The organism is Streptomyces roseoviridis (assembly GCF_039535235.1).
Lineage (GTDB): Bacteria > Actinomycetota > Actinomycetes > Streptomycetales > Streptomycetaceae > Streptomyces > Streptomyces roseoviridis.
This window is the reverse complement of the sequence record NZ_BAAAWU010000001.1, coordinates 5,008,921-5,066,437: the sequence shown is the minus strand read 5'-3', so window position 1 is coordinate 5,066,437 and position 57,517 is coordinate 5,008,921. Positions and strand designations below refer to the sequence as shown.

Sequence of the window (57,517 nt, the reverse complement as noted above, 5' to 3'; positions counted from 1 at the left end):
GATCTCGACGGACATCCGCTCGTGGACGGTCTCGGCGAGCGGGACGAGCGGCTGCTTGGGGTAGGGCCACTCGTCGAGGTCCATGACGGTGTGCTTGGAGACGCGCCACGGCACACCGGACCGGTTGGGGACGACGCGGCCGATGCGGCCGTCCGGCAGGTACTCGACGTCGTAGAACGCCGGGATGTAGACCGAGCCGGTCTTCGCGAGGCGCAGGAGGACCTCCTCGCGGCCGCCGGGCCGGCCCTCGGCCTTCCACTGGCGGATGATCTCGGTCATGTCGAGCACGGCCTGCTCGCCGTCGCCGATGATCGCCGCGTCGATGAAGTCCGCGATGGGCTCGGGGTTGAAGGCGGCGTGGCCGCCGGCGAGCACGATCGGGTGGTCGACGGTCCGGTCCTTCGACTCCAGCGGGATGCCCGCCAGGTCCAGCGCCGTGAGCATGTTCGTGTAGCCGAGCTCGGTGGAGAAGGAGAGCCCGAACACGTCGAAGGCGCCGACGGGGCGGTGGGAGTCCACGGTGAACTGCGGCACGTTGTGCTCGCGCATCAGCTCCTCGAGGTCCGGCCACACGCTGTAGGTGCGCTCGGCGAGGACGCCCTCGCGCTCGTTCAGTACCTCGTAGAGGATCATGACGCCCTGGTTGGGCAGGCCGACCTCGTACGCGTCGGGGTACATGAGCGCCCAGCGGACGTCGCAGCTGTCCCACGGCTTGACCGTGGAGTTCAGCTCTCCACCGACGTACTGAATCGGCTTCTGCACGTGCGGGAGCAGAGCTTCGAGCTGCGGGAAGACAGACTCGGCAGCAGACATCTCGAACCTTCGTGAGCTGGCAGGGGGCGACTCTCAAGCGTACCCCGGTGCTCAGTGGCTCAGCGCCGCCCGGATGTCCGGGGCCGAGGCCCGCTCCCACAGCTCCGGCAGCTCGCGCTGCCTGGCCTCGCCCGCCGCCGCCTCGCGGCCGTAGAGAACGCCCCAGGTGAAGGCGGACTCGCCGGCCGCGTGGGCCCGGACGGCGAGCTCGCGCAGGGCCTCGCGGGTGACCACGCTGTCCTGGTGGTCGCCGAGGCAGGACTGGACGGCCTTGACCCTCCGGGTGAACCGCTTGGCGGGTTTGCCGAGGGTGGGGCGGGCGGCCTCGCCGGCGTAGCGGGCGCGTTTGGCGGCCTTGCGGGCCTCGTGCAGGGCGAGGTCGCGGTCGGGTCCCGGGTCGAGGGCGAGGGCGCGGTCGATCCTGTGGGAGAGGCGGTCGAAGTCCTTGCGGACGGCGCGGGCGAGGACCTCGGCCGCGTCGTGGCCGGCCGCCTTGCGCAGCGGCGGGTCCGCGAGGAGTGCGGCGAGGCGGTCGAGGAGGGCCAGGTGGCGTTCGGAGTCCAGCGCGGCGAGCGCCGTGCGCCGGGCCGCCTCGGCGCGGCTGGTGCCGCGGATGCGCAGCCGGGCGTGGACGGGGCCGAGGCGGAGGGTGTCGGGGAGGGCGTCGAGCCGGGCGGCGAGCCGCTCCTGGAGGACCTCCTCGTCGCGGGCCACGCCGAGCTCGCCGGCCAGCCACTTCAGCTCCTCGCCGATCGGGTCGGTGACGGCCCGGTCGAGCACCTTGCGGAAGGTCTTGAGGGCGCTGCGGAGCCGTCGGGTGGCGACCCGCATCTTGTGGACGGCGTCGGGGAGGTCGCGGCGGACGGCGGGGTCGTAGGCGACGATGGCGTCGGTCTGTTCCCGTACGTACGCGAGGACGGCGGCGCCCGCGGTGCCGGCGGCGGGGCCCGGGGCGGGCGAGGGGCCGCCGCCGGTCTCCGCGAGGGCGCGGGCCAGCTTGGAGGGCGAGTCGGCGGGGCGGACGCCCGCCTTCTTCAGGTGTTTCTCGACGGCGTCGAGGACCGCCGGGTCGGCGTCGTCGGCGAGTTCGACCTCGATCTCGGTCCAGGCCGCCTTCCCGCCGCCCGCGAGCCGTTCGGCGCGGACGGTGTCCAGGGAGAACTCGGCGAGCAGGGTGCCGTCCTCGTCGAGGAGGTGGCGGACGTCGCGGCTGCTGTGGAGGCGGACGACGGGGGCGACGTCGTCGTGCCGGACGCGGGAGCGCAGGAGGCCCGCCAGGGAGTCCGGCAGCGTCCGGGAGAGCGGGGCTCTGATCTCGTCGCGGACGCCGGGGGCCACCGGGAGCTTCAGGTGCCAGCCGGCGTCCGAGCCGCCGGTGCGCCGGCGCAGGGTGAGGGAGTCGGCGGCGAGCCGCAGGTCGGGCGTGTCGTAGTAGACGGCGTCGAGTTCCATGACGCCTTCGTCGCGGACGGCGGCCACGCCCCGGATCCCGGTGAGGTCCGGGACGGTGGACGGGTCGGCGGCCTCGTACTTCCGCTCGATCTCGCGCTTGGTGTCCTCCATGCATCGAATCTAGACGTGATGCGGGCCGGGTGGGAGGGGATCAGGCCGTCATCGGCCGTTGCACCCGGATGGACTGCAGGAGTCCGATCGCCACCCACACGGCGAACATCGACGAACCGCCGTAGGACACGAACGGCAGTGGCAGGCCGGCGACCGGCATGATGCCGAGGGTCATGCCGATGTTCTCGAAGGACTGGAAGGCGAACCAGGCGATGATGCCGCCGGCCACGATCGTGCCGTACAGCTCGGTCGTCTCGCGGGCGATGCGGCAGGCACGCCACAGGATGACGCCGAGGAGGACGAGGATGAGCGTGCCGCCGACGAAGCCGAGTTCCTCGCCGGCGACGGTGAAGATGAAGTCGGTCTGCTGTTCGGGCACGAACTGGCCGCTGGTCTGGTGGCCGTTGAAGAGGCCGGCGCCGTAGAGGCCGCCGGAGCCGATGGCGATGCGGGCCTGGTTGGTGTTGTAGCCGACGCCGGCCGGGTCGAGCTCGGGGTTGGCGAAGGCGGCGAAGCGGTTGATCTGGTACTCGTCGAGCATGCCGAGGGCGGTGACCAGGACGGCTCCGAGGACGCCGGCGCCGATCAGGCCGATGACCCAGCGGTTGGAGGCGCCGGAGGTGAGCAGGACGCCGAGCACGATGACGGCCATGACCATGACGGAGCCGAGGTCCGGCATCAGCATGACGATGCCCATGGGGAGGGCGGCGAGGAGGAGCGCCTTGGCGACGGTGCGGTGGTCGGGGTGGATCTGGTCGCCCGCGTCGACCTTCGCCGCGAGCAGCATCGCCATGATCAGGATGATGGTGATCTTGACGAACTCGCTGGGCTGGAGCGAGAAGCCGCCGCCGATGACGATCCACGCGTGGGCGCCGTTGATGGTGGCGCCGAGCGGGGTGAGGACGGCGAGGATCAGCAGCAGCGAGATGCCGTAGAGGACCGGCACGGCGCCGCGCAGGGTGCGGTGGCCGAGCCAGATGGTGCCGATCATCAGGGCGAGCCCGATGCCGGTGTTCAGGACGTGCCGGAACAGGAAGTAGTACGGGTCGCCCTGGTTGAGCTCGGTGCGGCCCCGCGTGGCGGACCACACGAGCAGCGCGCCGAGCAGCGACAGGGCGAGCGAGGACAGCAGGATCGGCCAGTCGAGCCGGCGCAGCACGGAGTCGCGGGCGGTGAGCCGGGCGAGCGGCCCGCGCTCGGGTGCGTAGCGGGAGACGGAGAAGCCGTGGGGGGCGGTCATCGGGTCAGTCCCTCAGGTACGGGGGCGGGCCCGCGAGCGGCGGCACGACGCCGCCCTCGGCGGGGTCGACGAGCTGCGACTTCGGGTCGTACGGCTTGACCTCGGGCGCGTCGATGGTGCCGTCGGGGTTGACCTTCGGCAGGGTCTGCTGCGGCTGGGGCAGCAGGGCCCGCTTGAGGTCCTGCTTGCCGGCGTCGTCGAGTCCGTACAGGGCGTCGTAGATGTTGCGCACGGCGGGTCCGGAGGCGCCGGAGCCGGTGCCGCCCTGGGAGATGGTCATGACGATGGTGAAGTCCCTGGTGTAGGTCGCCAGCCAGGACGTCGTCTGCTTGCCGTAGACCTGGGCGGTGCCGGTCTTGGCGTGCATCGGGATCTTGTCCTGGGGCCAGCCGCCGAACCGCCAGGCGGCGGTGCCGCCGGGTTCGACGACGGACCGCAGGCCCTTGTCGAGGTCCTTGATGGTCTGGGCGTCGACCGGCAGCCGGCCGTGTGCCGTGGGCTTGATCTCGCGGATCCGCTTGCCGTCGGGGCTGATCACGGCCTTGCCGACGGTGGGGTTGTAGAGGGTGCCGCCGTTGCTGATGGCCGCGTAGGCGGTGGCCAGCTGGACGGGGGTGATGAGGACGTCGCCCTGGCCGATCGCGAAGTTGATGCTGTCGAAGGCCTTGAGCTGGTTGCCTTCGAGGCAGCTCTCGTAGGCGATCTGCTCGACGTAGCTGCCGCCCTTCTTGCCCTGCTTGCACCAGGAGTCCTTGTTGGCCTCCCAGAAGCTCTGCTTCCACTGGCGGTCCGGGATGCGGCCGGTGACCTCGTTGGGCAGGTCGATGCCGGTCTCGCTGCCGAAGCCGAAGTCGCGGGCGGTCCGGTAGAACCAGTCCTTGGCGTCCTTCTTCGGCTTGAGGCCGCCGTCGCGCTGCCATTCCTGGTGGCCGAGGCGGTAGAAGACGGTGTTGCAGGAGTACTTGAGGGCGTCGCCGAGGGTGATGGGGCCGTGGCCCTTGGACTCGAAGTTGGCGAAGCTGCGGTTGCCCATGCTGTACGAGGCGCTGCAGAGGTACTTGTCGTTGAAGTCGTTGCCGGCGCGCACGGCGGCGCTGGCGGACACGACCTTGAAGACGGAGCCGGCGGGCGCCTGGCCCTGGATGGCCCGGTTGAGCAGCGGGTAGTTGGAGTCCTTGCTGGTGAGGGCGGCGTAGTCCTTGGCGGCGATGCCGCCGACCCAGGCGTTGGGGTCGTAGTCGGGCTGGGAGGCCATGGCGACGACCCGGCCGGTCCTGGACTCCATGACGACGACGGCGCCGGCGTCGGCCTCGTACGGGCGGCCGGTGATCTTGTCGGTCTCGCCGCGGACGGTCTTCATGGCCTGGTGGAGCTCGTACTCGGCGACGGCCTGGACGCGGGCGTCGATGCTGGTGACGAGGGTGGAGCCGGGCACGCCGGGGTCGGACTTGGTCTGGCCCATGACGCGGCCGAGGTTGTCGACCTCGTAGCGGGTGACGCCGGCCTTGCCGCGCAGCTCCTTGTCGTAGGTGCGTTCGATGCCGGAGCGGCCGACCTGGTCGGAGCGGAGGAACGGCGAGTCGGTGTCCTTGGCCTTCTCGATCTCCTCGTCGGTGACGGGCGAGAGGTAGCCGAGGACCTGTGCGGTGCGGGCCTTGCCGGGGGCCGGGTAGCGGCGTACGGCGGCGAGTTCGGCGGTGATGCCGGGGAAGTCCTCGGACGCCTCACGGATCGTCAGGGCCTGCTGGGTGGTGGCCTTGTCGGTGACCGGGATCGGCTGGAAGGGGGAGCCGTTCCAGCAGGGCTTGGGGGTCTGGGAGTCGCAGAGCCGGATCTTGTTCATGACGTCCTGGGGCTTCATGCCCAGGACGCCGGCGAGGCGGGTGAGGACGGCCTTGCCGTCGTCCTTCATCTTCATCAGCTCGGTGCGCGAGGCGGAGACCACGAGGCGGGTCTCGTTGTCGGCGAGCGGGACGCCGCGGGCGTCGAGGATGGAGCCGCGCACGGCGGGCTGGACGACCTGCTGGACGTGGTTGTTCTTGGCCTCGTCGGTGTACTCCTTGCCCTGGCGGATCTGGAGGTACCAGAGGCGCCCGCCGAGGGTGAAGAGCAGGGAGAAGACCAGGATCTGGATGACGACGAGCCGGATCTGGACCCTGGGGGTCCGTCCGGTCTCCGGGATGTTGCTCATGCTGCCGCTGCCCCCTCGGTCACAGTCGCTTGACTCCCTTGATGCGTCCGGCGCGTGAGGCGCGGCTTCGGGCGGCCTTGATGCGCAGGCCGCTGCGCTGGGTGCCGATCCTCAGGCCGGTGCCGGAGGAGAGCCAGCCGGACGCGACGTCGGCTCCGTTCGCGCCGGCCTCGGCGAGCGGGTCGTTCTCGGCGCGCCGGGCGATGGCCATGATCAGCGGCACGGTGAACGGCGCGAGGAGCAGGTCGTACAGGACGGCGGTGAAGAGCAGGAAGCCGAGGCCGACGTGGCGGGCGGCGGTGTCGCCGACGAGGGCGCCGACCCCGGCGTACAGCAGGGTGGAGCCGACGGCGGCGACGGCGACCACGGCCATGGGGCCGGCGGCGGACTTGAGCCGGCCGTTCTCGGGGCGGGCGAGGCCGACGAGGTAGCCGACGACGCAGAGCACGAGGGCGTAGCGGCCGGCGGCGTGGTCGGCGGGCGGGGCGAGGTCGGCGAGCAGGCCGGCGCTGAAGCCGACGAGGGCGCCGGTGACGTGCCCGTGGACGAGCGCGAGGGCGACCACGGTGAGCAGGACGAGGTCGGGGACGGCGCCGGGGAGCTGGAGGCGGGCGAGGACGGAGACCTGGACGACGAGGGCGACGAGGATCAGCGCGGCCGACAGCAGGATGCGGTTGAACTTCACGGTGTCTGCTCCCCCTGGTCCTGCTGCGGGTCCTGCGGGTTCTGCGGGTTCGCCTGCGGGTCCTGCGGGTCGGTCTGCTGGTCCGGCTGGGCCTGCTGGGTCTGCTCGCCGGGCTTCAGGGCGGGCTGGTCGCCCTGCTGCTGTGCCTGGCCCTGCTGCTGGTTCTGCGGCTGGTTCTGGTTCTGCGGGTTCTGGCCGGGCTGCTGCCCGTCCGGGGGCGGCGGGGTGACCGTGACGGTGACGGTCGGGGCCGGCTTGGGCTTCGGCGGCAGGACGGTGTCGCGCGGGTCGGTGCGCGGGGCCTGGACGACGACGCCGACGATGTCGAGCTTGCTGAAGCCGACGTACGGGCGGACGTAGACGTTGCGGGTCAGGCCGCCGCCCAGGGGGTCGACGCGGACGACCTCGCCGACCGGGACGCCGGGGACGAAGGGCTTGGCGCCGTGCGAGCCGAAGGTGACGAGCCGGTCGCCGGGCTTGACCTTGGCCTTGCCGTTGAGGAGCTGGACGAGCAGCGGGCCGTTGCCCTGGCCGGTGGCGAAGCCGAGCTCGGCGGTCTTCTCCAGGCGGGTGCCGACGGTGAAGTCGGGGTCGTTGGCGAGCAGCACGGTCGACGTGGAGGGGCCGACGGTGGTGACCCGGCCGACGAGCCCGGCGCCGTTGAGGACGGTCATGTCGCGCCGGATGCCGTCGCGGGCCCCGGCGTCGATGGTGACGGTCCAGGAGAAGCCCTGGGCGGCTCCTATGGCGATGACCTGGGCGCCCTTGATGCCGTACTGCCCGGCGCCGGCGGTCTTCAGCAGCGTGTCGAGCTCGCGCAGCCGGCTGCGGTTGCGGTCGTCGCTGCCCAGCTTGGCCTTGAGGGCGGCGTTCTCCTGCTCCAGGGCGGCGATCCGGTTGTGCCGCTCACCGGAGTCGCGGACCGCTCCTATCGCGTTGCCGATCGGGTCGACCGCCGAGGCGACTCCGTTCTCGACGGGGCCGAAGACGGCGGCCGCGGCCTGCCGGGCACCGTCGACCGGTGACTCCTGGCCTCCTCGGATGTCCACCGTGATCAGTGCGAACGCGATGGCGACCAGCAGTACCAGGAGCAGCCGGCTCTCTCGTGTGTCCCTCACGTGCGGCGGCCGTGCCTTTCCTCGTTCGATACGGGCCCCCGGGCCGGGGCCCGGGGGTGATGGAGTTGTGGGGTGACGCGGTCGTACGCGCCCGCCGGACGGGTCAGCGTCGCGGCTGGGCGTCGAGCACCTGCTGGAGCGCCTCGAACTCCTCGACGCACTTGCCGGATCCGAGCGCCACCGAGTCCAGCGGGTCCTCGGCGATGTGGATCGGCATGCCGGTCTCGCGGCGGAGTCGTTCGTCGAGGCCGCGGAGCAGGGCGCCGCCACCCGTGAGAACGATGCCGCGGTCCATGACGTCACCGGAGAGCTCCGGCGGGCACTTGTCGAGGGTGGTCTTCACGGCGTCGACGATGGCGTTGACCGGCTCCTCGATGGCCTTGCGGACCTCGGCGGCGGAGATGACCACGGTCTTGGGCAGGCCCGAGACGAGGTCGCGGCCGCGGATCTCGGTGTGCTCGTCCTGGTCGAGGTCGTAGGCGGAGCCGATGGTGATCTTGATCTGTTCGGCGGTGCGCTCGCCGAGGAGGAGCGAGTACTCCTTCTTGACGTGCTGGATGATCGCGTTGTCGAGCTCGTCGCCGGCCACCCGGATGGACTGTGCCGTGACGATTCCGCCGAGGGAGATGACGGCCACCTCGGTGGTGCCGCCGCCGATGTCGACGACCATGTTGCCGGTGGCCTCGTGGACCGGGAGGCCCGAGCCGATGGCGGCGGCCATGGGCTCCTCGATGATGTGCACCTGGCGGGCGCCGGCCTGGGTCGACGCCTCGATGACGGCGCGGCGCTCGACTCCGGTGATGCCGGAGGGGACGCAGACGACGACCCGGGGGCGGGCCAGGTAGCGACGCTTGTGGATCTTGAGGATGAAGTAGCGGAGCATCCGCTCGGTGATCTCGAAGTCGGCGATCACGCCGTCCTTGAGCGGGCGGACGGCGACGATGTTGCCGGGGGTCCGGCCGATCATCTTCTTCGCCTCCGAACCGACCGCGAGGATGCCGCCGGTGTTGGTGTTGATCGCGACGACGGACGGCTCGTTCAGAACGATGCCTCGACCCCTGACGTACACCAGCGTGTTGGCGGTCCCGAGGTCGACAGCCATGTCACGGCCGATGAACGACATTGAGTTCCCCTTGTTTCCCATGAGGATGCGTCGGGCCTTCCCTAGCGGAGCGTTGACGGCTTCTCAGGTCGGCGAGGTGGTGTCCGAGAGTGGTGCGGCGTGGAGTTTCCCCATCGTAGTGCCGCCCGCACGGATACCGCGCGGCGGACCACCCCGGTCCACCTCTGTATAGGTGACGGAATGATGCGGCGATCCGTTCCCGGGTTCCGCGTTCATATGCCTGGGGGCGACCGAAATTCCTTCGGTCGCCCCAGGGGGTGGCGCTGATCGGCTGACGTGGGGTCAGACCAGGCCGGGGAAGAAAATCTTCAGCTCCCGAATGGCCGACTCCTCGGAGTCCGAGGCGTGGATCAGGTTCTCGCGGACGATGGTGCCGTAGTCGCCGCGGATGGAGCCGGGGGCGGCGGCGATCGGGTCGGTCGGGCCGGCGAGCGTGCGCAGGCCCTCGATGACCCGCTCGCCCTCGACGACGAGCGCGACGACCGGGCCGGAGGCCATGAAGCCCATCAGCGGCTCGTAGAACGGCTTGCCCTTGTGCTCGCCGTAGTGCTGCTCCAGCGTCTCCTGGTCCAGCTCGCGCATCTCCAGGGCCGCGATGGTCCAGCCGGCCTTGCGCTCGATACGGCCGATGATCTCGCCGATCAGGCCACGGCGGACGGCATCGGGCTTGAGCAGGACGAGCGTGCGCTGGCTCACGGGGGAACTCCTTCAGACAACGGTGTGCGGGCCTTTGAGGCTACAGGGCCCGCACCGGGCATTATCACGCAGCGTCAGGCCCTGCGGAGCCCTCCGAGGCGGCCCAGCCGGCCTTGATCTCGTCGATCTTCCGGCCGTAGTGCACCGAGGCCCACCAGAGCACCGCGAACAGCGCGCCCAGGAAGAACATCACCGGCACCACGAAGCCGCTGGCGACCAGACCGAGCTGCAGCGCCCAGCCGAGCTGCACACCCCCCGGACGGGTGATCATCCCGCACAGCAGCACCGACAGGACCATGGCGATCCCACAGACCGTCCACACCGTCGACATCGCCAGGGAGTCGTCCTTCATGGCGACGAGCCCGGCGAAGCCGATCACGAAGAACTCGCCGATCAGCGTCGAGGAACACAGCACCCGCATGGCTCAGCCCCGCTTCAGCAGCAGTCGGGCGTCGCCGACCGTGAAGATCGAACCGGTGACGAGGACGCCCGCGCCCGCGTACTCGTCCTCTTCCTCGGCGAGCGTGATCGCCGCCTCGATGGCGTCGTCGAGCCGCGGCTCGACGACCACCCGGTCCTCGCCGAAGACCTCGACCGCGATGGCGGCGAGCGCGTCGACGTCGGTGGCCCGGGGGTTGGAGTTCGCCGTGATCACGACCTCGGCGAAGATCGGCTCGAAAGCCTCCAGGAGACCCTTGGCGTCCTTGTCGGCGCTGGTGGAGACCACGCCGATCAGCCGCGAGAAGCCGAAGGACTCGGTGATGCCCTCGGCCGTCGCTCGCGCGCCGTGGGGATTGTGCGCCGCGTCCAGGATCACCGTCGGCGAGGAGCGCACGACCTCCAGGCGGCCCGGCGAGGCCACCTGGGCGAACGCGCGGCGGACCGTGTCCACGTCCAGGGTGCGGGCGTGCTGCGCGCCGATGCCGAAGAACGCCTCGACGGCGGCGAGCGCCACGGCCGCGTTGTGCGCCTGGTGCGCCCCGTAGAGAGGAAGGAACACGTTGTCGTACTCGCCGCCGAGGCCGCGCAGGGTCAGCAGCTGTCCGCCGACCGCGACCTCGCGCGAGACGACCCCGAACTCCATGCCCTCGCGGGCCACCGTCGCGTCCACGTCGACGGCCTTCTTCAGGAGCACCTGCGCCGCGTCCACCGGCTGCTGGGCCAGGATGACGGTCGCGCCCTCCTTGATGATCCCGGACTTCTCCCCGGCGATCGCGGCGGTCGTCTCGCCGAGCCGGTCGGTGTGGTCCAGGTCGATCGGGGTGACGACGGCGACGGAGGCGTCGATGACGTTGGTGGCGTCCCAGGTGCCGCCCATGCCGACCTCGACGACGGCCGCGTCGACCGGGGCGTCGGCGAAGGCCGCGTACGCCATCCCGGTGAGCACCTCGAAGAAGGAGAGCCGGTACTCCTCGCGGGCGTCGACCAGCTCCACGTACGGCTTCACGTCCTGGTACGTCTCGACGAAACGCTCCGGGTCGATCGGGGCGCCGTCCAGGCTGATCCGCTCGGTGATGGTCTGCACGTGCGGCGAGGTGTACCGCCCGGTGCGCAGGTCGAAGGCGCCGAGCAGGGCCTCGATCATGCGGGCCGTCGACGTCTTGCCGTTGGTGCCGGTGATGTGGATCGAGGGATAGGCGCGCTGCGGCTCGCCCAGCACGTCCATCAGGGCCGCGATCCGCTTGACCGAGGGCTCCAGCTTGGTCTCGCCCCAGCGGGTCGACAGCTCGGTCTCGACCTCGCGCAGCGCCTTGTCGACCTCGGGGTCGGCGGGACGCGAGGGCACCGGATCGCCCTGCGGCGGGCCGGCCATCGCGCGCAGGGTGCGACTGCCGGCCTCGATCACCGCCAGGTCCGGGTCGCGGTTCGTCTCGGCGTCGACGATGTCGTCGAACTGGTCGCTCGGGTCGCTCGGCTCACTCACGCCCCCAGTCTACGGAGGCGCGCCGACAGGACCGCGGACCCACCCCATTCGGGACTTTCCCGGACGGCTCGCGGTGGGCCCGCCGATCATGAACCGGCCGTCCGCCGGTCGACCGGCGGAACTCCCCGGCGGGCGGCCGTGCGGTCCCTCCGGTCGGCTAACCCAGCCCGCTCGGCAGCAGTGCCGTCACCACGTACGCGCCGTGGGCGCGACGGGCGGTCAGCGAGCCGCCCATGCTGGTGACGCGTTCGCGCATGGAGAAGAGGCCGGTGCCGGTCGACACGGGGGCGCGGTCGGGTGGCGTGGGGGCGAGGGGGTTGCGGACCTCGATGCGCAGGGACGGGCCCTCGACGGTGATCGCGACCGTGACCGGCATGCCGGGGGCGTGCTTGGCCGCGTTGGTCAGGCACTCCTGTACGACCCGGTGGACCGCCGCCTGCCGCAGCGGCGACAGCGCCTTCGCCTCCGGGGCGACGGTGACGTCCACGGGGCTGCCCATGCGTCCGCTCTCCTCCGCGAGGGCGGCGAGACCTTCGAGGCCCGGGGTGGCGGCTGCCCTGTCGCCGCGCCGCACGATGGTCTCGTTGAGCATGTGATGGGCGCGCCGGGCGGTGTCGGCGAGCTCCTCGAAGTCCTGCTGGTGCGCCTCTCCCCTGGCCCGTACGGCGAGCACCTCGGCGCGCACCGCGAGGACCGTGAGCTCCCGGCCCACCAGGTCGTGGACGTCGCGGCCGACCGAGATCCGCTCCTCCTGGACGGCCTGCCGGGCGGCGGACGCCCGGCGCTGGGCCTCCAGGGCGCGGACCAGGTCGTGACGGTGGGCGGCGATGCCGACGCTCGTGGCGAGGACGCCGATCGGGACGACGAGGCTCAGGAAGTCGCTGAGGGTCTCGCCGTGCCGGGCGGGCCAGCCGGGCGTGTGGAAGTACGCGTAGGCGGCGCCCACGTACAGCACGGTGGCGAGGACGGCGGTCCGCCGGCCCCGGAAGCGGCCCAGCGAGTACAGCGCGAACTGGATCATCGTCAGCTCGTGCAGCCAGCCCATCAGTCCGAGCGCCACCAGGAAGGGCACCCAGGGCGCCTTGCGCCGCAGCACCAGGGTGGCCGCGCCCCCCGCGAGGACCAGGGTGGCGGTCACGCCGGTGAGCGAGTTGTCGGCACGGGCGAGTCCCGGCACGTCCAGGAGCATGAGGGCGAAGGCACCGAGCGCGGCGACGGCGTCGGTGGCCCGCGGCGACACGGCCCACCGCTCCGCGCGGTGGCGCAGCGCGGGCAGGGCGGGGAAGCGGACCATGCCCTCCATCATCCGAGGTCCTTCGGCCCGAGCTGACGGACTTTGGCCGCCGGCCGCGTGATGTCACCCACTGGAGGACGTACGCGAGGGGCCCGGAACCGTCCCCGGTCCCGGGCCCCTCGATCCGTACGGGCTACGCCTGCGGCAGGCGCTCCAGCTGCGCCTGGATGCGGGCGATGTCCTCGTCCGCCTTGGCGAGGCGGGTGCGGATCTTGTCGACCACGTTGTCCGGCGCCTTGGCCAGGAAGGCCTCGTTGCCGAGCTTGCCCTGGGCCTGCGCCTTCTCCTTCTCGGCGGCGGCCAGGTCCTTCGCGAGGCGCTTGCGCTCCGCGGCCACGTCGATGGTGCCCGACAGGTCGAGCGAGACCGTGGCACCGGCGACCGGCAGGGAGGCGGTGGCGGAGAAGCCCTCGACCTCCGGCTGGAGGCGCAGCAGCTGCCGGATGGCGGGCTCGTGCGCGGCGAGCGCGGTGCCGTCGAGCTCGAGGCGGGCGGGGACCTTCTGGCCGTCCTTCAGGCCCTGGTCCTTGCGGAACCGTCGGACCTCGGTGACGACCCGCTGGACCAGCTCGATCTCCTGCTCGGCGGCCTCGTCGCGGAAGCCGCTGTCCGCGGGCCACTCACCGATGACGAGGGACTCGCCGCCGGTGAGGGTGGTCCACAGGGTGTCGGTGACGAACGGAACGATCGGGTGCAGCAGCCGCAGCATGACGTCCAGGACCTCGCCGAGGACGCGGCCGGAGACCTTGGCCGGCTCGCCACCCGCGAAGAACGTCGTCTTCGACAGCTCGACGTACCAGTCGAAGACCTCGTCCCACGCGAAGTGGTACAGCGCGTCGGCGACCTTCGCGAACTGGAAGTCGTCGTAGTACGCGTCGACGGCCGCGACGGTCTTGTTGAGCCGGGACAGGATCCAGCGGTCGGTCGCCGACATCTCGGAGGCGTCCGGCAGCGGGCCCTCGACCGTCGCGCCGTTCATCAGCGCGAAGCGGGTCGCGTTCCAGATCTTGTTGGTGAAGTTGCGGGACGCCTTGACCCAGTCCTCGCCGATCGGCACGTCGGCGCCGGGGTTGGCGCCGTTGGCCAGGGTGAAGCGGACGGCATCGGAGCCGTAGGCGTCCATCCAGATCAGCGGGTCGACCGCGTTCGGGTTGGACTTCGACATCTTCTTGCCGAACTCGTCCCTGACCAGACCGGTCAGCGCGATGGTCTTGAACGGGACCTCGCCGTCCATCGCGTACAGGCCGAACATCATCATCCGGGCGACCCAGAAGAAGATGATGTCGTGGCCGGTGAGCAGGACGTCGGTCGAATAGAACTTCTCCAGATCCGGCGTCTGCTCCGGCCAGCCGAGGGTGGAGAAGGGCCACAGGCCCGAGGAGAACCAGGTGTCCAGGACGTCCGGGTCCTGCGTCCAGCCATCGCCGGTCGGGACCTCGTCGTCGGGGCCGACGCAGACGACCTCTCCGTTCGGGCCGTACCAGATCGGGATGCGATGGCCCCACCACAGCTGGCGCGAGATGCACCAGTCGTGCATGTTGTCGACCCAGTCGAAGTAGCGCTTCGACATCTCCTCGGGGTGGATCTTCACCCGGCCGTCGCGGACGGCGTCCCCGGCGTCCTTCGCCAGCGGGCCGACCTTGACCCACCACTGCATCGACAGACGCGGCTCGACCGTGGTCTTGCAGCGGGAGCAGTGCCCGACCGAGTGCATGTACGGGCGCTTCTCGGCGACGATCCGTCCCTGCTCCTTGAGCGCGCCGACGATCGCCGAGCGGGCCTCGAAGCGGTCCAGGCCGAGGAAGGGGCCGTGGACGGTGATGACGCCGTGCTCGTCCATGACGCTCAGGGACGGCAGGTCGTGACGGCGGCCGATCTCGAAGTCGTTCGGGTCGTGCGCCGGGGTCACCTTGACGGCGCCGGTGCCGAACTCCGGGTCGACGTGGGTGTCGGCCACGACCGGGATGGTGCGGTCGGTGAGCGGCAGCTTGATCTGCTTGCCGACCAGGTGCTGGTACCGCTCGTCGTCCGGGTGGACGGCGACCGCGGTGTCACCGAGCATCGTCTCGGCGCGGGTCGTGGCGACGACGAGGCTGTCCTCGCCCTCGCCGTAACGGATGGAGACCAGCTCGCCGGCGTCCTCCTGGTACTCGACCTCGATGTCGGAGATCGCCGTGAGACAGCGCGGGCACCAGTTGATGATGCGCTCGGCGCGGTAGATCAGCTCGTCGTCGTAGAGCTTCTTGAAGATGGTCTGGACGGCACGGGACAGGCCCTCGTCCATGGTGAAGCGCTCGCGGCTCCAGTCCACTCCGTCGCCCAGACGGCGCATCTGGCCGAGGATCTTGCCGCCGTACTCCTCCTTCCACTGCCAGACCCGCTGGACGAACTCCTCGCGGCCCAGGTCGTGGCGGGACTTGCCCTCCTCGGCGAGCTGCTGTTCGACCTTGTTCTGGGTGGCGATGCCGGCGTGGTCCATGCCGGGCAGCCAGAGCGACTCGTAGCCCTGCATGCGCTTGCGGCGGGTCAGGGCGTCCATCAGCGTGTGCTGGAAGGCGTGGCCCAGGTGGAGCGAGCCGGTGACGTTCGGCGGCGGAATGACGATGGTGTACGGCGGCTTCTCGCTCTTGGCGTCGGCCGTGAAGTAGCCCCGCTCTACCCAGCGCTCGTACAGCGGCCCCTCTACCTCGGCCGGCGCGTACTGGGTCGGCAGTTCGGGAGTGGCTGCTGTCTGCTGCTGAGTGTTCTCGGTCACGGGCTCAGTTTAGGGGGGACCCGGGGTTGTCCAGAAACTCGATTGTTCCGTAACGGTGTGACCCCCACCGCCCCGGTGCCGCACGGCTTCCGACAGGATGTTCGCTACGCATAAACATCTTGTGAGGGGAACCTGTCCATGAGCTACAACCAGCCGGGCCCGTACGGCGGCCAGCCCCAGCAGCCCGGGCCGTACGGCCAGCCGGGTCCCTACGGCCAGCCGCCCCAGCCCGGGCCGTACGGTCAGCCGCAGGCCCCGCAGCCCGGCTACGGCTACCCGCAGCAGGCCCCGCAGGGCGTCCCGCCGCAGCAGCCTGCCCCGTACGGGCAGCCCGGCCCCTACGGTCAGCAGCCCCAGCAGCCCGGCCCGTACGGCCAGCCTCCGCAGCAGCCGCCGTACGGCGCCCCGCAGGGCCCCGGCGGCTACATGCCGCACCCGCCCGCGCCGAAGAAGAGCAAGGCCGGCTGGATCATCGGCGCGGTGGCCGTGGTGGCGGCGCTGGGCGTGGGCGCGTACTTCGTGTTCGGCGGGGGCGCGGGCGCCGACGTCGCGAACGACGGCCCGCACAAGCTGATCACCCCGGAGATGGTGCTCGGCGAGTACAAAAAGGACGCCAAGGAGGGCGGCGGCTCCGACGGCAAGGACTCCCTCAAGGAGGCCCAGCAGAACGGCGTCAAGAACGCCCAGGAGGTGGAGGCCGCCTACAAGGTCGAGAACAAGGCCAACCCGCTCGGCGGCAAGATGCTCTCCTTCAGCGGCCTCTACGGCGAGATCGACGACCCCGAGAAGGTCGTCGACAACGTCTTCGCCTCGATCAAGACCAACTCCGAGAAGGAGAAGAGCAAGGACGAGCCGGAGCTGGTCGGCAGCCCGCAGGCGTACACGCCGGCCGAGGCCGACGGCGCCGTCCTGAAGTGCCAGGAGGCCAAGACGAAGCCCGACGCCTCCGCGGGCACCCCGGCCTTCAGCATGACCATGTGCGTGTGGGCCGACCACAGCACCGTGGGCTTCGTCGTGCCGGTGAACCTGGCCGACATGCTCGCGGGCAAGGCCGCTTCCGGCGAGGAGGCCGCCGGCATCACCGCCAAGCTGCGCAAGGAAGTCCGCGTCAAGGCCTGACGACTGCAGGCTGCGGCCTGACGGCTGACGGCCCGTCCGGGCCCACAGGAGAAGGGGCGCCCCGCCGGTCCGGCGGGGCGCCCCTTGTGTCACGTCTGGCGGCTACGCGCTCTTCTCGTGCCTGCCGTCGTTCTTCACGATCCGCGGGACCAGCGTCGGGTTGACGTTGTTCCGGACCACGTCCGCCGTGATGACCACGCGGGCCACGTCCTTGCGGGACGGGACCTCGTACATCACCGACTGGAGGACCTCCTCCATGATGGCGCGCAGGCCGCGCGCGCCGGTGCCGCGGAGGATGGCCTGGTCGGCGATGGCCTCCAGGGCGGGGCGGTCGAAGTCCAGCTCCACGCCGTCGAGTTCGAAGAGGCGCTGGTACTGCTTGACCAGGGCGTTGCGCGGCTCGACGAGGATCTTGAGCAGGGCCTCGCGGTCCAGGTTGTGGACCGAGGTGATGACCGGGAGGCGGCCGATGAACTCGGGGATCATCCCGAACTTCACCAGGTCCTCCGGCATGACCTCCTGGAACTGGTCGCTGGCCTCGATCTCCCGCTTGGAGCGGATGGTCGCGCCGAAGCCGATGCCCTTGGCGCCGGCCCGCGACTCGATGATCTTCTCCAGGCCGGCGAAGGCGCCGCCCACGATGAAGAGCACGTTCGTCGTGTCGATCTGGATGAACTCCTGGTGCGGGTGCTTCCGTCCGCCCTGCGGCGGCACGGAGGCGGTGGTGCCCTCCAGGATCTTCAGCAGGGCCTGCTGCACGCCCTCGCCGGAGACATCGCGGGTGATCGACGGGTTTTCGCTCTTACGGGCGACCTTGTCGATCTCGTCGATGTAGATGATGCCGGTCTCGGCCTTCTTGACGTCGTAGTCGGCGGCCTGGATCAGCTTGAGCAGGATGTTCTCGACGTCCTCGCCCACATAGCCCGCCTCCGTCAGCGCGGTGGCGTCGGCGATGGCGAACGGCACGTTGAGCATCCGGGCCAGGGTCTGTGCCAGGAGCGTCTTGCCGGAGCCGGTCGGGCCGAGCAGCAGGATGTTGGACTTCGCCAGCTCGATGGCGTCGTCCCGGCCCTGCGCGCCGCCGTTCTCGCCGGCCTGGACGCGCTTGTAGTGGTTGTACACCGCGACGGAGAGGGCCTTCTTCGCGGGCTCCTGCCCGACGACGTACCCCTCGAGGAACTCGTAGATCTCGCGGGGCTTGGGGAGTTCCTCCCAGCGCACCTCGCTCGTCTCGGCGAGTTCCTCCTCGATGATCTCGTTGCAGAGGTCGATGCACTCGTCGCAGATGTACACACCGGGTCCTGCGATGAGCTTCTTCACCTGCTTCTGGCTCTTTCCGCAGAACGAGCACTTGAGCAGGTCGCCGCCATCACCGATGCGTGCCACGAGGTGCTTCCCCTTCGCCGTGGAGCGCTTGGTTCAGCGACTCCTGGTGCCTCATATTCGACGGTACCTTGCCGGGCCCCCTGTTCGGGCCCCCCTTGGCACGGTTGGCATGGTCGGGATTCGGCCATGCCACCGTGCCGAGGGAAGGTCGGGCGTCAGGCTGCCGCCGCGGCCGTGCTCTTGCGGGTCGAGACGATCTGGTCGATCAGGCCGTACGCGAGGGCGTCCTCGGCCGTCAGGATCTTGTCGCGCTCGATGTCGTCGCGGATCTTCTCGATCGGCGTCGAGGAGTGCTTGGCCAGCATCTCCTCCAGCTGGCTGCGCATGCGCAGGATCTCGTTGGCCGCGATCTCCAGGTCGGAGAGCTGCTCACGGCCGGTGCCGCCGGAGGGCTGGTGGATCAGCACACGGGCGTTCGGCAGGGCCATCCGCTTGCCGGGGGTGCCGGCGGCGAGCAGCACGGCCGCGGCGGAGGCCGCCTGGCCCATGCAGACCGTCTGGATGTCCGGCTTCACGAACTGCATCGTGTCGTAGATGGCCGTCAGCGCGGTGAACGAACCACCGGGGCTGTTGATGTAGATCGAGATGTCGCGGTCCGGGTCCATCGACTCCAGGCACAGCAGCTGCGCCATGACGTCGTTGGCGGAGGCGTCGTCGATCTGCACGCCGAGGAAGATCACGCGCTCCTCGAAGAGCTTGGCGTACGGGTCGTACTCGCGGATGCCCTGCGAGGTGCGCTCCACGAAGCGCGGGACGACGTAGCGGTTGTCCATCGGCGCGCCGGTGTAGAGGCCGCTCGGGGAGAGGTTGTTCTGCATCTGGGTGTTCACCGTCCTGGTGGCGTTCGGCGGGGGCTGGGACTCTTCAGCGGACGGACGGGCTCAGGCGCCCGTACCGCCGCCGCCGGGAACGCCCGCGGCGTGCGTGATGATGGAGTCGATCAGGCCGTAGTCCTTGGCCTCCTCGGCGGTGAACCAGCGGTCGCGGTCACCGTCGCGGATGATCGTCTCGACGGTCTGGCCGGAGTGGCGGGCGGTGATCTCCGCCATGCGCTTCTTCGTCCGGAGGAGGTACTCGGCCTGGATCTTGATGTCCGAGGCGGTGCCGCCGATGCCGGCGGAACCCTGGTGCATCAGGATGTCGGTGTTCGGCAGCGCGAAGCGCTTGCCGGCGGTGCCGCCGGTGAGCAGGAACTGGCCCATCGAGGCCGCCATGCCCATACCGATGGTCACGACGTCGTTGGGGATGTACTGCATGGTGTCGTAGATGGCCATGCCGGCCGTCACCGAGCCACCGGGGCTGTTGATGTAGAGGTAGATGTCCTTGTCCGGGTCGGCGGCCAGGAGGAGCATCTGGGCGGTGATCTTGTTGGCGATGTCGTCGTCGACCTGCTGGCCGAGGAAGATGATGCGCTCGCCGAGCAGCCGGTTGTAGACATGGTCGCCGAGGCCGCCACCGATGGACGGCTCACCCGCGGCGTAAGGCTTCAGATTCGTCACGTATCCACCTGCTCGTCTCCGACGGCCACGGGCCGTCTCAGCGTCTCGTTCAGAGGGCAGTGCCCCCGTATTCATGGACCCTAACGCGCTGGTAGGCGGGCGCCATCCCGGTTCCCGAACTGTTCGCTGGGAGCGCAAGGTAGTTGGAGGCGCATGAACGGGTCGGAGTACGTCCACGGGCCCGGGCGCACAGGTGTGCGTCCGGGCCCGTGGCGCGGGCTTCAGCGCGAGGCGCGGGCCTCTCGGTGAGCCTGGTGAGCCTGGTGGGGCTTACTTGTCCTCGGCGGCCTCGTCGGCGGCGGCCTCGGCCGTCTCGCCGGCCTGCTCCTCGTCCTCGTCGGACAGGTCCACCACGTTGCCGTTGGTGTCGACGACCTTGGCGGCCTCGACGACGACCGCGAGGGCCTTGCCGCGGGCGACCTCGCCGACCAGCATCGGCACCTGGCCGCCCTGGACGACGGCCTGGGCGAACTGGTCGGGGGACATGCCGGAGGAGGCGGCGCGGCGCATGAGGTGCTCGGTGAGCTCCTCCTGCTCCACGTTCAGCTTCTCCTTGGAGACCAGCTCGTCGAGCAGGAACTGGGTCTTGATGCCCTTGACCGCCTGCTCCTTGGTCTCGGCCTCGAACTCCTCGACGGTCTTGCCCTGGAACTCCAGGTACTTCTCGAGGGTCAGACCCATCTGACCGAGCTGGTGGTGCTCCAGGTTGTGCTTGCGGGTGTTGACCTCCTCCTCGAGAAGCTTCTCGGGGACGGGGATCTCCGCCAGCTCCAGGAACTTCTCCAGGACGCGCTCCTGGGCCTGGGTGGCCTGGTCGAACTGCTTCATGTTCTCGAGGCGCTTGCGGCTGTCGGCCTTGAGCTCGTCGAGGGTGTCGAACTCCGACGCCATCTGCGCGAACTCGTCGTCCAGCTCGGGGAGCTCACGGGCGGCGACGGCGGTGACCTTGACGGTGACCTCGGCGTCCTTGCCCTCGGCGGAGCCGCCCTTCAGCTTCGAGGTGAAGGTCGCCTCGCCGCCGGCCTCCAGGCCGGTGACGGCCTCGTCGATGCCGTCGAGGAGCTCGCCGGAGCCGATGGTGTACGAGACACCGCTGGCGACACCGTCGGGCAGGACCTCGCCGTCGACCTTGGCCTCGAGGTCGATGGTGACGACGTCACCCTCGGCCGCGGGGCGCTCGACGGGGTTGGTGGAGGCGAAGCGCTCGCGCAGCTGCTGCACGGACTTCTCGACGTCCTCGTCGGTGACCTCGATGGCGTCCACCTCGACCTCGATGCCGGAGTAGTCCGGGATCTCGATGGCCGGGCGGATGTCGACCTCGGCGGTGAAGGCCAGCAGCTCGCCGTCCTTCAGCTCCGTGATGTCGACCTCGGGCTGACCCAGCGGGTTCACGTCGGCCTCGTTGACCGCCTCGGTGTAGAGCTTCGGAAGGGCGTCGTTGACGGCCTCCTCCAGCACCGCACCACGGCCGAACCGCTGGTCGATGACACGCGCGGGGATCTTGCCCTTGCGGAAGCCCTTGACCGTGACCTGCTGGTTGATCTTCTTGTACGCCGCGTCGAGGCTGTCCTTGAGCTCCTCGAAGGGCACCTCGACAGTGAGCCGAACCCGGGTCGGGTTCAGGGTCTCCACGGCGCTCTTCACGGTTCGGTCTCCTTGGTGACTGATTCCTGGTTTCCGGCGTCGCCGCCAGGGGGCGGTTCCGGCCGATCGGCCCGGTCAGAGAGACACACGGGCACGCAGCTTGCATAGTAACCGCAAGCGGCTGGCGCCCCACAACGTGATCTTGGCTGGTGGTCGGGGTGGCGGGATTTGAACCCACGGCCTTCCGCTCCCAAAGCGGACGCGCTACCAAGCTGCGCCACACCCCGTCGGTGCGACACGTAGGGTACATGGACGGGGACGGTGTGACGCCCCCACTTTCCGAGGAGCGTGCGGGCACCCGCCAGGACCCGCTACGATGGCGTCCGTGCCGCGGCCACACCGCCTGCGGCGCCGCTTCGCGGGCGTAGCTCAATGGTAGAGCCCTAGTCTTCCAAACTAGCTACGCGGGTTCGATTCCCGTCGCCCGCTCCATACGAAGGAGGCCCGCCGGACCTGGTCCGGCGGGCCTCCTTCGTCGTGCCCGGATGCCGTCCCGTCCGGACGCGTCCGGATCAGAACTTGATCGCTCCGATGGTGCGCGTTATCGAGTCGAGGAAGCGCTGGATGTCGTCGGCCATGCCGGTGGAGGCAAGGAAGAAGCCGAAGAGCACCGCGACGACGGCCGGGCCGGCCTTGAGGTTTCCGCCGCGGATCAGCACCACCAGGATGATCGCCAACAGCAGCACCACGGACAGTGAAATGGCCACAACTGATCACACCCTCGGTCGGTCCCGCCTTGCCGCCGGGGAGCGCACGTCACAGAACACCCCCGCCGCATCTATCGTGCCACCAACTTCCTGCCCCGGGCGGTGGGGTGACGAATCGTCGCCGTCGAAATCAAGCCAACGTGACGGATTCCGTCCTGATCTCTGCGGCCCTGATCACTCCTGCGGGGCGAGACCCAACAGCGAGCGCATCCGGGCGTACTTGGCGGTGAGCCGGTCCCTGGTCGGCGGGTCGAGGGCGGCGAGCCGGGCCGGGTCGGCGTTGTGGGCCAGGTCGGCCTCCTTGACCAGGAGGGCGCCGGGGACCGCGAGGACGCGGCGGGCGTAGTCCTCCGGTTCCTCGCCGGGGCGCTTGGTGAGGGCGAGCACCATGGCCTTGACCTGCGGCGGCAGGGCGGCGTCCGCGAGCCACCGCTCGGACAGGGCGTCGTCCTCGACGGCGTCGTGCAGCCAGGCCGCCGCGATCTGGTCCGGGCTGCCGCCCCGCGCGCGTACCCCCTCGGCGACGGCCCGCAGGTGCTCGGCGTAGGGCCGGCCCGCCTTGTCGGTCTGGCCGGCGTGGGCGGCCACGGCGAGGGCCTCGACCTCGGCGGGGGTCAGGTACGGCGTACCGGTCATGGCGTCATCCCTTGCGGCTGATGAGGAGCAGCGCCCGGTCGTCGTTGACGTCCTTGGCGCAGGCTTCGATGAGGTGCCAGGCGGCGCCCTCGAAGCCGGCGGTGACGTAGCGGTCGGCCTCGCCGGTGAGCCGGTCGATGCCCTCGGCGATGTCGCGGTCGGCGCTCTCGACCAGGCCGTCGGTGAAGAGCATGAGGACGTCGCCGGGGCGCAGGGAGCCCTTGACCGGGTGGAACTCGGCGCCGTCGTAGACGCCGAGGAGGGGGCCCTCGGCGGCCTTCTCCTCCCAGCGTCCGCTGCCGGCGTGGAGCTGCAGCGCGGGCAGGTGGCCGGCGGAGAGGAGTTCGTAGTCGCCGGACTCCAGGTCGAGGACGAGGTGGATGGAGGTGGCGAAGCCCTCGTCCCAGTCCTGGCGCAGCAGGTAGGCGTTGGCGGCCGGCAGGAAGCCGTGCGGGGGCAGGGAACCGAGGAGTCCGCCGAAGGCGCCGGAGAGCAGCAGGGCGCGGGAGCCCGCGTCCATGCCCTTGCCGGAGACGTCGGTGAGCAGGACCTCCAGGGTCCGGCCGCCGTTGGTGCGGGCGGCGACGACGAAGTCACCGGAGAAGGACTGGCCGCCGGCCGGGCGCAGCGCCATCTCGCGGTGCCAGCCGGCCGGCAGGCGGGGCAGCGCGCTCTGGACCCGGATGCGTTCGCGCAGATCGAAGAGCATGGTGCCGCCGCGCCGCCAGGGCACGCCGACGCGGGCCCGGAACTGGGCGATGAGGAGTCCGAAGAAGCCGCAGGCGGCGACGACCAGGACCGTGCCGGGGGTGACCCGGGCGGGGCCCTGGGTGTAGGGGCCGAGGACGACGGACTCGACGATGAGGGCGCCGGCGGCCGCCGCGTACAGGCCGAGGAGGCTGGCGGGGCGCAGCAGCAGCCCGCCGGCGACGATCGGCAGGACGAGGGCGGTGGGCGAGCACCACACGGGGTTGACGAGAGTGCCGAAGGCGATGGCGGGAACGGTGAGGAGGAGGCCGGCGAGGGCGATCCAGTCGGAGCCGTCGCCGCGGAAGTAGTCGACCCCGGACCGGCGCAGCGCGACGCGGACCCGGTGGGCGCTCTTGCGCATCCGGGCCGCGTACGAGTCCACTCCACCGCGACGTCCCATTGGCCTGGACCCTATCCACCCGCTCGGAGCTCGTGCAGGGGGGACCCAGGTGACATTGCATTCGAAATCGGGTCGCGTCGGTCCGCGGGGCGCTGATATCGATGGCATATGACGACTGAACTGCGGGTGCTCGACCCCGCCGTGTGGGACGACTGGTACGGCGTTCTGGAGCTCGCGTTCGGGGGTGTCGAGGAGTCGGACGAGGAGCGCGGGCTCTGGCGGGAGCTGACCGAGCCCGCGCGGTCGATCGGCGCCTGGGACGGGGACCTGTGCGTCGGTACGGCGGGGGCGTTCACGTTCCGCCTGACCGTGCCGGGCGGGGCGTCGGTACCGGCGGCGGGGGTGACGATGGTGAGCGTGGCCGGGACGCACCGGCGGCGCGGGATCCTCACCTCGATGATGCGGCGCCAGCTGGACGACGTCCGCGCGTGGGGCGAGCCGCTGGCCGTCCTGACGGCCTCGGAGCCGGCGATCTACGGACGGTTCGGGTACGGCGTCGCCGCGTACTCGGCCTACGGGTCGATCGACACCACCCGGGTGCGGCTGACGGTGCCGGCGGACGCGGACGGGGTGACGCTGCGGCGGGCGACCCTGGCGGAGGCCGCGGACGCCTGTGAGGCGGTGTACGCGCGGCTCGTCCCGCGCCGCCCCGGCATGCTGGCCCGTCGCCCGGGCTGGGAGCGGCTGCCGCTGATCGACCCGCCGGGCGACCGGGACGGCGCCTCGCCTCGGCACTGTGTGCTCGCCGAGCGGGACGGGGAGGTCGTGGGCTTCGCGCACTACGCGATCAAGCCGCAGTGGGACTTCACGGGCGCGAGCGGGGTCGTCGCGGTGCGGGAGCTGGCGGGTCTCGATCCGGCGGCGGAGGCCGCGTTGTGGCGTTTCCTGTGCTCGGTGGACCTGACCTCGCAGGTCCGTTTCCACAGTCGTCCCGTGGACGACGGCTGGCAGCACCTGGTCTCGGATTTCCGGCGGTGCGCGATGACGTTGCGGGACGGGCTGTACGTGCGCCTGGTGGAGGTCGGGGCGGCGCTTGAGGCCCGGACGTACCAGGCCCCGGTGGACGTGGTGTTCGAGGTCGAGGACGCGTTCTGCCCGTGGAACGAGGGGCGTTGGCGGCTGACGGGTGACGCGAAGGGCGCGGTCTGCGTCCGTACCGACGACGCGGCCGATCTCGCGCTGTCCGTACGGGAGTTGGGATCGGCCTATCTGGGCGGGGTGTCGCTGGTGTCGCTCGCGGCGGCGGGCCGGGTGCGGGAGCTGCGCGAGGGTGCGCTGGTGGAGGCGTCCGTGGCGTTCGGCTCGCCGGTCGCGCCGTGGCTGCCGCACGGGTTCTAGGGGTCCCCGAAGGGGCCCGCTAGGCGCCGCTCTGGCAGGTCGGGCACCAGAAGAGGTTGCGGGCGGCGAGGTCGGCGGTGCGGATCTCGCCGCCGCAGACGTGGCAGGGCAGGTGGGCCCGGCGGTAGACGTAGACCTCGCCGCCGTGGTCGTCGACGCGCGGCGGGCGGCCCATCGCCTCGGGGGTGTGCTCGGGGCGGACGGTGTCGATGCGGTTGAGGCGCACGCCCTCGCGCATCAGCGTCACGAGGTCGTCCCAGATCGCGCGCCACTCCCGCGCGGTCAGGTCCCTGCCCGCGCGGTACGGGTCGATGCCGTGGCGGAAGAGGACCTCGGCGCGGTAGACGTTGCCGACGCCCGCGATGACCTTCTGGTCCATGAGGAGGGCGGCGATGGTGGTGCGGGACCGGGAGATCCGCCGCCACGCCTTGTCGGGGCCGTCGCCGTCGCGGAGGGGGTCGGGGCCGAGCCGGTCGTGTATCGCCCGCTTCTCGGCGTCGGTGATGAGCGCGCAGGTGGTGGGTCCGCGCAGGTCGACGTAGGCGTCGGGGTCGGCGATCCGCAGCCGGACCGTGTCGGTGGGCGGCGGGGCGGGCGCGTCGCCGAAGCCGACCTTGCCGAAGAGGCCGAGGTGGATGTGGATCCACTCCTCGTCGGCGAAGCCCAGGAAGAGGTGCTTGCCGTGGGCCTCGGTGCGGGCGAGGACGGTGCCGTCGAGGAGGGCGGCGGAGTCGGAGAACTTGCCCTGCGGGCTGGAGACGCGCACCGGCCGGCCGCCGAACCGTTCCCGGTAGTCGGCCGCCAGCCGGTGGATGGTGTGCCCCTCAGGCATGGCCGCTGATCAGGCCTCGTTCTGCGGGTGGTGCGCCGGGATCGGGGGGAGCTCGCCGGTGGTCTCGTACGCGCTCAGCATGTCGATGCGGCGGGTGTGGCGCTCGTCGCCCGAGTACGGGGTGGTCAGGAAGATCTCGACGAACTTGGTCGCCTCTTCCTGGGAGTGCATGCGGCCGCCGATGGAGATGACGTTGGCGTTGTTGTGCTCGCGGCCGAGGGCGGCGGTCTGCTCGCTCCAGGCGAGGGCGGCACGGACGCCCTTGACCTTGTTGGCGGCGATCTGCTCGCCGTTGCCGGAGCCGCCGATCACGATGCCGAGGCTGTCCGGGTCCGCGGCCGTCTTCTCGGCGGCGCGCAGGCAGAACGGCGGGTAGTCGTCCTGGGCGTCGTAGATGTGGGGTCCGCAGTCGACGGGCTCGTGGCCGTGGGCCTTCAGCCATTCGACGAGGTGGTTCTTGAGTTCGTAGCCGGCATGGTCGGAGCCGAGGTAGACGCGCATGGTCCGAGTGTGGCACGGCCGGGGCGGGGTAACGGTCAGCGGGGTCGGGACCTTCGTCCGGGACTTCGGTCCCGTCGATCGCGGCCCCCTCTCCCGGATATGTCCTGAATCACGATCCGGAATCAGCTCTTCCGTACTCACCGGTCTCCGGGTTACATGTCTCCGGCTCGCGACCCGAGCAGCCCCCATACCGAAGGAAGCGTTCATGAACACGCAGCCGACCCTGGCGAAGGAAGGCGGGAACACCGGAGACCCCGGTCACGCTCCGCACTCCCCCGGCGCCCACGGCTCCGACGGCCTGAAGGCCGGACTCAAGAACCGCCATCTGTCGATGATCGCCATCGGCGGCGTCATCGGCGCCGGCCTCTTCGTCGGCTCCGGCTCCGGCATCGCCGCGGCCGGTCCCGCCATCCTCCTGTCGTACGCGCTGGTCGGCGCCATGGTCGTCTTCGTGATGCGGATGCTCGGCGAGATGGCCGCCGCCCGCCCCTCCTCCGGTTCCTTCTCCGCCTACGCCGACCAGGCGCTCGGCCGCTGGGCGGGCTTCACCATCGGCTGGCTGTACTGGTTCTTCTGGGTGGTCGTGCTCGCGGTCGAGGCGACCGCCGGCGCGGTGATCCTGGAGAGCTGGGTCCCGGCCGTGCCGCAGTGGGCCTGGGCGCTCATCGTGATGGTGGTGCTCACCGCGACCAACCTCGGCTCGGTGGCCTCCTACGGCGAGTTCGAGTTCTGGTTCGCCGGCATCAAGGTGGTCGCCATCGCCGCCTTCGTCGCCATCGGTCTGCTCGCCGTCTTCGGCGTGCTGCCGGGCTCGGACAACCCGGGCGCGGGCTTCGCCCACCTCACCGACACCGGGGGCTTCTTCCCGATGGGCGCGGGCGCGATCCTCACCGGTGTGCTGATGGTCGTCTTCTCCTTCATGGGCAGCGAGATCGTCACCCTGGCGGCCGGCGAGTCGGAGGACCCGCAGCGGGCCGTGACCAAGGCGACCAACAGCGTGATCTGGCGGATCGGCGTCTTCTACCTGGGCTCGATCTTCGTCGTGCTCACCCTGCTGCCGTGGAACGACAAGTCGATCACCGAGAAGGGCTCGTACGTCGCCGCCCTCGACTCGATCGGCATCCCGGCCGCCGGCCAGATCATGAACGTGATCGTCCTGACCGCCGTGCTGTCCTGCCTGAACTCCGGTCTGTACACCGCCTCCCGCATGGCCTTCTCGCTCGGCCAGCGCGGCGACGCGCCGAAGTCCTTCGCCCGCACCAACGCCCGCGGGGTGCCCGTCACGGCGATCCTCGCCTCGGTCGTCTTCGGCTTCGTGGCGGTCTTCTTCAACTACTGGCGGCCGGACGACGTCTTCGCCTTCCTGCTGAACTCCTCCGGCGCCGTCGCCCTCTTCGTCTGGCTGGTCATCTGCCTGACCCAGCTGCGGATGCGCGGGATCATCCAGCGCGAGGCGCCCGAGAAGCTGGTCGTGAAGATGTGGCTCTTCCCGTACCTGACCTGGGCGACCGCCGCCATGATCGTCTTCGTCCTCGGCTACATGGTCTACGCCGGCGGCAGCAACCGCGAGCAGGTCGTGCTCTCGCTGCTCGTGGCCGCGCTCGTGCTCGCGATCGGGCTCGTCAAGGACCGGATCCAGAAGCGCCCGGAGACCGAGCGCGTCTGATCCGCGGAACCGTGATCCATACCTGACGGAGCCTGTCAGGTATCCGCGAAAGGCTCTCCGTACACCGACCACCTCGGGAACGGAGAGCCTTTCCATGTCCGGAGCGCAGACCACCGACGAGCAGACCGCCGACGAGCAGACCGCCGACCGGATCACCGACGAGCAGGCCGTCGACCGGCAGATCACCGGGTTCCAGACCGCCTTCCCGGTGCGGCCCGACCGGGTCGTGCGGCCCACCCGACCCGAGGAGGTCGGGGTCGCCGTCCGGTACGCCGCCGAGCACGGTCTCACGGTCGCCGTGCAGTCCACCGGGCACGGGCGCGGCGGCCCCGTCGAGGGCGGGCTGCTGATCGACACCCGGCGGATGGACGAGGTCGTCGTCGACCCGGTGGCCCGCACCGCGCGGGTGGCGGCCGGAGCCCGCTGGGGGCAGGTGATCGAGGCCGCCGCCCCGCACGGCCTGGCCCCCCTGAACGGCTCCTCGCCCGGCGTCGGCGTGGTCGGCTACCTCCTCGGCGGCGGCCTGGGCATTCTCGGCCGTACGTACGGCTGGGCCGCCGGTCACGTGCGCGCGCTCGACCTGGTGACGGCGGACGGGACCGCGCACGCGCTCGCGCCGGGCGACGAGCTCTTCGGGGCGGTGCTCGGCGGCGGCCACGGTCTGGGCGTGGTCACCTCCGTGGAGATCGGCCTGGTGCCGGTCGCCCGGCTCTACGGCGGCTCGGTCTCCTTCGACGGCGCCGTGGTCGACCCGGCCGAGGTGCTGCGCGGCTACGCGGCCTGGGCGCGGGAGCTGCCGGAGACGCTGACCTCCTCGCTGGCCGCCCTGGTCTACCCGGACGTGCCCGCGCTGCCCCCGCACCTGCGCGGCCGCCACGTGCTGTCGGTGCGGGTCGCGTTCACCGGCGAGGCGGCCGAGGGCGAGCGTCTGGTGGCGCCGCTGCGGGCGATCGGACCGGCGCTCGGCGACTCGCTGCGGGAGCTGCCGTACACCGACAGCCACACCATCCACGCCGACCCCGACTTCCCGCACGCCTACTGGGGGGACGGGATCCTCCTCGACGACCTCGACGAGGACGCGCTCGCCCGGGTGCTGCGGCTGACCGGGCCGGGTGCCGGACGGATGGCGGTGGTGCAGCTCAACCATCTGGGCGGGGCCCTCGGTGCCGAGGCGCCGGTGCCGAACCGCGACGCGTACCGGGAGGCGGGCTGGCTCGTCCGTGCGCTCTACCCGCTCGACGAGGAGGGCGTGGCGCCGGTCGGCGAGCTGCACGCGCGCGTGCGGGAGGCACTGGCCCCGCGGACGCTCGGCCGGGCGGCGGGCTTCGTCTTCGGCGACCGCGGGCGGACGGAGGGCCTGTACGACGCCGGGACGGCGAAGAGGCTCGCCGCGGTCAAGGGGGAACTCGACCCGGCGAACCTCTTCGCGGGGTTCGCGGTGCGGTGAGGGCGCCACGACCGCCGGGCGGCCCGGTCCGCGGTGCGGTGGGCGCCACGACCGCCGGGCGGCCCGGCCGTTGTGGACGGGCCCCGGCGCGGGCGGACGGCTCAGCCCTTGCGGCCGGCCAGCTTCCAGGCGGCCGGCACGGCGCCCATGGCGAGGGCCGCCTTGAGCGCGTCGCCGATCAGGAACGGGGTGAGGCCCGCGGCGACGGCCTGGCCGAGGGTCATGCCGGTGGACAGGGCCAGGTAGGGGACGCCGACCGCGTAGATGACCGCCGAGCCGAGCGCCATGGTGCCGGCCATCCGCAGCACCGAGCGGTCGGCGCCGCGGCGGGCGAGAGCGCCCACGACGGTCGCGGCCAGCAGCATGCCGAGGATGTAGCCGAAGGACGGCATGGACCAGCCGGAGGTGGCCTGCGCGAACCACGGCACGCCGGCCATGCCGGCCACGGCGTACAGGCCGAGCGCGAGGAAGCCTCGGCGGGCGCCGAGGGCGGTGCCGACGAGGAGCGCGGCGAAGGTCTGGCCGGAGACCGGGACCGGGGAGCCCGGGACGGGGACGGAGAGCTGCGCGGCCAGGCCGGTCAGCGCGGCACCACCGGCGACCAGCGCGATGTCACGGACGCGGCCGGCCGGGATCAGGTCGGCGAGGACCGTCCCGGACCGGAGGGAGGAGACGGGGGCGGCGGCGGTGCTCATCGGTACTCCGTAGGGGTGACGGGGACAGGGACGGGACGGTCAGGCTCGACCGTATGCCAGGGGTGAGCGGCCGAACACGGTCAGCCGCCCACAAAGCGCGGGGCGAGCCCTTCGTGGAGATCAAACAAAGCCCACTTCCGCCGCTCCACGCAGCGTGACGCTTGTCACTGGGGACTCCCGTCCGGAGGTCCTTTTTGCGCCATGGGCCCCTCCATGGAGAGACTGTGGGGTCTCCATAAACCGTTCCGAGAGCGATTCCTCCATGCCCGACTCCCTCGCCCCCGAACCCGAGCCGCTCTCGCACGGGCTGAAACAGCGTCACCTGACGATGCTCGGGCTCGGCGGGGTGATCGGCGCCGGCCTCTTCGTCGGCTCCGGCGCGGGCATCGCGGTCGCCGGTCCCGGGATCGTCGTCTCGTACCTGATCGCGGGCGCGCTCGCGATGCTGGTGATGCGGATGCTGGGCGAGATGTCGGCGGCGATGCCGGCGTCCGGCGCGTTCTCGGTGCACGCCGAGCGGGCGCTGGGCCGCTGGGCCGGCTTCTCGGTGGGCTGGCTGTACTGGTTCCTGCTCGTGGTGGTGCTGGCCGTGGAGGCGACCGGTGCGGCGCGGATCGCGCACGGCTGGGTGCCGGGGATCCCGCAGTGGGGCTGGGTCCTGGTGTTCATGCTGGTGTTCACGGCGGCCAACCTGGCGGCCGTGAAGAATTTCGGCGAGTTCGAGTTCTGGTTCGCCGCGCTCAAGGTCGGCGCGATCGTGCTGTTCCTCGTCCTCGGCGCGCTCGCGATCGCCGGGTGGCTGCCGGACACGGATCCGGTGGGCACGGCCAACCTGACCGGACAGGGCGGATTCCTGCCGCACGGCTGGGAGGGCGTGGTCTCCGGGGTCCTCGCCGTCGTCTTCGCCTTCGGCGGTCTGGAGGTCGTGACGATCGCGGCGGCGGAGTCGGCCGACCCGGCCCGCAACGTGGCGCGGGCGGTGCGCAGCGCGGTGTGGCGGATCCTGTTCTTCTACGTGGGCTCGATGCTGGTGATCGTGACCCTGCTGCCGTGGAACGCGATGCGGCCGGGCGAGTCGCCGTACGTGGCGGTGCTCGACACGATCGGCGTACCGGGGGCCGGGCAGATCATGAACGTGGTGGTGTTCGTGGCGCTGCTGTCGGCGCTGAACGCGAACCTGTACGGCTCCTCGCGGATGGTGTTCTCGCTGGCCGAGCGCGGCGAGGCGCCGCGGGGGCTGCTGAGGGTCTCGGGCGGCGGGGTGCCGCGCCGGGCGGTGCTCGCCTCGGTGGCCTTCGGTTTCGTCTCCGTACTGCTCAATCTGAAGTGGCCGGATTCGGTCTTCCTCTACATGCTCAACGCGGTCGGCGCGGTGCTGCTGTTCGTGTGGGCGCTGATCGCGGTCTCGCAGCTGCGGCTGCGGCGCCGGATCGAGCGCGAGGCGCCGCAGACGCTGTCCCTGCGGATGTGGGGCTTCCCGTGGCTGACCTGGACGGCACTGGCGGCGATGGCGGCGGTGCTGGTGCTGATGCTGCTCGACGACGGCGCGCGGCCCCAGGTGCTGTGGTCGGGCGCGGCGACGGCCGCGGTGCTGGCGGTGGCGTGGGTACGGGAGCTGCGCGGCGCCCGGGCGGACCGCGGGGAGTGAGCCGGACGGGCGGCACCGCGCCCGGCGGCGGGCGCGGGGCGTGAGCCGGACGAGCTCCCGACGAAGCGCTACGGGATCTTCACTTTGTGTGAAGGTCGTGCCCGTATAGCGGACATCCGTTCCCCGTGAGCGGTGCGGCCCCACAGACTGTGGGCCACCCTCCCCCGTCTCCGCTAGCGAACAGGGCTCGCCCATGTCTCGGACCACCGCGCCCGCGCCGGCCGACCGCAAGGACGGCGCGGCCGCCGCTCCCGTCGGCGGCCTGGCCCACGGCCTCAAGCAGCGCCATCTGTCGATGATCGCCCTCGGCGGTGTCATCGGCGCCGGGCTCTTCGTCGGCTCCGGCGCCGGCATCGCCGCGGCCGGCCCCTCGATCGTCCTCGCGTACGCGATCTCCGGTGTGCTCGTCATGCTGGTGATGCGGATGCTGGGCGAGATGTCGGCGGCGAACCCGGCCTCGGGTTCCTTCTCCGTCCACGCCGAGCGGGCCCTCGGGCCGTGGGCCGGCTTCACGGCCGGCTGGGCCTTCTGGTTCCTGCTGTGCGTGGCCGTCGGCCTGGAGGGCATCGGCGCGGCCAGGATCATGACGGGCTGGTTCCCGGGCACCCCGGAGTGGGCCTGGGTGGCCCTGTTCATGCTGGTGTTCTGCGGGACGAACCTCGCGGCCGTGAAGAACTTCGGCGAGTTCGAGTTCTGGTTCGCCGCCCTCAAGGTCGGCGCCATCGTCCTCTTCCTCGGCATCGGCGTCCTCGCGATCGTCGGCGTCCTGCCGGGCTCCGACGCCCCGGGCACGGCGAACCTGACGGGCGAGGGCGGATTCTTCCCGAACGGCTCCGAGGGCCTGATCGTCGGTCTGCTCGCCTCCGTCTTCGCGTACGGCGGTCTGGAGACCGTCACGATCGCCGCGGCCGAGTCCGAGCACCCGGTGCAGGGCGTGGCCAAGGCGGTCCGTACGGCGATGTGGCGCATCGCGCTCTTCTACATCGGCTCCATGGCGGTCATCGTCACCCTGGTCCCGTGGGGCGACAAGGCGGTCGTCGACAAGGGCCCGTACGTCGCCACCCTCGACCACCTGGGCATCCCGGCCGCCGGCCAGATCATGAACGTGGTCGTCCTGGTCGCGCTGCTGTCGGCGATGAACGCCAACATCTACGGTGCCTCCCGCATGGCCTGCTCGCTGGTGGCCCGCGGACAGGGCCCGAAGGCGCTCGGCCGCACCTTCGGCGGTGTGCCGCGGCCCGCCGTCCTCGTCTCGTCGGTCTTCGGCTTCGGGTGCGTGCTGCTCAGCTACTGGTCGCCGGACAAGGCCTTCATCTGGCTGCTCAACACCATCGGCGCGATCATCCTGGTCGTCTGGTTCTTCATCGCGGTCTCGCAGCTGGTGCTGCGCCGGCGCACGGAGCGCGAGGCGCCCGAGAAGCTGGTCGTGAAGATGTGGGGCTTCCCGGTGCTCACCTGGGTGGCGCTGGCCGGCATGGCGGGCATCTTCTTCCTGATGGCCCGTGAGGAGGGCACCCGGGTCCAGCTCTACTACACGGGCGGCCTGACGCTGCTGCTCGCGGTGGCCGGCCTGGTGCTGCAGAAGGCGCGGGAACGGGACGCCGAGAAGCTCTGATCCCTCGAACCCCTCGGGCACGAGACGCGAGCGAACCCCCGGACCGGGCCGGTCCGGGGGTTCTTCCGTGTCCGGGCCGGTCCGAGGGTCTTCCGTGTCCGGGCCGGTCCGAGGGTCTTCCGTGTCCGGGCCGGTCCGGGGGCTCTTCCGTGTCCCGGCCGCCCTCGCGCCGCGGTGGCCTAGGACCATCGACCGACCCACCGGCTGATCAACATCGATCGCACCTGCTGCTAGCCTGCACTTGCATACAGCTTGCAATAAGCACAGTCGAAGGGCTCGGCACATGGCGATCTACACACTTCCGGAGCTGCCGTACGACTACGCGGCGCTGGAACCGGTGATCAATCCGCAGATCATCGAGCTGCACCACGACAAGCACCACGCCGCGTACGTCAAGGGCGCGAACGACACGCTGGAGCAGCTGGAGGAGGCCCGCGACAAGGAACAGTGGGGCGCGATCAACGGCCTGGAGAAGAGCCTCGCCTTCCACCTGTCGGGCCACATCCTCCACTCCATCTACTGGAACAACATGAACAGCCCGAAGGACGGGGGCGGCGGCGAGCCGCTGGCCGCCGACGGGGTCGGCGAGCTCGCCGACGCGATCACCGAGTCCTTCGGCTCCTTCGCCAAGTTCAAGGCCCAGCTCACCAAGGCCGCCGCGACCACCCAGGGCTCCGGCTGGGGTGTGCTCGCCTACGAGCCGATCAGCGGCCGGCTGATCGTCGAGCAGGTCTACGACCACCAGGGCAACGTCGGCCAGGGCTCGGTCCCGATCCTGGTGTTCGACGCCTGGGAGCACGCCTTCTACCTCCAGTACAAGAACCAGAAGGTCGACTTCATCGACGCCATGTGGCAGGTCGTCAACTGGCAGGACGTGAACAAGCGCTACGCCGACGCGAAGGGGCGCACCCCGCTCATCGGCATCTGATCACCGGCGACCGGCCCCCGGGATCCGGGATCCGGGATCCGGGATCCGGCGGACTCCTGCTCGTGATCGTCTTCTCAACCTTCACCGGGCAGGCGGATGAAAGAAGAACCCCCGCGATGACGTGAATCGCGGGGGTTCTTCCCTGTGGGGGGGCGACGGCTACTCGAAGCTCGGCGCCGCCGTACGGGTGCGCTTGATCTCGTAGAAGCCCGGCGTCGACGCCACGAGGAGCGTGCCGTCCCACAGCCGGGCCGCCGCCTCGCCGCGCGGGGTCGGGGTGACGACCGGACCGAAGAAGGCGATCTCGGCGCCGTCCGGGCCGGGGACGGAGATCACCGGCGTGCCGACGTCCTGCCCGACCTTGTCGATGCCCTCCTTGTGGGAGGCGCGCAGCTCGGCGTCGTAGGTGTCCTTCTCCGCGTAGTCCACGAGCTCGGCCGGCAGGCCGACGTCGGCGAGCGCGCCGGCGATCGCCTCGCGGGTGGGGCCCTCGCCCTTGTTGTGGAAGCGGGTGCCGAGCGCGGTGTAGAGCTTGCCGACGACCTCGTCGCCGTGCAGCTGCTGGGCGGCGGTCACCACGCGGACCGGGCCCCAGGCCTGGGTCTCCATCATCTCCCGGTACTCCGGCGACATCTCGTCGAGCCGGTCCTCGTTCAGCACGGCGAGGCTCATCACCTTCCACCGCACGTCGACCGGGCGGAGCTTCTCCACCTCCAGCATCCAGCGGGAGGTCATCCAGGCCCAGGGGCACAGCGGGTCGAAGAAGAACTCGGCGGTGGTCCTGCTCTCGGACATGTCACTCCTCAGAAGGCGGATCGGGGCACCTCGCAGGGCAACGCCCGGCCACCGGACCGCATTCCCGTGTTCCTGGCGACAGTGCCACATGGGAGGATCGGTGCTGTTTCGAACGCGCCACGAAGGAGTGACCGTGCCCGGTGAGAATCTGTCCCGCGACGAGGCCCACGAGCGGGCCGCGCTGCTGTCCGTCGACGGGTACGAGGTCGCGCTCGACCTGCGCTCGGCGGTCGGCGAGTCCGCCGAGGACGTGCGCACCTTCCGCTCGGTGACCACGATCCGCTTCCGCCGCACCGGCGAGGGCGACAGCACCTTCGCCGACCTGATCGCCCCCTCGGTGAACGCGGTCACCCTCAACGGCCGCTCGCTCGACCCGGCCGCCGTCTTCGACGGCTCGCGGATCGCGCTCGACGGCCTGGCGGACGAGAACGTGCTGGTCGTGGACGCCCAGTGCGCCTACAGCCGCACCGGCGAGGGCATGCACCGCTTCGTCGACCCGGAGGACGGCGAGGTCTACCTCTACACGCAGTACGAGCCGGCCGACGCCCGCCGGGTCCACGCCAACTTCGAGCAGCCCGACCTGAAGGCCCCGTACCGCTTCGAGGTGACCGCGCCCGAGGGCTGGACGGTCTGGTCGAACGGCGCGGGCGAGCAGGGCGCCGACGGGGTGTGGCGGTTCGCCGAGACGGCGCCGATCTCCACGTACATCACCTGTGTCGTGGCCGGGCCGTACCACTACGTGACGGACACCTACAAGCGCACCCTCCCGGACGGGACCGAGCTGGAGATCCCGCTCGGGGCGATGTGCCGCAAGGGGCTCGCGAAGCACTTCGACGCGGACGACGTCTTCCTGGTCACCAAGCAGGGCTTCGACTTCTTCCACGACAACTTCGACTACCCGTACCCCTTCGGGAAGTACGACCAGGCCTTTGTGCCCGAGTACAACCTCGGCGCGATGGAGAACCCGGGCATGGTCACCTTCCGCGAGGAGTACATCTACCGCGGCAAGGTGACGCAGGCGGCGTACGAGCGCCGGGCCAACGTGATCCTGCACGAGATGGCCCACATGTGGTTCGGCGACCTGGTCACCATGGTGTGGTGGGACGACCTGTGGCTGAAGGAGTCCTTCGCCGACTTCATGGGCTCCTTCTCGCTGGCCGAGGCCACCCGCTTCACCAACAGCTGGGTGACCTTCGCCAACAACCGCAAGGCGTGGGCGTACCGGGCCGACCAGCTGCCGTCCACGCACCCGATCACAGCCGACATCCGTGATCTGGAGGACGCCAAGCTCAACTTCGACGGCATCACCTACGCCAAGGGCGCCTCCGTGCTGAAGCAGCTGGTGGCGTACGCGGGACGGGAGGCGTTCCTGGAGGGCGCGCGGCGCTACTTCAAGCGCCACGCGTACGGCAACACGCGCCTCGCGGACCTGCTGACCGTCCTGGAGGAGACCTCCGGCCGGGACATGAAGAGCTGGGCGAAGTCCTGGCTGCAGACCTCCGGCGTCAACACCCTGACGCCGGTCATCACCTACGACGCCGAGGGCCGGATCACCGAGCTCGCCGTGCTCCAGGAGGGCGACGAGCTGCGTCCGCACCGCGCCGCCGTCGGCCTCTACCGGGCGGACACGGACGGCACCCTGACCCGCTACGCGCGCGCCGAGGCGGACATCACCGGCGTCCGTACGGTGGTCGCGGACCTGGCCGGGGCCGAGCGGCCGGACCTCGTGCTGGTCAACGACGACGACCTCACCTACTGCAAGATCCGTTTCGACGAGACCTCGCTCGCCACGCTGCGGGCGCGGCTCGGCGACATCACCGACCCCCTGGCGCGCGCGCTGTGCTGGTCGGCACTGTGGAACCTGACCCGCGACGGCCTCATGCCGGCCCGCGACTTCGTGAAGGTCGTCCTCGACTTCGCGGGCCGCGAGACCGACATCGGCGTGCTCCAGATGGTGCACGCCTGGGCGCAGTCGGCCGTCACCCACTACGCGGCGCCGGACTGGCGGACCGAGGGCGGGCGGCTGCTCGCCGAGGGCGGTCTGCGCGAGCTGCGGCTCGCCGAGCCGGCCAGCGAGCACCAGCTGACCTGGGCGCGGTTCTTCGCCGCCGTGGCCTCGTCCGAGGCCGACCTCCAGCTCCTGGAGGGCCTGCTCGACGGCACGGCCGCGATCGACGGGCTGGACGTCGACCAGGAGCTGCGCTGGGCGTTCCTGGGGCCGCTGGCCACGCACGGCCGGGCGGACGAGGCCCGCATCGACGAGGAGCTGGCCCGGGACGACACGGCGACCGGCAAGCGCCACCAGGTGCGCTGCCTGGCCGCGCGGCCCTCGGCCGCGGTCAAGGCGCAGGCCTGGGCGCAGGTGGTGGAGTCGGACGCGCTGTCCAACGCCCTGGTGGAGGCGACGATCGCGGGCTTCGTGCAGCCCTCGCAGCGCGAGCTGATCGCGCCGTACGCGGAGAAGTACTTCGCGGTGATCGAGCGGATCTGGGCGGACCGGTCCATCCAGATCGGCATGGACGTGGTGCGGGGTCTGTTCCCCGGCCTCCAGGACCGGGCCGAGACCCTGGCCGCGACCGACGCGTGGCTGGCCGCACACCCCTCGGCCGCTCCGGCGCTTCGCCGTCTCGTCCTGGAGGCGCGTGACGACCTGGCGCGGGCGCTGCGGGCGCAGGAGTGCGACGGGCGCGCGGCCTGACCCGACGGCATGACGACGGCCCCCGGCGGAGGTCTCCGCCGGGGGCCGTCGTACGCGCCGGCGAGGGGGCGGCCGGGGCCCGGCCGGGTCGTCGGAGGCGAAACCGCTGTTCATCGGCATTCGAACGCGCGTACTTTAGTGCGGGCTTGTCCCGGATTGTCGACGGACGTGTAACAGCGGTTAATCGCGGTCCGGACGACGGAAGACCGTCGGCATGAACCACAACTCCCCCGACACCGCTCCCCTCTCCCCCCTCCCCCACACCGGCACCGACCGGTTCCGGGAGGCCCTGCGCCAGGTCCGCGGCGAGGCGATGATCACCGGACTGGCGGCGCTGTCCCTGCACGGCTTCGCCTCCGCGCCCCCGCCCGGCCTGATCGACCGGGTCGACGTCCTCGTGGCCCGTACCCGGCGGCTGCGCTCCACCGGTCGCATCCGCGTGCTGCGCACCGCCGAACTCCCGCAGCCGGCCGAGATCGACGCGCTGGCGGTGGCGCCGGTGCCTCGTGCCCTCGCGGACGCCGTCGCGGCCCTGTCCGACGCGGGCGTGGTGCGCCGGCTGCTCACCGAGGCGGTCAGCGGCGGCCACTGCGAGCCGGGCGCGGTGGTGCGGGAGCTGAGCCGCGCCCGGCTGCTCACCCGGCCCCACGTGGTGGACGCGGTGGACGCGCTGCTCGCCGAGGGGCGGGCGGTCGCCGAGCAGCGGCTCTACGAGATGGTGCGGGAGTTCGGGCTGCCGGACCCGCTGTGGAACGTGGACCTGCGGCTGCCGGGCGGCCCGCACCTGGGCGGCCTGGACGCCTACTGGCCGGACCAGGCGGTGGCCGTGGAGCTGGACACCCGGGCGCCGCGGCAGGACGACGACGCGCTGTGGTCGGAGTACACGCGCAAGCGCGAGCACCTGGAGCGGCTCGGCATCACCGTCGTCCACCTCACCCCGCGCAAGCTGCGCGAGGCGATGGACCAGCAGGCGACCGTGGTCCGTACGGCGCTGATGGCCGCGTCGGACCGGCAGCCGGCCGCCTACGTCGTCGTCCTGCCGCGCTGAACCCGCCGCCTTCGGGCGCCCCTACTTCTTCGGGGCCGTTCCGCAGAACTCGGCCTCGATCACGCTCTGCGTGTCGCCGGTCCAGTCGGCGTTGATGTTGGCGGCGAGGGAGTGCTCGCCGTCGCGGGTGGCGTACGCCTCCGAGAGGGAGCCGTGGATGCCGCCGCCGTGCCCCCAGACCTCCTTGCCGCAGCTGAGCTTCTGCCACGCGATCCCGAGCCCGTAGCGGAACTGCGGGTGCTGGGCGGAGACCGGCAGCGTGGTCGTCAGCTCGCGCATCTCGGCCTTCGGCAGCAGCCGGCCCTTCAGCAGGGCGCGGTAGAAGGTCTGGAGATCGTTGGAGTCCGAGATCATCTCGCCCGCCGCGTGGGCGAGGGACGGGTTGAGCTCGGTGACGTCGTGGACGGTCGTGGCGCCCGGGTCCTCGGAGAGCTTCGAGTACGCGCGGGAGTGCGGCCTCGGCATCGAGGCGTCGGTGCCGGGGACGCTGGTGGCGCGCAGCTTGAGCGGCTTGACGATCCAGTTCTCCACCGCCTTGCCGTAGGGGCGGCCGGTCACCTTCTCGATCACCATGCCGGCCAGCACGAAGTTGGTGTTGGAGTAGTTCCAGGAGGTCCCGGGCGCGAAGTCCGGTTCGTGGGCCATGGCGACCTCGACGAGCTGCTGCGGCGACCAGGTGTCGTAGCGGTGCTGGAGGAAGCCGGGGCCGAAGGTCCGCTGCTGGAAGGCGGGGTCCTCGGTGTAGCTGTAGATGCCGCTGGTGTGGTTGAGCAGCTGGCGCACGGTGATCTTCCGGCCGTCGTGGCCGTGGCCGCGGACCACGCCGGGCAGCCACTTCTCGACCGGGTCGTCGAGGTCGAGCCGCCCCTCGGCCTGGAGCTGGAGCAGTACGGTGGCGACGAAGGTCTTGGTGATGGAGCCGACCCGGTAGCGGTCGTTCCCCCGGCGCTCGCCCGCGGTGCCGGTCCAGCGGTCCTTGCCGTCGCGGGCCTGGGCGACCGCGCCGGGCACGCCCGCCGCCACGGCGGCGTCGAGGGCCTGCTGGGTGGCGGCGTGGCCCGTCTTCGGCGGGGCGGCGGCGACGGCGGGGGCGGCCAGCGCGGTGGCGGCGACACCGGCGACGAGCGCGGCGGCGACGACGGTGCGAGCGGTACGTGCGGTGCGGGTGGTGCGTACGGCTGACATACGGGCTCCCCTGATCGTTTGCTGCGGTCGCAGGAGAGGACCACGGGAGGCGGGCGCCGGGTTGAGGACACTTCGAACGGTTGAGCCGTTTTCAGCCGTTCGTCGGATCGGAGAGCGGGGAGTGGCCCAGGGGCGGCCGGTCACGCCAGAGCTGGAGGCCGATGTCGACGAGCTCGACCCGGGCGAGGGAGGGCACCGAGTCCAGCGGGTGCCAGGCGGCGAGGTCGGTGGATCCGCCCTGCTCGGGGCGGAGTTCGCCGCCGGTGATCCGTGCCTCGTAGAGGATCCGCAGGCCCTGCCAGTCGAGGGGCCGGCCGAGGCGGGTGGTCCGGTCGGGGCGGCGGATGGAGTCGATGCCGAGCAGCGCGACGGGCTCGGCCGTGTGCCCGGTCTCCTCCTCGACCTCCCGCACGACGGCGTCGACGGGCAGCTCCCCGTGGTCCAGCCCGCCGCCGGGCAGCGTCCAGAGCTTGCGCCCGTCGCGCGTCACCCAGCGGGCCAGGAGCATCTCGCCGTCCCGCACGCACACGGCGTAGGCCGCCACCCTCAACTCGGTCTGCATGGAGGCAGATTAGAGCGCGGATCAGATCCAGTACGCCGGATAGCGGCGCCCCGTCGCGCGGGCGCCGGCCAGGCCCGTGACGACGAGCAGGAGGGCGGCGAGGGCGAGCAGGGCGAGGAAGGACCAGAACGGCGGATTCTGGAGGGTGACGATCACGGCCGTCGCCGCGGCCGGGGAGTGCGGGGTGCGGGCGACGGCCATCACGCCGAGGGCGAGGCCACCGGCCAGGGCGGCGCCCCAGGGGCCGGGGCCGGTGAGGGCGAGGACGCCGAAGCCGGTGAGGGCGGACAGGAGCTGGCCGCCGACGACCGAGCGGGGCTGGGCGAGCGGCAGGTCGGGCGCGCCCGCGACGAGGGCCATGCTGGCGGCGAGCGGCGGAATGAGCAACGGCTCGTGGAGGAGGGCGCCGACGGCGACCAGCAGGAGCAGGGCGGTGACGCTGACGGCGGTGGAGGCGAGCAGGACGCGCGGGGCGGGGCGGGCGGGGCGCGCGGTGGCTTTCGGGGGTGCGGTGGCCGGTGGGGCCGTGGTCATGGGCGGTCCTCGGCGTCGGGGAGGCGGGGAGGCGGGGAGGGAAGGCGTCGGCGGGGGTCCCGGTGCCGGGGCCGGGAACGGGACCCGGGAAAGGTGCCGGGGCCGGGAACGGGACCCGGGAAAGGTGCCGGGAACGGGGCCCGGCACCGGGGCCGGGAACGGGGCCCGGGAAGGGTGCCGGGCCGCGACCGGCTCAGGGAAGCGGCGGGTTCGCCGGGGAGTAGTCGGGTTCCGACCAACGCAGGGGGCTCTGCCCCGGGGTCTCGGTCACGTGGTCGAGGCGGAAGCGGACGACCCGGTCGCCGTCGGCGCCGTACTCGGTGCGGGCGCGGCCCGAGAGCCGGAGGGTGGTCCCGTTCGCCCAGTCCAGGAAGAGCAGCCCGGCCCGGCCGTCCGCCTCCAGGTTGCCGAGGGTCAGGAACATGGCGTTGCCCGGATAGTCGGTCCAGCTCAGTTCGGTGGGTGAGGCGAGGGCGACGAAGCCCGGGTTGCCGCCGCGGTGGCTCGCGTCGACGCCGTCGGGCGCGCCGGTCGCCACGAAGAAGGTGTCGGCGGCGCGGACCAGGCGCTGCTGCCCGGGGGTGAGCGCCGTGCCGTGCCGCGCCGTGCCGTCCTGGGGGCCGGGCGCGTCGGCGAAGCCGTACAGCTCCCGCTTCTGGAGGTACTTGGGGCAGTTGGAGAAGACCTGTTCGGCCTCGATGGTGAAGCCGCGGGCGCTGCGGCGGGCGATGCCGTTGAGCCGCATGCGGCGGCGGGTGCGCGGGTCGAGGGCGAGGGTGCCGACGGGTGCGCCGTCGGGGGTGCCCTCGGGAAGGGCGGCGGCCACGGAGACGGTGTGCTCACCGGTCGCCCGGACGAAGCCCGGACGACCGGTGAGCAGGTGCGCCCCCATCCGCCCGCCGGCGTCGGCGGCGCCGAGCACGAGCATCGGCTGCGCCTCCAGGAAGGCGGCCGCGACCGGGCGGATGCCGGGGCCGATGGAGCGGCCCACGTGTGCGGCGAGCTGCCGGACGCCGACGCGGTCCTGTACGGCGAGGGAGCCGGGGTGGTACGCGGTCACGGACACGGGGGCCTCCGGGGTGCGGGTGGGTGGGGTGGGCTCACGGGGGGCGGCTCGCGGCCGGGCTCCTAGAAGAAGCCGCAGGTCGGGGCGGACTCCACGGGTGCCTCGGCGCCCTCCGCCCCGCTGGGGACCGAGATCTCCAGGCGGTTGCCGTCCGGGTCGTGGAAGAAGATGCCGCCGGAGGCCGCGCCCTCCGCGTGGGGGACGACGCCCTCGTACGCGAAGTCGGTGCCGCGGGCCTTCAGGGCGGCCTCGGCGGCGCGCACGTGGTCGATCGACTCGGCCTGGAAGGCGAGGTGGTGCAGGCCCGCCCGGCCGGAGTCGTACCCGCCCTCGGCCTGCTGCCAGAGCGTGAGGACGAGCCGGCCCTCCTGGCCGAGGAGGGCGTGGCGGCGCCCCTCCTCCTTGCCCTCGCGCAGCACCTGGAAGCCGAGGACGTCCGCGTAGAAGCCGAGCGAGCGCTCGAGGTCGGTGACGTTGAGGCCGATGTGGGCGGTGGTGAGCGTTCCGATGGACGGCATGGCGGTTCCCCTCTCGTGGCGGTCGCCCCCGCGACCGGAGGCGGCTAACCCTTCACATCGACTTTAGAGGTTAGATCGCCTCGCGCGCAACCGGTCACGTAACCTTGAGGGGTTAGTCGCGGTTCAGTTCACCGAGGAGGCGCCCGCCATGACCGTCACCGACCCGCGGCCGCTCACCGGCGAACCGGTCTCCCTGGACCTGCTCAACACCCGCTGGAACCACGAGGGCGTCCGCCAGGACCTGCTCGACGGCACCGAGGGGCTGGCCGTCTGGCTGGCCGCCAACGGTCTCGACGACCGCTTCACCGCCGACGCCACCACCCTGCGGCACACCCTCACCGCCCGGGACGCCCTCGCCGCCCTCGTCGACCGGCCCGGCGACCCCGAGGCGACCGCCCGGGTCGACGCGGTCCTCGGCCACGGCCGCATCCGGGCCACCCTCACCACCGAGGGCCCCGGCGAGGAGCCGGAGTTCGCCGACCCCGCCTGGGGCCCCGGCTGGACCGCGGCGCGCGACTACCTCGACCTGCTGCGCACCCGTCCCGACCGGATCCGGGCCTGCGCCCACGAGGCGTGCATCCTGCACTTCTTCGACACGTCACGGAACGGCACCCGCCGCTGGTGCTCGATGGCCGCGTGCGGAAACCGGGCCAAGGCCTCGCGCCACTACGCCCGCGCGAAGGAGAACTAGTACAAAAGAGAACCAGTCCCGACAGGCGGTCCCGGAACACCCCGTCACATCGTCCCCGTTGAGGGTGTTTCGTCCCCCATGGCGCATGTCCCACGGTGGCGGATGTGCGCCATGGACGCATTCCGCCGCCCGGTAACTCTCCCCAAAACCCTGTCCCTTGCGAAAGGCTGAGCGGTCATCCGGTACCGAAATCCGGACCCTCTCTTTCACAAACAGGGATGTAAATGACCACCCCCGAAACCCAGAGCTCCATACCCGGGCGCTCGACCCCCGGGACCAGACGCGCGGCCCGCATCGCCGCCGCCGCCGGACTCGTGACCGCTCTGGTCGCGACCGGTGCCGCCCCGGTTCTGGCCGCCGATGACCCGGCGGCCGCCTCCCCGGTGAAGACCGCGGACTCCGCCGACAAGCTCGGCGCCACCGACGCCCAGCGCCTCAACGAGGCCGAGGCGGCCGGCGAGAAGAACGTCACCGTCCTCGTCGCCACCGCCCCCGGCGCCACCGAGCAGGTCGCCGGCCAGCTCGACGCCGTCCCCGGCGCCTCCGTCGGCAAGCGGAACGACAAGCTCGGCTACGTCCGCGCCACCCTGCCGACCGGCAAGGCCGACGCCGCCATCAAGGCCGCCACCAAGCTCTCCTCGGTCCAGTCGATCGACCTCCAGGCCGAGATCCCGCTGGACGACCCGACCCCGGACGCGGGCACCGCCGGCGCCGTCGAGGGCACCACCGTCACGCGCACCTACCCGGCCCCGGGCAGCAGCACCCCGGCGAAGAACCCCTACAACCCGTCCCACGAGACGGGCGCCGTGGATTTCGTCGAGGACCACCGCAAGGCCGACGGCCGCGGCGTCACCATCGGCGTCCTCGACTCCGGTGTCGACCTCGGCCACCCGGCCCTGCAGAAGACCACCACCGGCGAGCGCAAGATCGTCGACTGGGTCACCGCCACCGACCCGCTGACCGAGGGCGACGCCACCTGGCGCGCCCAGATCACCCCGGTCACCGGCCCCGTCTTCACCGCGGCCACCCAGAGCTGGAAGGCCCCCGAGGGCTCCTACCAGTGGAGCCGCTTCAGCGAGTCGGTCACCGCGGGCGGCGACCCGGCCGGTGACATCAACCGCGACGGCGACACCACCGACGTCTTCGGCCTGCTGTACGACCCGGCCGCCGGCACCGTCCGCGTCGACTCCGACCAGGACAACGACTTCACGGACAACGAGCCGATGAAGCCGTACAAGGACGGCCACCAGATCGGCTACTTCGGTACCGACAACCCGGCCACCGAGGTCGTCGAGCGCACCCCGTTCGTCGTGGAGATCCGCAAGGACGTCCCGATGGACCCGCTGGGCGGCAGCTGGGTCGGCCAGAAGCGCGACTTCGTCAACGTCGGTCTCGTCGAGTCCTCGCACGGCACCCACGTCGCCGGCATCACCGCCGCGCACGGCCTGTTCGGCGGCAAGATGAACGGAGCCGCCCCCGGCGCGAAGATCGTCTCCTCGCGCGCGTGCACCTGGACCGGCGGCTGCACGAACACCGCCCTCACCGAGGGCATGGTCGACCTCGTCGTCAACCGTGGCGTCGACATCGTCAACATGTCGATCGGCGGCCTGCCCGCGCAGAACGACGGCGACAACGTCCGCGCCCGCCTCTACACCCGTCTGATCGACGAGTACGGCGTCCAGCTGGTCATCTCGGCCGGCAACTCGGGCCCCGGCATCAACACGATCGGCGACCCCGGCCTGGCCGACAAGGTCGTCTCGGTCGGCGCGGCGATCTCCAAGTCGACCTGGGCCGCCAACTACGGCTCGGCCGTCGAGAAGTCGTACGCGATGTTCCCCTTCTCCTCCCGCGGCCCGCGTGAGGACGGCGGCTTCACCCCGACCATCACCGGTCCGGGCTCGGCCGTGAACACCATCCCGACCTGGCAGGCCGGTTCCGGCGTCGCCGAGGCCGGCTACGCGCTGCCCGCCGGTTACGGCATGCTCAACGGCACCTCCATGTCCTCCCCGCAGGTCGCGGGCGCGAGCGCGCTGCTGCTCTCGGCCGCGAAGCAGAAGGGCATCGAGCTCTCCCCGCTCACCCTGCGCACCGCGCTCACCTCGACCGCCAAGCGGATCCCGGGTGTCGCCGCGCACGAGCAGGGCTCGGGTCTCATCGACATCGAGGAGGCGTGGGAGTCGATCAAGGACGGCGCCACGGCGCACGACTACAAGGTCGAGGCCCCGGTCGACACCGCGATCTTCCCGGCTCCGCACACCGGCACCGGCGTGTACGACCGTGAGGGCGGCCTCAAGGTCGGCCAGAAGAAGGTCTACGAGGTCACCGTCACGCGCACGAGCGGCCCGGCCCGGGCCATCGAGCACGAGCTGGAGCTGAAGTACAACGACGGCACCTTCCGGATCCTCGGCGACGACGAGGTCGACCTGCCGCTGAACAAGCCGGTCACCGTCCGGCTGCAGGCCCAGGCGAAGACCGCCGGCGTGCACAGCGTCATCCTGGAGGCCGACGACGAGCGCACCGAGGGCGTCGACAAGCAGATCCTCGCCACCTCGGTCGTCGCGAGCGACCTGGTCGCGCCCGGCTACGGCTTCTCCGCCGCCGGCTCGGTCCAGCGCAACAGCCACAAGTCGTACTTCGTGACCGTGCCGCAGGGCGCCAAGACCCTCGAGGTCGCCATCGGCGGTCTGAAGGACAAGAGCCAGACCCGGTTCATCGCGATCCACCCGTACGGCGTGGCCATCGAGTCGACCGCGTCCAACGTGTGCTACCCGCACTACAACCCGGCCAACACCTGCCGTCCCGACCTGCGGTCGTACGCCAACCCGACGCCGGGCGTCTGGGAGATCGAGGTCGAGGCGCGCCGCACCTCGCCCGACCTGGACAACCCGTACAAGCTGGACGTGTCGGTGCTCGGCGCCTCCTTCGACCCGGCGGTCCAGACCGTCGCCGAGGCGAAGGCCGGCACCCCGGCCGCCGTCGAGTGGACCGTCACCAACAAGTTCGCCGCCCTCGACGGCAAGCTGAAGGGCGGCTCGCTGGGCTCGGCCAAGGTGGAGACCCCGACGATCCAGCACCACGAGAAGCAGACCAGGACCGTCACCATCGGTGCGGGCGTGGAGCGCCTCGACGTGGCGATCGGCAACACCTCCGACAAGGCCGCCGACCTCGACCTCTCGGTCAAGTTCGACGGCAAGGTCGTGGGCTCGTCCGCGGACGGCGACTCGGAGGAGTCCGTCACGCTGATCAAGCCGGCGCCGGGCACGTACACGGTCGAGATCGACGGCTACTCCGTCCAGGCGGCGGGCGGCACGACCTTCGACTACAAGGACGTGTACTACTCCGCCTCGCTCGGCAGCGTCCAGGTCGACTCCGCCAAGACCTACCCGCTGGCCAACGGTGCCAGCACCAAGGTCGCCGCCGAGGTCCTGGTGAACGCCGCCGCGCCCGAGGGCCGGCAGTTCTTCGGCGAGGTGCAGCTGCTGAACGCGCGCGGCACCGTCGCGGGCTCCGGCAGCGTCCTGATCGGCAACGTCACGCCGTAGCACCGACGCCGTAACGCGGCTCACATCCCGCATGGGACCCCGCGGGGGCGGGCACCGAAACCGGTGCCCGCCCCTTTGGCGTCTTACCGTCTCCCGTGGCCGTCCCGCCCCTCGGACAATGGATTGGACAAGGCGCCCCGGGCCGCACGCATGATGGACGCGGCACCACCCTGCACACACTTTCGGAGGATCCCCGTGAAGGTCGGAATCGTCGGAGCGACCGGTCAGGTCGGCACAGTCATGCGCAAGATTCTGGCCGAGCGCGACTTCCCGGTGGACGAGCTGCGGCTCTTCGCCTCCGCCCGGTCCGCGGGCACGGTGCTCGACGGCATCACCGTCGAGGACGCCTCCACCGCCGACTACACGGGCCTGGACATCGTCCTCTTCTCGGCCGGCGGCACCACCTCCAAGGCCCTCGCCGAGAAGGTCTCCTCCCAGGGTGCCGTGGTGATCGACAACTCCTCCGCGTGGCGCCGCGACCCCGAGGTCCCCCTCGTCGTGTCCGAGGTGAACCCGCACGCGATCAAGGACCGCCCCAAGGGCATCATCGCCAACCCGAACTGCACCACGATGGCCGCCATGCCGGTCCTCAAGCCGCTCCACGAGGAGGCCGGCCTGACCGCGCTGGTCGCCACCACCTACCAGGCCGTGTCCGGCTCCGGCCTGGCCGGCGTCGCCGAGCTCGACGGCCAGGTCAAGGCCGTCGCCGAGCGCGCCACCGAGCTCACCCACGACGGCGAGGCCGTGGCCTACCCCGAGCCCGGCGTCTACAAGCGTCCGATCGCCTTCAACGTGCTGCCGCTGGCCGGGTCGATCGTGGACGACGGCTCCTTCGAGACCGACGAGGAGCAGAAGCTCCGCAACGAGTCCCGCAAGATCCTGGAGATCCCGGACCTGAAGGTCTCCGGCACCTGTGTGCGCGTCCCGGTCTTCTCCGGCCACTCCCTCCAGGTCAACGCCCGCTTCGAGCGTCCGATCAGCGTCGAGCGCGCCTACGAGCTGCTGAAGGACGCCGAGGGCGTCGAGCTCTCCGAGATCCCCACCCCCCTCCAGGCCGCCGGCAAGGACGCCTCCTACGTGGGCCGCATCCGCGTCGACGAGACCGTCGAGCACGGCCTGGCGCTGTTCCTCTCCAACGACAACCTGCGCAAGGGCGCGGCGCTCAACGCCGTGCAGATCGCGGAGCTCGTCGCGGCGGAGCTCAAGGGCTGACGCCCGTACGCTCCCGGTGAGGGCGGCCACCCGCGGGGTGGCCGCCCTTTTCCCTGTTCGCCCTGGGAAATGAACCGTGCGCTGCCGACACGCCCCGTGGAAGGATGGGCCAAACGTCACGAAACCGAGGAGTTGACCGGGTGCCTGGCACGAACCTGACCCGTGAAGAGGCGCAGCAGCGGGCGAAGCTGCTGTCCGTGGACGCGTACGAGGTCGACCTCGACCTCTCGGGTGCGCAGGAGGGCGGCACCTACCGGTCCGTCACCACCGTCCACTTCGATTCCGCCGAGGCCGGGGCAGCGACCTTCATCGATCTCGTCGCCCCCGCCGTGCACGAGGTGGTGCTCAACGGGCACTCCCTCGACGTCGCCGCCGTCTTCCGGGACTCCCGGATCCAGCTGCCGCACCTCAAGGAGGGGCGCAACGAGCTGAAGGTCGTCGCGGACTGCGCGTACACCAACACCGGTGAGGGCCTGCACCGCTTCGTCGACCCGGTCGACGGACAGGCCTACCTGTACACGCAGTTCGAGGTGCCGGACGCCCGTCGCGTCTTCGCCTCCTTCGAGCAGCCCGACCTGAAGGCCACCTTCCAGTTCACCGTGAAGGCGCCGAGCGGCTGGTCGGTCATCTCCAACTCCCCGACGCCCGAGCCCAAGGACGACGTCTGGGTCTTTGAGCCGACCCCGCGGATCTCGACGTACATCACCGCGCTGATCGTCGGCCCCTACCACTCGGTGCACTCGACGTACGAGGGCCCCGACGGCCAGGTCGTCCCGCTCGGCATCTACTGCCGTCCGTCGCTGGCCGAGTACCTCGACGCGGACCACATCTTCGACGTCACGCGCCAGGGCTTCGGCTGGTTCCAGGAGAAGTTCGCGTACGCCTACCCGTTCGCCAAGTACGACCAGCTGTTCGTGCCGGAGTTCAACGCGGGCGCGATGGAGAACGCGGGCGCGGTCACCATCCGCGACCAGTACGTCTTCCGGTCGAAGGTGACGGACGCGGCGTACGAGCGCCGGGCCGAGACCATCCTGCACGAGCTCGCCCACATGTGGTTCGGCGACCTCGTCACCATGGAGTGGTGGAACGACCTGTGGCTGAACGAGTCGTTCGCCACCTACACCTCGGTCGCCTGCCAGGCCTCCGTCGAGGGCACCCGCTGGCCGAACGCCTGGACCACCTTCGCCAACGCGGAGAAGACCTGGGCCTACCGCCAGGACCAGCTGCCGTCGACGCACCCGATCATGGCGGACATCAACGACCTGGAGGACGTGCTCGTCAACTTCGACGGCATCACCTACGCCAAGGGCGCCTCCGTCCTGAAGCAGCTGGTGGCGTACGTCGGCCAGGACGAGTTCTTCAAGGGCGTGCAGGCGTACTTCAAGCGCCACGCGTTCGGCAACACCCGCCTCCCCGACCTGCTCGGCGCCCTGGAGGAGACCTCCGGGCGCGACCTGAAGTCCTGGTCCAAGGCATGGCTGGAGACCGCGGGCATCAACATCCTGCGGCCCGAGATCGAGACCGACGAGAGCGGCGCGATCACCTCCTTCACCGTCCGCCAGGAGGCCCCGGCGCTGCCCGCCGGCGCCAAGGGCGAGGCCGTGCTGCGGCCGCACCGCATCGCGATCGGCTTCTACGACCTGGACGCGGCCGGCAAGCTGGTCCGCACCGAGCGCGTGGAGCTGGACATCGACGCGGCCGAGCGGACCGCCGTGCCGCAGCTGGCGGGCCGGCCCCGTCCGGCGGTCGTGCTGCTCAACGACGACGACCTCTCGTACGCGAAGGTCCGCCTCGACGAGGTGTCCCTGAGGAACGTCACCGCCCACCTGGGCGACTTCACCGAGTCGCTGCCGCGGGCTCTGTGCTGGGCCTCGGCCTGGGACATGACCCGGGACGGCGAGCTGGCCACCCGCGACTACCTGGACCTGGTGCTCTCGGGCATCTCAAAGGAGACCGACATCGGCGTGGTCCAGTCGCTCCAGGGCCAGGTCAAGGCGGCCCTCGACCTGTACGCGGCGCCGGAGTGGCGCGAGACGGGCCTGACCCGCTGGACCGAGGCGACGCTGGCGCACCTCCAGGCCGCCGAGCCGGGCAGCGACCACCAGCTGGCCTGGGCGCGGGCCTTCGCGGCGACCGCCCGCACCCCGCAGCAGCTCGACCTGCTCTCCGCGCTCCTGGAGGGCCGGGAGAGCATCGAGGGCCTGGCCGTCGACACCGAGCTGCGCTGGGCCTTCGTCCAGCGGCTCGCGGCGACCGGTGTGTACGACGAGCCGGAGATCGCCGCCGAGCTGGAGCGCGACCGCACCGCGGCGGGCGAGCGGCACGCGGCCACCGCCCGTGCGGCCCGGCCGACCGAGGCGGCCAAGGCCCAGGCGTGGGCGTCGGTCGTCGAGGACGACAAGCTGGCGAACGCGGTGCAGGAGGCGGTGATCGGCGGCTTCGTGCAGACCGACCAGCGTGAGCTGCTCGCCCCGTACACGCAGAAGTACTTCGCCTCGATCAAGGGCGTCTCGGAGACCCGCAGCCACGAGATCGTGCAGCAGATCGTGGTCGGCCTCTACCCGACGCTCCAGGTGTCACGGGAGACGCTGGACGCGACGGACGCCTGGATCGCCGAGCACGAGCCGGCGCCGGCGCTGCGGCGTCTGGTGACGGAGTGCCGTGCGGGCGTCGAGCGCGCCCTGAAGGCGCAGGCGGCGGACGCGGCGGCGGCCTGATCGTCGGTCGAGGGGCCCCGGTCCGCCGCGCGCGGGCCGGGGCCCCTCGCCGTTCAGGGGCGACGGATCGACCTCGGCGGACCGGGCCCCTTCCGCCGCCCGCAGACAGCCGCCCGAAGACAGCCGTCAGCCGTCAGCCGTCAGCCGTCAGCCGAGGGACGTGATCCCCTGCCAGCCGCCGGTGGCGACGGTGGTCGGCCCGGCGAGGCCGGTCGGGGTGCCGGGGAGCAGCTCCAGGTTCTCGGCGCTGTCGGCGGTGCGGGTGGTCCACAGGTCCGGGAGGCCGTCGCCGGTGACGTCTCCGGCCGAGACGCCGAGGCGCCGCTCGGCCACCGTCCACGGACCGCCGGTGAGCGCGACGGGGGCGGCGAGGGTGGTGGCGCCCCGGCTCGCGTACTGGCGGATCTCGCCGGTGGCGCGGTCGCGGCCCCAGACGTCGGCCCTGCCGTCACCCGTGACGTCGCCGGGCAGGATCACGTCGTAGCCGGCCCACTCGGGGCCGCCGATCTGCAGGGCGGCCTTGGCGGCGAAGGTGGGCGCGCCGCCCGCGGCCGCGCCGCCGCGGTGCAGCCACAGTCCGGTGGAGCTGCGGGCGAGGACGTCGGGCAGGCGGTCGCCGTCGACGTCGCCCGCGGCCGACGGGGTGGCGCCGGTCCAGCCGCTCGGGCGGCCGCCCATGGCGACGCGGGGGCCGAGCTCGCCGCTGCCCTTGTTCGGGTAGACCCAGAGGTCGTCGCCGATGCGGGCGACGACGTCCTCGCGGCCGTCGCCGGTCCAGTCGCCGCGGTGGCTGACCGCCGCGCCGGTCCAGCCGCCGGTACCGATCCGGCGCGTGTCGCCGAGGGTTCCGGAGCCGATGCCGGAGTGGAGGCGCAGGTCGCCGTCCCCCGTCACGGCGAGGAAGTCGGGCCGGCAGTCGTCGGTGAGGTCGCCGCCGACGCCGCCGGCGGGCCGGGCCTCGGGGTGTGCGGCGGTGCGCAGAAGGAGGTGGTCGGAGAGCGGGGCGGTGCCGGCAGCGCCGGGTTCGAGGGCGTCGGCGCGGACGGTGTGGAAGTCGCGGGAGCTCAGGAAGACGTGGTCGAACTTGGCCGGGGTGCCCTCGGGGTCGGCTTCGGTCCTGACGACGGTGGTCGGCTCGCCGGTGCGGCAGGTGGCGGCTCCGGCGTCGCGGCAGGTCTGGCTGAACCAGTCGGTGTCGTTCTCGTCGGCCTCGGCGAAGGGGCCGGTACCGGGCAGGCCGGCCCGGATGCCGTCCAGTTCGGTGCTCTCGGGGCGGTGGTTGAAGTCGCCGCCGAGGATCACGGGGAGTCCGGCGGCCCAGGTGTCGACCTGGGCGAGCAGCGCGACGTCGCCGTTCGTCGGTTCCTTGTACTGGTGCTGGGCGAGGTGGGTGGTGCAGACCAGGGTGGCCCGGCCGTCGACGGGTCCGCGGGCGCACAGCACCTGCCGCTTCTCCATGCCCGTGGCGGTGGGGAGGTAGGCCGCGTGGCGGTCGACGGCCGCGCCCTTGACGAAGATGCCGACGCCGAAGCGGGTGTCGGGCGCGGTGGCGGGGTCGTCGTCCGCGGCGGGCTCGGGGTCCCACTTCGCACAGCCGGGGGCGTGGGCCGACGCGCTCCACACGCCGGTGTAGCCCGGCAGGGCGTTGCGCAGGTGCTTCCACTGTCCGAAGCAGAGTTCCTGGAGGAGCAGGGCGTCGGTGTCCCAGGCGAGGGTCTCCTCCCTCACCTCGGCGGTCCAGTCGGACACCTCGAGGGCGCTGCGGCAGTCGGACTTCGCGCCGCAGACGTTGTACGAGAGGGTGCGTATCGGCGGGGCGGTGCCCGGGTCGACCGCGTCGGCGCCGGCGGGCGCCGCGGTCGGCAGGACCGCGGCGGCCACCAGCGCGAGCACGGCGGCCGCGCGGAGGTGTCTTCGGAGGGGAAGTCTCATGCCGGCGAGCCTAGTTCTCCGGGAGAGCCGCCTTTCAGCCGGTCAGGCGGGCGTAGCGGGCGCGCAGGTCGGCCGCGCCCTGGTCGGTGAGGCCGCCGTGCAGGCGCATCCGGGCGATGCCGCCGTCGGGGAAGGCGTCGAGGCGGACGTGGGTGACGACGGCCTGCGCGGGGAGCCGGAAGCGGTGGAGGGTGTCGGGCTGGAGGCGGGTGCGCGGGATGATCTCGAACCACTCGGCGCCCGCCGCGGGGTCGCCGTTGCAGCCCTGGAGGGCGATCCAGCCGGCCGAGTTGCCCTTGAGGTACGCGGTGTCGATCTCGACCGCGCGGACCGCGCCCTGGGCGGCGAGCCGGAAGCGGACCCAGTCGTTGGTGCCGCGGATCCGGCGGCGGCGGTTCTCCCAGCCGTCGTCCATCTTCCGGGAGGTGCCGGGCAGGATGATCTGGGTGGGTGAGGAGTAGAAGCGGTCCGAGGCGTCCTCGTACACGCCGCCGTTGACGACGGCGATCAGGTCGAGGGTGCCGAGGACGTCCAGCCACTCGGGGTCGGGGACGACCTCGCCGTGCACGCGGAGGCGGGCGATGCCGCCGTCCGGGTGCTGGCAGAGGCGTACGTGGGTGTAGCGGCGCTCGGTGGTGATCTCGAAGCCGTTGGCGGCGTGGCCGCGCACGGGGGTGGGCGGGAGGAGCTCCTCCCACTTCGCGTCGAGGAGTTCCTCGGGGCTCGGCGTGCCGTCGACGGCGGTGGCCTGGACGCTCACCCGCTGCGGGTAGTTGCCGCGGAAGTGGGCGGTGTCGACGACGATGCCGCGGATGACGCCGGGGGCGCCGAGGCGGACGATCGCCCAGTCGTGGTCCTCGGGCGCAGGGAAGGGGTGGTCGGCGTCGGCGCCGCGCCGGCGGCGGGTCTCCCAGCCGTCCATGATCTTGCCCTTGTGCCCGAAGTGCTCGGGGTCGAAGATGGCGCGCTCGCGGACGAGGAGGTTCTCGCGCTCGGCGAAGAACTCGTCGTTGGCGGCGACGACCCCGGCGCCGAGGCGGCGGTCGGCGAGGTCGACGAGGCCGGTGAAGGGGAAGTCACCGGCGCGGTAGTCGGCGTACGGGTCGCCTCCGGCGTAGGGGGCGGCGTCGTTGGCGTGCGGGTCGTCGGTGGGGGCGTCCGTGTGGGCGGTGTCGAGGCTCATGTCTCCACGGTGCCGCCCGCACGCACCTCAGGTCCATCGAATGTTTTCGAGGTCGCCTTTCAGCTGTGCTGAACGGTCTCGCGCCGGACGGCGGCCTGGCGCAGGGCCGCAAGCACGCGCGCGACGGCCGGGTGCTCCTCCGCCCCGCGCCGTACCGCGGCGACGACGTGGCGCAGCGGCTGGTCGGCGGAGAGGACCCGCATGACGACGCCGCTGCGGCGCTCGGCGGCGGCCATCCGGGGCACAAGAGCGATGCCCAGCCCGGCCTCGACCATGGCGAGGATCGCGGTCCAGCCGGCCGCGCTGTGCGCCTGCTCGGGCACGAACCCGGCCGCCTCGCAGGCGGCGGTGGTGATCTCGGACCAGGGCCCGGAGCCGCCGAAGATCCAGGGCTCGGCGGACAGGTCGGCGAGCCGGAGTCCGGGCGCGTCGGCGAGCGGGTGGCCGGCGGGCAGGGCGACGTCGAGCGGGTCGGCGAGCAGCGGCACCCGGCTGAACCGGGAGTCGCGGGCGGTGGGCGCGTGCGCGGCGAGCGAGAGGGCCAGGTCGACGTCGCCGGCGGTGAGCAGCTCGTACGCCTCCGCCGCCTCGGCCTCCCGGATCCGCAGGTCGAGTCCGGGGTGGGCGGAGCGCAGCGCCTGGACGGCGGGGACGACGAGTGCGGGCACGGCGGTGGAGAAGGCGGCGACCCGCACCCGGCCCGCCTCGCCCCGCAGATAGCCGTCGAGTTCGGCCTCGGCCCGCTCCAGCTGGGCGAAGACCGCCTCGGCGTGCCGCAGCACCAGGTGGGCGGCGTCGGTGAGCCGGACCCGCCGCCCGTGCGCCTCCAGGACGGGGACGCCGAGCTGGCGGGAGAGGTTGGTGAGCTGCTGCGAGACGGCCGAGGGGGTCATGAGCAGCGCCTCGGCGGTCGCGGTGACGGTGCCGCGGTCGCGCAGGGTGCGCAGGATCTGGAGCTTCTTGATGTCCCACTCGGTCATGGGGCGCAACCTACCGGGCGGCGCCGGCACGCCCGCGCGTGGCGGAGGCGAGGGCCACTCCGCCCAGGATGAGCCCCATGCACGCCACGCCCAGCAGGCCCAGTTCCTCGCCCAGCAGGACGTACGAGAGCAGGGCCACGCACACCGGCTGGAGGTAGTAGACGACTCCGGCGCGGGCGGCGCCGATCAGGGCGATGGCCTTGTTCCAGGCGAAGAAGGCGACGGCGGAGGAGAAGACGCCGACGTAGAGGAGCGGGCCGGCGGTGCCGGCGGTGACCGGGAAGGCGCCCTGGAGGGAGAGGGAGACGGCGTAGGCGGGGGCGAGCATCAGGGCACCGAGGACGAAGGTGGTGAAGAGGAAGGCGAGGCCGTCGATCCCGGCGGGCTTGCGCTTGAGGAGGGCGCTGTACGAGGCGAAGGACAGGGCCGCGGCGAACATCCACAGGTCTCCGGCGGCGAGGTCGACGGCGAGGGAGCCCTTGCCGACGAGCAGCAGCACCCCGAGGACGGCGACGAGGAGGCCGAGGAGGCGGCGGGCACCGAGCCGTTCGCCGCCGACGCGGGCGTAGAGGGTCATGAGCACCGGAGAGGCGGCCATGATCATGCCCATGTTGGAGGCGGAGGTGGTCAGGCCGGCCTGGTGGACCAGGGTGTTGTAGAGGGCGACGCCGAACAGCGAGGCGAGGGCGACGAAGCCGAGGTGACGGCGGATCAGCTTCCGCTGCCGCCAGAAGGGACGGGCGGCGAAGGGGGCGACGGCGACGAGCGCGATGATCCAGCGCCAGAAGACGGCCTGGACGGGCGGGACGGTGTCGGCCATGTCGCGGGTGGCGACGAAGCTGCCGGACCAGACGACGGTGGCGAGCAGGGCGAGCAGCACGCCGAGACCGGCGCCCCGCGCGGGCTTCCTCGCGGGCGCCGGTCTGCGGGCGGCGGTGCCGACGGCGGTCCGGGCGGCCGGCTCGCCGGCCTCTTGGGGGGTCCCCCCGGCGGTCTCTTCGGGGGTCTCTTCTCGGGTCTCGTCGCGGGTCTGTTCGGTGGTGGGGTGACGGGCGGTGATCAGGGTCATGCCGCCTACCGTCGCACCGGCCGACCCTCCAGGTCCATCGAAACTTCTTGACCCTTCTTTTCAGTTTCGCTGAACGGTTGGTTCTTGGCGGGCGGGTTCAGCTGGCCCGCCAGCGTCGCGCCGAAGGCGATCACCATGCCGAGCAGCTGCACCGGCCCGAGCGCCTGGCCGAGCGCGGCCCAGCCGATGACGGCGGCGGTGATCGGCGAGAGCGGGCCGAGGAGGGTGACGGAGGAGGCGCTGAGGCGCTCGATGCCGCGGAACCAGAGGAAGTAGGAGACGGCGGTGTTGCCGAAGGCCAGGTAGGCGTAGCCGGCCAGGTTGTAGCCGGTGAGGGCCGGCGGCGCGCCTTCGAGCAGGAAGGCCATCGGCAGGATGATCAGGCCGCCCGCGGTGAGCTGCCAGCCGGTCAGAGCGAGGGCTCCGACGCCCTCGGGGCGCCCCCAGCGCTTGGTGAAGACGGTGCCCGCGGACATCGACAGGGCGGAGAGCAGTCCGGCGGTCACACCGACCGCGTCGAGCGCCGCCCCCGCCTTGAGCACGACGAGACTGACGCCGAAGGCGGCGGCTATGGCGGTGAGCAGCGCCTTCACGGTCGGCTTGTCCCCCAGGAAGAGGGCCGCGAGGCCGACGACGAAGAGGGGCCCGACCGAGGCCACGACGGCGGCGACACCGCCGGGCAGGCGGTAGGCGGCGAGGAAGAGCAGCGGGAAGAACGCGCCGATGTTGAGGGCGCCGAGGACGGCCGACTTCCACCACCACGCCCCCTGTGGCAGCCTGCGGGTGAGCGCGAGCAGCAGCAGTCCGGCGGGCAGGGCCCGCATCAGGCCGGTGAACAGCGGCCGGTCGGGTGGCAGGAACTCCGTGGTGACGAAGTAGGTCGAGCCCCAGGAGATCGGGGCGAGGGCGGTCAGGGCTACGGTGGCGGCCTTGCGGGACATGACGGTTCCCCCCTGCGGTGGCGAGCCGGCCGGTTGGCTTGGCGTTAATTAACTTAGCACTAAGCTACTTGATTGCAAGTGGCTTTCACCTAAGTGACTTCCTTGCAACTGAGTCGGCCACGAGGGAGACTGGGGGCATGGAGAACCACGACGCCGTCGACGCGATCACCGACCAGTGGGCCGTCGTCCGCCCGGACCTGGACACGCTGCCGATGGCCGTCTTCGGCCGGATCTACCGCCTGGCGAACGCCATGCGCGCCAAGGTCGACAAGGCCTACGCCCCCTACGGCGGGATGTCGCTGGGCGAGTTCGACGTGCTGGCGACCCTGCGCCGCTCCGGCGAGCCCTACACCCTCTCGCCGCGCGAGCTGACCGCCACGCTCATGATCACGACCGGCGGCATGACCGGGCGGCTCGACAAGCTGGAGCGGGCCGGCCTGCTCACCCGCAACCCCGACCCGAACGACCGGCGCGGCCTGCGGGTCACCCTCACCGACGAGGGCCGCGCCCTCGTCGACCAGGCCGTCGGCGCCGGACTCGCCCAGCAGCGCGCGGCCCTGGAGGCGGCACTCAGCCCACAGGAGGCGCGACAGCTGGCCGACCTGCTGCGGAAGCTGCTGGCCACCACCGT

At 71.6% G+C, this 57,517-nt stretch carries 47 protein-coding genes and 2 tRNA genes (2 of these 49 running past the window's edge); 15 read left to right on the top strand and 34 right to left on the bottom strand.

Translation table 11 applies throughout. The features are described from left to right. From ABD954_RS22890 to ABD954_RS22835, 12 genes are all read right to left on the bottom strand, one after another. Positions 1–813: the 5' portion of a TIGR03960 family B12-binding radical SAM protein gene (locus ABD954_RS22890; protein WP_345488329.1), read on the bottom strand. 1,119 nt of this gene lie to the left of the window's left edge; the window shows 813 of its 1,932 coding nt (coding positions 1–813); its start codon is at positions 811–813; the stop codon falls past the left edge of the window. A gap of 51 nt (positions 814–864) precedes the next feature. Beyond that, a complete protein-coding gene (locus ABD954_RS22885; protein ID WP_345488328.1) occupies positions 865–2,376 on the bottom strand; it encodes a CYTH and CHAD domain-containing protein in 1,512 nt (503 codons plus the stop codon). Positions 2,377–2,416: 40 nt separating this feature from the next. After that, positions 2,417–3,616, bottom strand: a complete 1,200-nt coding sequence (gene rodA / locus ABD954_RS22880) for a rod shape-determining protein RodA (RefSeq protein ID WP_345488326.1) — start codon at positions 3,614–3,616, stop codon at positions 2,417–2,419. 4 nt (positions 3,617–3,620) lie between these two features. Next, positions 3,621–5,807, bottom strand: coding sequence for a penicillin-binding protein 2 (gene mrdA / locus ABD954_RS22875; protein WP_345488324.1), 2,187 nt, complete (start codon positions 5,805–5,807; stop codon positions 3,621–3,623). Positions 5,808–5,826: 19 nt separating this feature from the next. Next, complete coding sequence (gene mreD / locus ABD954_RS22870; protein WP_345488322.1) at positions 5,827–6,492, bottom strand: rod shape-determining protein MreD; 666 nt, start codon at positions 6,490–6,492, stop codon at positions 5,827–5,829. Beyond that, positions 6,489–7,610 (bottom strand): rod shape-determining protein MreC, encoded by a 1,122-nt coding sequence (gene mreC / locus ABD954_RS22865; protein ID WP_345488320.1) that lies wholly within the window; start codon positions 7,608–7,610, stop codon positions 6,489–6,491. Before mreC ends, mreD begins: the two co-directional genes overlap by 4 nt. A 103-nt stretch (positions 7,611–7,713) precedes the next feature. After that, the gene (locus ABD954_RS22860) at positions 7,714–8,733 is read right to left on the bottom strand and encodes a rod shape-determining protein (RefSeq protein WP_345488318.1); all 1,020 of its coding nucleotides are present in this window, start codon (positions 8,731–8,733) and stop codon (positions 7,714–7,716) included. Positions 8,734–9,015: 282 nt separating this feature from the next. Beyond that, positions 9,016–9,429 carry a nucleoside-diphosphate kinase gene (ndk, locus tag ABD954_RS22855; protein WP_345488316.1) on the bottom strand — a complete coding sequence of 138 codons (414 nt, stop codon included), beginning with the start codon at positions 9,427–9,429 and terminating at the stop codon, positions 9,016–9,018. Between the two features lie 64 nt (positions 9,430–9,493). Then, a complete protein-coding gene (locus ABD954_RS22850; RefSeq protein ID WP_345488314.1) occupies positions 9,494–9,850 on the bottom strand; it encodes a DUF4233 domain-containing protein in 357 nt (118 codons plus the stop codon). A 3-nt stretch (positions 9,851–9,853) separates the two neighbouring features. Then, a complete protein-coding gene (gene folC / locus ABD954_RS22845) occupies positions 9,854–11,353 on the bottom strand; it encodes a bifunctional tetrahydrofolate synthase/dihydrofolate synthase (protein WP_345488312.1) in 1,500 nt (499 codons plus the stop codon). A gap of 157 nt (positions 11,354–11,510) precedes the next feature. Continuing rightward, positions 11,511–12,659 (bottom strand): sensor histidine kinase, encoded by a 1,149-nt coding sequence (locus tag ABD954_RS22840; RefSeq protein ID WP_345488310.1) that lies wholly within the window; start codon positions 12,657–12,659, stop codon positions 11,511–11,513. A gap of 121 nt (positions 12,660–12,780) precedes the next feature. Beyond that, positions 12,781–15,402, bottom strand: coding sequence for a valine--tRNA ligase (locus tag ABD954_RS22835; protein WP_345488308.1), 2,622 nt, complete (start codon positions 15,400–15,402; stop codon positions 12,781–12,783). Positions 15,403–15,540: 138 nt separating this feature from the next. Here ABD954_RS22835 and ABD954_RS22830 point away from each other — a divergent pair, with 138 nt between their 5' ends. After that, complete coding sequence (locus ABD954_RS22830; RefSeq protein WP_345488306.1) at positions 15,541–16,521, top strand: hypothetical protein; 981 nt, start codon at positions 15,541–15,543, stop codon at positions 16,519–16,521. Between the two features lie 102 nt (positions 16,522–16,623). On the opposite strand, the gene clpX is transcribed toward ABD954_RS22830, so the two are convergent. From clpX to ABD954_RS22805, 5 genes are all read right to left on the bottom strand, one after another. Beyond that, positions 16,624–17,907, bottom strand: a complete 1,284-nt coding sequence (clpX, locus tag ABD954_RS22825; RefSeq protein WP_030494070.1) for an ATP-dependent Clp protease ATP-binding subunit ClpX — start codon at positions 17,905–17,907, stop codon at positions 16,624–16,626. A gap of 155 nt (positions 17,908–18,062) precedes the next feature. Next, a complete protein-coding gene (locus tag ABD954_RS22820) occupies positions 18,063–18,725 on the bottom strand; it encodes an ATP-dependent Clp protease proteolytic subunit (RefSeq protein ID WP_345488304.1) in 663 nt (220 codons plus the stop codon). A 63-nt stretch (positions 18,726–18,788) separates the two neighbouring features. After that, positions 18,789–19,406 carry an ATP-dependent Clp protease proteolytic subunit gene (locus ABD954_RS22815; RefSeq protein ID WP_345488302.1) on the bottom strand — a complete coding sequence of 206 codons (618 nt, stop codon included), beginning with the start codon at positions 19,404–19,406 and terminating at the stop codon, positions 18,789–18,791. A gap of 270 nt (positions 19,407–19,676) precedes the next feature. Then, positions 19,677–21,050, bottom strand: coding sequence for a trigger factor (tig, locus tag ABD954_RS22810; protein ID WP_345488299.1), 1,374 nt, complete (start codon positions 21,048–21,050; stop codon positions 19,677–19,679). Between the two features lie 150 nt (positions 21,051–21,200). Beyond that, positions 21,201–21,277 (bottom strand) — tRNA-Pro (locus tag ABD954_RS22805). A 131-nt stretch (positions 21,278–21,408) separates the two neighbouring features. On the opposite strand from ABD954_RS22805, the gene ABD954_RS22800 reads away from it, so the two are divergent. Beyond that, positions 21,409–21,482, top strand: a tRNA-Gly gene (locus tag ABD954_RS22800). A gap of 80 nt (positions 21,483–21,562) precedes the next feature. Here the strand turns inward: ABD954_RS22800 and ABD954_RS22795 are convergent. From ABD954_RS22795 to ABD954_RS22785, 3 genes are all read right to left on the bottom strand, one after another. Further along, positions 21,563–21,757: a hypothetical protein gene (locus ABD954_RS22795; RefSeq protein WP_345488297.1), complete on the bottom strand. Its 195-nt coding sequence runs from the start codon at positions 21,755–21,757 to the stop codon at positions 21,563–21,565. 174 nt (positions 21,758–21,931) lie between these two features. Beyond that, positions 21,932–22,393 (bottom strand): HD domain-containing protein, encoded by a 462-nt coding sequence (locus ABD954_RS22790; protein WP_345488294.1) that lies wholly within the window; start codon positions 22,391–22,393, stop codon positions 21,932–21,934. Positions 22,394–22,397: 4 nt separating this feature from the next. Continuing rightward, positions 22,398–23,543 (bottom strand): PP2C family protein-serine/threonine phosphatase, encoded by a 1,146-nt coding sequence (locus tag ABD954_RS22785; protein ID WP_345488292.1) that lies wholly within the window; start codon positions 23,541–23,543, stop codon positions 22,398–22,400. Positions 23,544–23,651: 108 nt separating this feature from the next. On the opposite strand from ABD954_RS22785, the gene ABD954_RS22780 reads away from it, so the two are divergent. Then, positions 23,652–24,881 (top strand): GNAT family N-acetyltransferase, encoded by a 1,230-nt coding sequence (locus tag ABD954_RS22780; protein ID WP_345488290.1) that lies wholly within the window; start codon positions 23,652–23,654, stop codon positions 24,879–24,881. Between the two features lie 19 nt (positions 24,882–24,900). Here the strand turns inward: ABD954_RS22780 and ABD954_RS22775 are convergent, their stop codons facing one another. Beyond that, positions 24,901–25,713 (bottom strand): Fpg/Nei family DNA glycosylase, encoded by an 813-nt coding sequence (locus tag ABD954_RS22775; protein WP_345488288.1) that lies wholly within the window; start codon positions 25,711–25,713, stop codon positions 24,901–24,903. Positions 25,714–25,722: 9 nt separating this feature from the next. Continuing rightward, the gene (locus ABD954_RS22770; RefSeq protein WP_345488286.1) at positions 25,723–26,214 is read right to left on the bottom strand and encodes a ribose-5-phosphate isomerase; all 492 of its coding nucleotides are present in this window, start codon (positions 26,212–26,214) and stop codon (positions 25,723–25,725) included. Positions 26,215–26,419: 205 nt separating this feature from the next. Here ABD954_RS22770 and ABD954_RS22765 point away from each other — a divergent pair, with 205 nt between their 5' ends. Both ABD954_RS22765 and ABD954_RS22760 read left to right on the top strand, forming a co-directional pair. Then, positions 26,420–27,880: an amino acid permease gene (locus tag ABD954_RS22765; protein WP_345488284.1), complete on the top strand. Its 1,461-nt coding sequence runs from the start codon at positions 26,420–26,422 to the stop codon at positions 27,878–27,880. Between the two features lie 94 nt (positions 27,881–27,974). Next, the gene (locus tag ABD954_RS22760; protein ID WP_345488282.1) at positions 27,975–29,327 is read left to right on the top strand and encodes an FAD-binding oxidoreductase; all 1,353 of its coding nucleotides are present in this window, start codon (positions 27,975–27,977) and stop codon (positions 29,325–29,327) included. Positions 29,328–29,428: 101 nt separating this feature from the next. On the opposite strand, the gene ABD954_RS22755 is transcribed toward ABD954_RS22760, so the two are convergent. After that, a complete protein-coding gene (locus tag ABD954_RS22755; protein ID WP_345488280.1) occupies positions 29,429–30,022 on the bottom strand; it encodes a biotin transporter BioY in 594 nt (197 codons plus the stop codon). A gap of 262 nt (positions 30,023–30,284) precedes the next feature. Between ABD954_RS22755 and ABD954_RS22750 the strand changes: the two genes are divergently transcribed. The 3 genes from ABD954_RS22750 to ABD954_RS22740 all read left to right on the top strand — a co-directional run bounded on the left by ABD954_RS22750 (position 30,285) and on the right by ABD954_RS22740 (position 34,213). Further along, on the top strand, positions 30,285–31,670 hold the full coding sequence (locus ABD954_RS22750; protein WP_345488278.1) for an amino acid permease: 1,386 nt from the start codon (positions 30,285–30,287) through the stop codon (positions 31,668–31,670). Between the two features lie 193 nt (positions 31,671–31,863). Next, positions 31,864–33,285, top strand: coding sequence for an amino acid permease (locus tag ABD954_RS22745; protein ID WP_345488276.1), 1,422 nt, complete (start codon positions 31,864–31,866; stop codon positions 33,283–33,285). Positions 33,286–33,568: 283 nt separating this feature from the next. Next, positions 33,569–34,213, top strand: coding sequence for a superoxide dismutase (locus ABD954_RS22740; protein ID WP_345488273.1), 645 nt, complete (start codon positions 33,569–33,571; stop codon positions 34,211–34,213). Between the two features lie 159 nt (positions 34,214–34,372). Here ABD954_RS22740 and ABD954_RS22735 read toward each other — a convergent pair whose 3' ends face one another. Then, on the bottom strand, positions 34,373–35,008 hold the full coding sequence (locus tag ABD954_RS22735) for a mycothiol-dependent nitroreductase Rv2466c family protein (protein ID WP_345488271.1): 636 nt from the start codon (positions 35,006–35,008) through the stop codon (positions 34,373–34,375). Between the two features lie 133 nt (positions 35,009–35,141). On the opposite strand from ABD954_RS22735, the gene pepN (ABD954_RS22730) reads away from it, so the two are divergent. Beyond that, positions 35,142–37,706, top strand: a complete 2,565-nt coding sequence (pepN, locus tag ABD954_RS22730) for an aminopeptidase N (RefSeq protein ID WP_345488269.1) — start codon at positions 35,142–35,144, stop codon at positions 37,704–37,706. 214 nt (positions 37,707–37,920) lie between these two features. Beyond that, on the top strand, positions 37,921–38,754 hold the full coding sequence (locus tag ABD954_RS22725) for a hypothetical protein (protein WP_345488267.1): 834 nt from the start codon (positions 37,921–37,923) through the stop codon (positions 38,752–38,754). Positions 38,755–38,775: 21 nt separating this feature from the next. On the opposite strand, the gene ABD954_RS22720 is transcribed toward ABD954_RS22725, so the two are convergent. The 5 genes from ABD954_RS22720 to ABD954_RS22700 all read right to left on the bottom strand — a co-directional run bounded on the left by ABD954_RS22720 (position 38,776) and on the right by ABD954_RS22700 (position 42,619). Beyond that, a complete protein-coding gene (locus tag ABD954_RS22720) occupies positions 38,776–39,939 on the bottom strand; it encodes a serine hydrolase domain-containing protein (protein ID WP_345488265.1) in 1,164 nt (387 codons plus the stop codon). A gap of 91 nt (positions 39,940–40,030) precedes the next feature. Next, positions 40,031–40,501: an NUDIX hydrolase gene (locus ABD954_RS22715; RefSeq protein WP_345488262.1), complete on the bottom strand. Its 471-nt coding sequence runs from the start codon at positions 40,499–40,501 to the stop codon at positions 40,031–40,033. 21 nt (positions 40,502–40,522) lie between these two features. Next, entirely contained in the window at positions 40,523–41,035 is a 513-nt protein-coding gene (locus ABD954_RS22710; protein WP_345488260.1) for an HPP family protein, read from the bottom strand. Positions 41,036–41,228: 193 nt separating this feature from the next. Continuing rightward, a complete protein-coding gene (locus ABD954_RS22705; RefSeq protein ID WP_345492402.1) occupies positions 41,229–42,095 on the bottom strand; it encodes a pyridoxamine 5'-phosphate oxidase family protein in 867 nt (288 codons plus the stop codon). A gap of 68 nt (positions 42,096–42,163) precedes the next feature. Then, entirely contained in the window at positions 42,164–42,619 is a 456-nt protein-coding gene (locus ABD954_RS22700; protein ID WP_345488258.1) for a VOC family protein, read from the bottom strand. Between the two features lie 148 nt (positions 42,620–42,767). On the opposite strand from ABD954_RS22700, the gene ABD954_RS22695 reads away from it, so the two are divergent. The 4 genes from ABD954_RS22695 (at position 42,768) to pepN (ABD954_RS22680) (ending at position 50,781) form a co-directional block, all read left to right on the top strand. After that, complete coding sequence (locus ABD954_RS22695; protein WP_345488256.1) at positions 42,768–43,310, top strand: CGNR zinc finger domain-containing protein; 543 nt, start codon at positions 42,768–42,770, stop codon at positions 43,308–43,310. Between the two features lie 224 nt (positions 43,311–43,534). Beyond that, positions 43,535–46,852, top strand: a complete 3,318-nt coding sequence (locus ABD954_RS22690; protein WP_345488254.1) for a S8 family serine peptidase — start codon at positions 43,535–43,537, stop codon at positions 46,850–46,852. Positions 46,853–47,047: 195 nt separating this feature from the next. Next, entirely contained in the window at positions 47,048–48,064 is a 1,017-nt protein-coding gene (locus ABD954_RS22685) for an aspartate-semialdehyde dehydrogenase (protein ID WP_345488252.1), read from the top strand. A gap of 140 nt (positions 48,065–48,204) precedes the next feature. Next, positions 48,205–50,781, top strand: a complete 2,577-nt coding sequence (gene pepN / locus ABD954_RS22680; RefSeq protein ID WP_345488250.1) for an aminopeptidase N — start codon at positions 48,205–48,207, stop codon at positions 50,779–50,781. Between the two features lie 147 nt (positions 50,782–50,928). On the opposite strand, the gene ABD954_RS22675 is transcribed toward pepN (ABD954_RS22680), so the two are convergent. The 5 genes from ABD954_RS22675 to ABD954_RS22655 are packed head-to-tail and all read right to left on the bottom strand — an operon-like array spanning position 50,929 to position 56,886. Further along, positions 50,929–52,713 carry an FG-GAP-like repeat-containing protein gene (locus tag ABD954_RS22675; protein WP_345488248.1) on the bottom strand — a complete coding sequence of 595 codons (1,785 nt, stop codon included), beginning with the start codon at positions 52,711–52,713 and terminating at the stop codon, positions 50,929–50,931. Positions 52,714–52,747: 34 nt separating this feature from the next. Continuing rightward, the gene (alc, locus tag ABD954_RS22670) at positions 52,748–53,896 is read right to left on the bottom strand and encodes an allantoicase (RefSeq protein ID WP_345488246.1); all 1,149 of its coding nucleotides are present in this window, start codon (positions 53,894–53,896) and stop codon (positions 52,748–52,750) included. A gap of 59 nt (positions 53,897–53,955) precedes the next feature. Then, entirely contained in the window at positions 53,956–54,876 is a 921-nt protein-coding gene (locus ABD954_RS22665) for a LysR family transcriptional regulator (RefSeq protein ID WP_345488244.1), read from the bottom strand. Between the two features lie 10 nt (positions 54,877–54,886). Continuing rightward, positions 54,887–55,945, bottom strand: coding sequence for a DMT family transporter (locus ABD954_RS22660; RefSeq protein ID WP_345488242.1), 1,059 nt, complete (start codon positions 55,943–55,945; stop codon positions 54,887–54,889). 5 nt (positions 55,946–55,950) lie between these two features. Next, positions 55,951–56,886 (bottom strand): EamA family transporter, encoded by a 936-nt coding sequence (locus tag ABD954_RS22655; RefSeq protein ID WP_345488240.1) that lies wholly within the window; start codon positions 56,884–56,886, stop codon positions 55,951–55,953. A 137-nt stretch (positions 56,887–57,023) separates the two neighbouring features. On the opposite strand from ABD954_RS22655, the gene ABD954_RS22650 reads away from it, so the two are divergent. Further along, positions 57,024–57,517, top strand: partial view of a MarR family winged helix-turn-helix transcriptional regulator gene (locus tag ABD954_RS22650; protein ID WP_345488238.1) — the 5' portion only. It continues 4 nt past the right edge of the window; 494 of the gene's 498 nt are visible here — the first part of the coding sequence; it begins with the start codon at positions 57,024–57,026; its stop codon lies off the right edge, out of view.

What these genes read in the sequence shown, in the direction of transcription:
- ABD954_RS22885 (WP_345488328.1), bottom strand. Translation starts at nt 2,376, where the DNA reads ATGGAGGACACCAAGCGCGAGATCGAGCGGAAGTACGAGGCCGCCGAC.
- rodA (WP_345488326.1), bottom strand. Translation starts at nt 3,616, where the DNA reads ATGACCGCCCCCCACGGCTTCTCCGTCTCCCGCTACGCACCCGAGCGC.
- mrdA (WP_345488324.1), bottom strand. Translation starts at nt 5,807, where the DNA reads ATGAGCAACATCCCGGAGACCGGACGGACCCCCAGGGTCCAGATCCGG.
- ABD954_RS22860 (WP_345488318.1), bottom strand. Translation starts at nt 8,733, where the DNA reads ATGTCGTTCATCGGCCGTGACATGGCTGTCGACCTCGGGACCGCCAAC.
- ABD954_RS22850 (WP_345488314.1), bottom strand. Translation starts at nt 9,850, where the DNA reads ATGCGGGTGCTGTGTTCCTCGACGCTGATCGGCGAGTTCTTCGTGATC.
- ABD954_RS22840 (WP_345488310.1), bottom strand. Translation starts at nt 12,659, where the DNA reads ATGATGGAGGGCATGGTCCGCTTCCCCGCCCTGCCCGCGCTGCGCCAC.
- ABD954_RS22830 (WP_345488306.1), top strand. Translation starts at nt 15,541, where the DNA reads ATGAGCTACAACCAGCCGGGCCCGTACGGCGGCCAGCCCCAGCAGCCC.
- ABD954_RS22820 (WP_345488304.1), bottom strand. Translation starts at nt 18,725, where the DNA reads ATGCAGAACAACCTCTCCCCGAGCGGCCTCTACACCGGCGCGCCGATG.
- ABD954_RS22790 (WP_345488294.1), bottom strand. Translation starts at nt 22,393, where the DNA reads ATGACCGGTACGCCGTACCTGACCCCCGCCGAGGTCGAGGCCCTCGCC.
- ABD954_RS22785 (WP_345488292.1), bottom strand. Translation starts at nt 23,543, where the DNA reads ATGGGACGTCGCGGTGGAGTGGACTCGTACGCGGCCCGGATGCGCAAG.
- ABD954_RS22780 (WP_345488290.1), top strand. Translation starts at nt 23,652, where the DNA reads ATGACGACTGAACTGCGGGTGCTCGACCCCGCCGTGTGGGACGACTGG.
- ABD954_RS22775 (WP_345488288.1), bottom strand. Translation starts at nt 25,713, where the DNA reads ATGCCTGAGGGGCACACCATCCACCGGCTGGCGGCCGACTACCGGGAA.
- ABD954_RS22770 (WP_345488286.1), bottom strand. Translation starts at nt 26,214, where the DNA reads ATGCGCGTCTACCTCGGCTCCGACCATGCCGGCTACGAACTCAAGAAC.
- ABD954_RS22765 (WP_345488284.1), top strand. Translation starts at nt 26,420, where the DNA reads ATGAACACGCAGCCGACCCTGGCGAAGGAAGGCGGGAACACCGGAGAC.
- ABD954_RS22760 (WP_345488282.1), top strand. Translation starts at nt 27,975, where the DNA reads ATGTCCGGAGCGCAGACCACCGACGAGCAGACCGCCGACGAGCAGACC.
- ABD954_RS22755 (WP_345488280.1), bottom strand. Translation starts at nt 30,022, where the DNA reads ATGAGCACCGCCGCCGCCCCCGTCTCCTCCCTCCGGTCCGGGACGGTC.
- ABD954_RS22750 (WP_345488278.1), top strand. Translation starts at nt 30,285, where the DNA reads ATGCCCGACTCCCTCGCCCCCGAACCCGAGCCGCTCTCGCACGGGCTG.
- ABD954_RS22745 (WP_345488276.1), top strand. Translation starts at nt 31,864, where the DNA reads ATGTCTCGGACCACCGCGCCCGCGCCGGCCGACCGCAAGGACGGCGCG.
- ABD954_RS22740 (WP_345488273.1), top strand. Translation starts at nt 33,569, where the DNA reads ATGGCGATCTACACACTTCCGGAGCTGCCGTACGACTACGCGGCGCTG.
- ABD954_RS22735 (WP_345488271.1), bottom strand. Translation starts at nt 35,008, where the DNA reads ATGTCCGAGAGCAGGACCACCGCCGAGTTCTTCTTCGACCCGCTGTGC.
- ABD954_RS22725 (WP_345488267.1), top strand. Translation starts at nt 37,921, where the DNA reads ATGAACCACAACTCCCCCGACACCGCTCCCCTCTCCCCCCTCCCCCAC.
- ABD954_RS22720 (WP_345488265.1), bottom strand. Translation starts at nt 39,939, where the DNA reads ATGTCAGCCGTACGCACCACCCGCACCGCACGTACCGCTCGCACCGTC.
- ABD954_RS22715 (WP_345488262.1), bottom strand. Translation starts at nt 40,501, where the DNA reads ATGCAGACCGAGTTGAGGGTGGCGGCCTACGCCGTGTGCGTGCGGGAC.
- ABD954_RS22710 (WP_345488260.1), bottom strand. Translation starts at nt 41,035, where the DNA reads ATGACCACGGCCCCACCGGCCACCGCACCCCCGAAAGCCACCGCGCGC.
- ABD954_RS22700 (WP_345488258.1), bottom strand. Translation starts at nt 42,619, where the DNA reads ATGCCGTCCATCGGAACGCTCACCACCGCCCACATCGGCCTCAACGTC.
- ABD954_RS22695 (WP_345488256.1), top strand. Translation starts at nt 42,768, where the DNA reads ATGACCGTCACCGACCCGCGGCCGCTCACCGGCGAACCGGTCTCCCTG.
- ABD954_RS22690 (WP_345488254.1), top strand. Translation starts at nt 43,535, where the DNA reads ATGACCACCCCCGAAACCCAGAGCTCCATACCCGGGCGCTCGACCCCC.
- ABD954_RS22675 (WP_345488248.1), bottom strand. Translation starts at nt 52,713, where the DNA reads ATGAGACTTCCCCTCCGAAGACACCTCCGCGCGGCCGCCGTGCTCGCG.
- alc (WP_345488246.1), bottom strand. Translation starts at nt 53,896, where the DNA reads ATGAGCCTCGACACCGCCCACACGGACGCCCCCACCGACGACCCGCAC.
- ABD954_RS22665 (WP_345488244.1), bottom strand. Translation starts at nt 54,876, where the DNA reads ATGACCGAGTGGGACATCAAGAAGCTCCAGATCCTGCGCACCCTGCGC.
- ABD954_RS22660 (WP_345488242.1), bottom strand. Translation starts at nt 55,945, where the DNA reads ATGACCCTGATCACCGCCCGTCACCCCACCACCGAACAGACCCGCGAC.
- ABD954_RS22655 (WP_345488240.1), bottom strand. Translation starts at nt 56,886, where the DNA reads ATGTCCCGCAAGGCCGCCACCGTAGCCCTGACCGCCCTCGCCCCGATC.